Annotated in this window: 58 protein-coding genes (2 of these 58 cut by a window edge); 10 read left to right on the forward strand and 48 right to left on the reverse strand. The window is 67.8% G+C overall.

Going from position 1 to position 54,353, the window contains the following annotated elements; all coding sequences use genetic code 11:
• The 8 genes from ACRDNQ_RS13800 to ACRDNQ_RS13835 form a co-directional block, all read left to right on the forward strand.
• Positions 1-748, forward strand: the 3' portion of a protein-coding gene (locus tag ACRDNQ_RS13800) for a phosphoglycerate kinase (RefSeq protein ID WP_431829272.1). It extends 455 nt beyond the left edge of the window; only the last 748 of its 1,203 coding nucleotides appear in the window; the start codon falls outside the window, past its left edge; it ends in the stop codon at positions 746-748.
• 76 nt (positions 749-824) lie between these two features.
• A complete protein-coding gene (locus tag ACRDNQ_RS13805) occupies positions 825-1,718 on the forward strand; it encodes a fructose bisphosphate aldolase (RefSeq protein ID WP_431829273.1) in 894 nt (297 codons plus the stop codon).
• A gap of 182 nt (positions 1,719-1,900) precedes the next feature.
• Positions 1,901-2,203 (forward strand): FtsB family cell division protein, encoded by a 303-nt coding sequence (locus ACRDNQ_RS13810; RefSeq protein ID WP_431829274.1) that lies wholly within the window; start codon positions 1,901-1,903, stop codon positions 2,201-2,203.
• A gap of 164 nt (positions 2,204-2,367) precedes the next feature.
• A complete protein-coding gene (gene pdhA, locus ACRDNQ_RS13815; RefSeq protein WP_431829275.1) occupies positions 2,368-3,366 on the forward strand; it encodes a pyruvate dehydrogenase (acetyl-transferring) E1 component subunit alpha in 999 nt (332 codons plus the stop codon).
• 17 nt (positions 3,367-3,383) lie between these two features.
• Positions 3,384-4,754, forward strand: a complete 1,371-nt coding sequence (locus ACRDNQ_RS13820) for a pyruvate dehydrogenase complex E1 component subunit beta (RefSeq protein WP_431829276.1) — start codon at positions 3,384-3,386, stop codon at positions 4,752-4,754.
• Between the two features lie 4 nt (positions 4,755-4,758).
• Complete coding sequence (locus tag ACRDNQ_RS13825) at positions 4,759-5,013, forward strand: hypothetical protein (RefSeq protein ID WP_431829277.1); 255 nt, start codon at positions 4,759-4,761, stop codon at positions 5,011-5,013.
• A 4-nt stretch (positions 5,014-5,017) separates the two neighbouring features.
• Positions 5,018-6,319, forward strand: a complete 1,302-nt coding sequence (locus ACRDNQ_RS13830) for a pyruvate dehydrogenase complex dihydrolipoamide acetyltransferase (protein ID WP_431829278.1) — start codon at positions 5,018-5,020, stop codon at positions 6,317-6,319.
• 65 nt (positions 6,320-6,384) lie between these two features.
• Positions 6,385-6,717: a carboxymuconolactone decarboxylase family protein gene (locus ACRDNQ_RS13835; protein WP_431829279.1), complete on the forward strand. Its 333-nt coding sequence runs from the start codon at positions 6,385-6,387 to the stop codon at positions 6,715-6,717.
• Here ACRDNQ_RS13835 and cysE read toward each other — a convergent pair.
• The 47 genes from cysE to ACRDNQ_RS14070 form a co-directional block, all read right to left on the reverse strand.
• A complete protein-coding gene (cysE, locus tag ACRDNQ_RS13840) occupies positions 6,705-7,520 on the reverse strand; it encodes a serine O-acetyltransferase (RefSeq protein ID WP_431829280.1) in 816 nt (271 codons plus the stop codon). The genes ACRDNQ_RS13835 and cysE overlap by 13 nt on opposite strands.
• Positions 7,521-7,602: 82 nt before the next feature.
• Positions 7,603-7,878: a DUF7742 family protein gene (locus ACRDNQ_RS13845; protein WP_431829281.1), complete on the reverse strand. Its 276-nt coding sequence runs from the start codon at positions 7,876-7,878 to the stop codon at positions 7,603-7,605.
• A 1-nt stretch (position 7,879) separates the two neighbouring features.
• The gene (locus tag ACRDNQ_RS13850) at positions 7,880-8,587 is read right to left on the reverse strand and encodes a DUF2793 domain-containing protein (protein ID WP_431829282.1); all 708 of its coding nucleotides are present in this window, start codon (positions 8,585-8,587) and stop codon (positions 7,880-7,882) included.
• Entirely contained in the window at positions 8,580-12,500 is a 3,921-nt protein-coding gene (locus ACRDNQ_RS13855) for a baseplate multidomain protein megatron (protein ID WP_431829283.1), read from the reverse strand. The genes ACRDNQ_RS13850 and ACRDNQ_RS13855 overlap by 8 nt, the downstream gene beginning before the upstream one ends.
• Positions 12,500-12,961 (reverse strand): NlpC/P60 family protein, encoded by a 462-nt coding sequence (locus ACRDNQ_RS13860; RefSeq protein WP_431829284.1) that lies wholly within the window; start codon positions 12,959-12,961, stop codon positions 12,500-12,502. The genes ACRDNQ_RS13855 and ACRDNQ_RS13860 overlap by 1 nt, the downstream gene beginning before the upstream one ends.
• On the reverse strand, positions 12,958-13,845 hold the full coding sequence (locus tag ACRDNQ_RS13865) for a DUF2163 domain-containing protein (protein ID WP_431829285.1): 888 nt from the start codon (positions 13,843-13,845) through the stop codon (positions 12,958-12,960). Before ACRDNQ_RS13865 ends, ACRDNQ_RS13860 begins: the two co-directional genes overlap by 4 nt.
• Complete coding sequence (locus ACRDNQ_RS13870; protein WP_431829286.1) at positions 13,842-14,474, reverse strand: phage distal tail protein, Rcc01695 family; 633 nt, start codon at positions 14,472-14,474, stop codon at positions 13,842-13,844. The genes ACRDNQ_RS13865 and ACRDNQ_RS13870 overlap by 4 nt, the downstream gene beginning before the upstream one ends.
• 10 nt (positions 14,475-14,484) lie before the next feature.
• Positions 14,485-15,147, reverse strand: coding sequence for a phage tail tape measure protein (locus ACRDNQ_RS13875; protein ID WP_431829287.1), 663 nt, complete (start codon positions 15,145-15,147; stop codon positions 14,485-14,487).
• Positions 15,134-15,343: a rcc01693 family protein gene (locus ACRDNQ_RS13880; protein WP_431829288.1), complete on the reverse strand. Its 210-nt coding sequence runs from the start codon at positions 15,341-15,343 to the stop codon at positions 15,134-15,136. Before ACRDNQ_RS13880 ends, ACRDNQ_RS13875 begins: the two co-directional genes overlap by 14 nt.
• Entirely contained in the window at positions 15,340-15,666 is a 327-nt protein-coding gene (locus ACRDNQ_RS13885; RefSeq protein WP_431829289.1) for a gene transfer agent family protein, read from the reverse strand. Before ACRDNQ_RS13885 ends, ACRDNQ_RS13880 begins: the two co-directional genes overlap by 4 nt.
• The gene (locus tag ACRDNQ_RS13890) at positions 15,666-16,079 is read right to left on the reverse strand and encodes a phage major tail protein, TP901-1 family (protein WP_431829290.1); all 414 of its coding nucleotides are present in this window, start codon (positions 16,077-16,079) and stop codon (positions 15,666-15,668) included. Before ACRDNQ_RS13890 ends, ACRDNQ_RS13885 begins: the two co-directional genes overlap by 1 nt.
• A 23-nt stretch (positions 16,080-16,102) precedes the next feature.
• A complete protein-coding gene (locus ACRDNQ_RS13895; RefSeq protein WP_431829291.1) occupies positions 16,103-16,513 on the reverse strand; it encodes a DUF3168 domain-containing protein in 411 nt (136 codons plus the stop codon).
• Positions 16,510-16,848 (reverse strand): head-tail adaptor protein, encoded by a 339-nt coding sequence (locus tag ACRDNQ_RS13900; RefSeq protein ID WP_431829292.1) that lies wholly within the window; start codon positions 16,846-16,848, stop codon positions 16,510-16,512. Before ACRDNQ_RS13900 ends, ACRDNQ_RS13895 begins: the two co-directional genes overlap by 4 nt.
• Entirely contained in the window at positions 16,845-17,444 is a 600-nt protein-coding gene (locus ACRDNQ_RS13905) for a head-tail connector protein (protein WP_431829293.1), read from the reverse strand. The genes ACRDNQ_RS13900 and ACRDNQ_RS13905 overlap by 4 nt, the downstream gene beginning before the upstream one ends.
• Before the next feature lie 183 nt (positions 17,445-17,627).
• Complete coding sequence (locus tag ACRDNQ_RS13910; RefSeq protein WP_431829294.1) at positions 17,628-18,809, reverse strand: phage major capsid protein; 1,182 nt, start codon at positions 18,807-18,809, stop codon at positions 17,628-17,630.
• Between the two features lie 33 nt (positions 18,810-18,842).
• Positions 18,843-19,400 (reverse strand): HK97 family phage prohead protease, encoded by a 558-nt coding sequence (locus ACRDNQ_RS13915; protein WP_431829295.1) that lies wholly within the window; start codon positions 19,398-19,400, stop codon positions 18,843-18,845.
• Positions 19,400-20,584: a phage portal protein gene (locus ACRDNQ_RS13920; RefSeq protein ID WP_431829296.1), complete on the reverse strand. Its 1,185-nt coding sequence runs from the start codon at positions 20,582-20,584 to the stop codon at positions 19,400-19,402. The genes ACRDNQ_RS13915 and ACRDNQ_RS13920 overlap by 1 nt, the downstream gene beginning before the upstream one ends.
• 38 nt (positions 20,585-20,622) lie before the next feature.
• Positions 20,623-22,002, reverse strand: coding sequence for a DNA-packaging protein (locus ACRDNQ_RS13925; RefSeq protein WP_431829297.1), 1,380 nt, complete (start codon positions 22,000-22,002; stop codon positions 20,623-20,625).
• Positions 21,908-22,249: a hypothetical protein gene (locus tag ACRDNQ_RS13930; RefSeq protein WP_431829298.1), complete on the reverse strand. Its 342-nt coding sequence runs from the start codon at positions 22,247-22,249 to the stop codon at positions 21,908-21,910. Before ACRDNQ_RS13930 ends, ACRDNQ_RS13925 begins: the two co-directional genes overlap by 95 nt.
• Positions 22,250-22,432: 183 nt before the next feature.
• Positions 22,433-22,837 carry an SMU1112c/YaeR family gloxylase I-like metalloprotein gene (gene gloA2, locus ACRDNQ_RS13935; RefSeq protein ID WP_431829299.1) on the reverse strand — a complete coding sequence of 135 codons (405 nt, stop codon included), beginning with the start codon at positions 22,835-22,837 and terminating at the stop codon, positions 22,433-22,435.
• The gene (mltG, locus tag ACRDNQ_RS13940) at positions 22,834-24,027 is read right to left on the reverse strand and encodes an endolytic transglycosylase MltG (RefSeq protein WP_431829300.1); all 1,194 of its coding nucleotides are present in this window, start codon (positions 24,025-24,027) and stop codon (positions 22,834-22,836) included. Before mltG ends, gloA2 begins: the two co-directional genes overlap by 4 nt.
• Positions 24,027-25,292, reverse strand: a complete 1,266-nt coding sequence (gene fabF, locus ACRDNQ_RS13945) for a beta-ketoacyl-ACP synthase II (protein ID WP_431829301.1) — start codon at positions 25,290-25,292, stop codon at positions 24,027-24,029. Before fabF ends, mltG begins: the two co-directional genes overlap by 1 nt.
• Positions 25,293-25,400: 108 nt before the next feature.
• Positions 25,401-27,512 (reverse strand): xanthine dehydrogenase family protein molybdopterin-binding subunit, encoded by a 2,112-nt coding sequence (locus ACRDNQ_RS13950; protein WP_431829302.1) that lies wholly within the window; start codon positions 27,510-27,512, stop codon positions 25,401-25,403.
• Positions 27,509-27,982, reverse strand: a complete 474-nt coding sequence (locus ACRDNQ_RS13955) for a (2Fe-2S)-binding protein (RefSeq protein WP_431829303.1) — start codon at positions 27,980-27,982, stop codon at positions 27,509-27,511. The genes ACRDNQ_RS13950 and ACRDNQ_RS13955 overlap by 4 nt, the downstream gene beginning before the upstream one ends.
• Before the next feature lie 14 nt (positions 27,983-27,996).
• Positions 27,997-28,893, reverse strand: coding sequence for a 2-oxo acid dehydrogenase subunit E2 (locus ACRDNQ_RS13960; RefSeq protein WP_431829304.1), 897 nt, complete (start codon positions 28,891-28,893; stop codon positions 27,997-27,999).
• 7 nt (positions 28,894-28,900) lie between these two features.
• On the reverse strand, positions 28,901-30,364 hold the full coding sequence (locus tag ACRDNQ_RS13965) for an NAD-dependent succinate-semialdehyde dehydrogenase (protein WP_431829305.1): 1,464 nt from the start codon (positions 30,362-30,364) through the stop codon (positions 28,901-28,903).
• Between the two features lie 19 nt (positions 30,365-30,383).
• Complete coding sequence (locus tag ACRDNQ_RS13970) at positions 30,384-31,406, reverse strand: biotin/lipoyl-containing protein (protein ID WP_431829306.1); 1,023 nt, start codon at positions 31,404-31,406, stop codon at positions 30,384-30,386.
• 1 nt (position 31,407) lies between these two features.
• Entirely contained in the window at positions 31,408-32,391 is a 984-nt protein-coding gene (locus tag ACRDNQ_RS13975) for an alpha-ketoacid dehydrogenase subunit beta (RefSeq protein ID WP_431829795.1), read from the reverse strand.
• Positions 32,392-32,417: 26 nt separating this feature from the next.
• On the reverse strand, positions 32,418-33,407 hold the full coding sequence (locus ACRDNQ_RS13980; RefSeq protein ID WP_431829307.1) for a thiamine pyrophosphate-dependent dehydrogenase E1 component subunit alpha: 990 nt from the start codon (positions 33,405-33,407) through the stop codon (positions 32,418-32,420).
• Positions 33,408-33,479: 72 nt separating this feature from the next.
• Positions 33,480-34,778 (reverse strand): M24 family metallopeptidase, encoded by a 1,299-nt coding sequence (locus ACRDNQ_RS13985; RefSeq protein ID WP_431829308.1) that lies wholly within the window; start codon positions 34,776-34,778, stop codon positions 33,480-33,482.
• Between the two features lie 139 nt (positions 34,779-34,917).
• Positions 34,918-35,985, reverse strand: coding sequence for an alpha/beta hydrolase family protein (locus tag ACRDNQ_RS13990; protein WP_431829309.1), 1,068 nt, complete (start codon positions 35,983-35,985; stop codon positions 34,918-34,920).
• 15 nt (positions 35,986-36,000) lie between these two features.
• Positions 36,001-37,362, reverse strand: a complete 1,362-nt coding sequence (locus ACRDNQ_RS13995; protein ID WP_431829310.1) for an amidohydrolase family protein — start codon at positions 37,360-37,362, stop codon at positions 36,001-36,003.
• Between the two features lie 13 nt (positions 37,363-37,375).
• The gene (locus ACRDNQ_RS14000) at positions 37,376-39,325 is read right to left on the reverse strand and encodes a TRAP transporter large permease subunit (protein ID WP_431829311.1); all 1,950 of its coding nucleotides are present in this window, start codon (positions 39,323-39,325) and stop codon (positions 37,376-37,378) included.
• A 13-nt stretch (positions 39,326-39,338) separates the two neighbouring features.
• Positions 39,339-40,421, reverse strand: a complete 1,083-nt coding sequence (locus ACRDNQ_RS14005; RefSeq protein WP_431829312.1) for a C4-dicarboxylate TRAP transporter substrate-binding protein — start codon at positions 40,419-40,421, stop codon at positions 39,339-39,341.
• Between the two features lie 96 nt (positions 40,422-40,517).
• Complete coding sequence (locus ACRDNQ_RS14010; RefSeq protein WP_431829313.1) at positions 40,518-41,495, reverse strand: NAD(P)-dependent oxidoreductase; 978 nt, start codon at positions 41,493-41,495, stop codon at positions 40,518-40,520.
• Between the two features lie 34 nt (positions 41,496-41,529).
• On the reverse strand, positions 41,530-42,234 hold the full coding sequence (locus ACRDNQ_RS14015; RefSeq protein ID WP_431829314.1) for a FadR/GntR family transcriptional regulator: 705 nt from the start codon (positions 42,232-42,234) through the stop codon (positions 41,530-41,532).
• A gap of 11 nt (positions 42,235-42,245) precedes the next feature.
• Positions 42,246-43,046, reverse strand: a complete 801-nt coding sequence (locus ACRDNQ_RS14020; protein WP_431829315.1) for a transketolase — start codon at positions 43,044-43,046, stop codon at positions 42,246-42,248.
• 2 nt (positions 43,047-43,048) lie between these two features.
• Positions 43,049-43,984 carry a transketolase family protein gene (locus ACRDNQ_RS14025; protein ID WP_431829316.1) on the reverse strand — a complete coding sequence of 312 codons (936 nt, stop codon included), beginning with the start codon at positions 43,982-43,984 and terminating at the stop codon, positions 43,049-43,051.
• A gap of 6 nt (positions 43,985-43,990) precedes the next feature.
• Positions 43,991-44,857: an enoyl-CoA hydratase/isomerase family protein gene (locus ACRDNQ_RS14030; RefSeq protein WP_431829317.1), complete on the reverse strand. Its 867-nt coding sequence runs from the start codon at positions 44,855-44,857 to the stop codon at positions 43,991-43,993.
• Positions 44,858-44,959: 102 nt separating this feature from the next.
• On the reverse strand, positions 44,960-45,406 hold the full coding sequence (locus tag ACRDNQ_RS14035) for a DMT family transporter (RefSeq protein ID WP_431829318.1): 447 nt from the start codon (positions 45,404-45,406) through the stop codon (positions 44,960-44,962).
• A 1-nt stretch (position 45,407) separates the two neighbouring features.
• Positions 45,408-46,196, reverse strand: a complete 789-nt coding sequence (locus ACRDNQ_RS14040; RefSeq protein WP_431829319.1) for a glutathione S-transferase family protein — start codon at positions 46,194-46,196, stop codon at positions 45,408-45,410.
• Positions 46,197-46,200: 4 nt separating this feature from the next.
• Positions 46,201-47,232, reverse strand: a complete 1,032-nt coding sequence (locus tag ACRDNQ_RS14045; protein WP_431829320.1) for a branched-chain amino acid ABC transporter permease — start codon at positions 47,230-47,232, stop codon at positions 46,201-46,203.
• The gene (locus ACRDNQ_RS14050) at positions 47,232-48,110 is read right to left on the reverse strand and encodes a branched-chain amino acid ABC transporter permease (protein ID WP_431829321.1); all 879 of its coding nucleotides are present in this window, start codon (positions 48,108-48,110) and stop codon (positions 47,232-47,234) included. The genes ACRDNQ_RS14045 and ACRDNQ_RS14050 overlap by 1 nt, the downstream gene beginning before the upstream one ends.
• A 1-nt stretch (position 48,111) precedes the next feature.
• Positions 48,112-48,840 (reverse strand): ABC transporter ATP-binding protein, encoded by a 729-nt coding sequence (locus ACRDNQ_RS14055; RefSeq protein WP_431829322.1) that lies wholly within the window; start codon positions 48,838-48,840, stop codon positions 48,112-48,114.
• Complete coding sequence (locus ACRDNQ_RS14060) at positions 48,837-49,580, reverse strand: ABC transporter ATP-binding protein (RefSeq protein ID WP_431829323.1); 744 nt, start codon at positions 49,578-49,580, stop codon at positions 48,837-48,839. Before ACRDNQ_RS14060 ends, ACRDNQ_RS14055 begins: the two co-directional genes overlap by 4 nt.
• 76 nt (positions 49,581-49,656) lie before the next feature.
• On the reverse strand, positions 49,657-50,925 hold the full coding sequence (locus ACRDNQ_RS14065) for an amino acid ABC transporter substrate-binding protein (protein WP_431829324.1): 1,269 nt from the start codon (positions 50,923-50,925) through the stop codon (positions 49,657-49,659).
• A gap of 107 nt (positions 50,926-51,032) precedes the next feature.
• Positions 51,033-51,998 carry an NAD(P)-dependent oxidoreductase gene (locus tag ACRDNQ_RS14070; RefSeq protein ID WP_431829325.1) on the reverse strand — a complete coding sequence of 322 codons (966 nt, stop codon included), beginning with the start codon at positions 51,996-51,998 and terminating at the stop codon, positions 51,033-51,035.
• Positions 51,999-52,438: 440 nt separating this feature from the next.
• Between ACRDNQ_RS14070 and ACRDNQ_RS14075 the strand changes: the two genes are divergently transcribed.
• Positions 52,439-53,467, forward strand: coding sequence for a LacI family DNA-binding transcriptional regulator (locus ACRDNQ_RS14075; protein WP_431829326.1), 1,029 nt, complete (start codon positions 52,439-52,441; stop codon positions 53,465-53,467).
• Positions 53,468-53,486: 19 nt separating this feature from the next.
• Positions 53,487-54,248, forward strand: a complete 762-nt coding sequence (locus ACRDNQ_RS14080; protein ID WP_431829327.1) for a sulfite exporter TauE/SafE family protein — start codon at positions 53,487-53,489, stop codon at positions 54,246-54,248.
• 75 nt (positions 54,249-54,323) lie between these two features.
• On the opposite strand, the gene ACRDNQ_RS14085 is transcribed toward ACRDNQ_RS14080, so the two are convergent.
• Positions 54,324-54,353, reverse strand: partial view of an acyl carrier protein gene (locus ACRDNQ_RS14085; RefSeq protein WP_431829328.1) — the end only. It continues 204 nt past the right edge of the window; only the last 30 of its 234 coding nucleotides appear in the window; the start codon falls outside the window, past its right edge — the gene reads right to left on this strand; the stop codon is at positions 54,324-54,326.

The raw sequence follows: 54,353 nt of genomic DNA on the forward strand, positions 1-54,353 counted from the left end.
GCATGCCTCGACCGAGGCGCTGGCGCGGCTGCTGCCGTCCTGCGCCGGGCGGCTGATGGAGGCTGAGCTTCGCGCACTCGAGGCCGCGCTTGGCACGCCCGAGCGGCCAGTGGTGGCAGTGGTGGGCGGGGCCAAGGTCTCGACCAAGATCGAGCTTCTGTCGAACCTTGTGCGCAAGGTGAACACGCTGGTGATCGGCGGCGGCATGGCCAACACGTTTCTCGCCGCGCAGGGTGTCGAGATCGGCACGTCGCTGGCCGAGCACGACATGACCGGCACCGCGTCCGAGATCCTGGCGGCGGCCGGCGAAGCGGCCTGCGAGATCCTGTTGCCGGTGGACATCGTTGTGGCGCACGAGTTCCGCGAAGGCGCAGACAGCGAGACGCTGCCGGTCGACGCCTGCCCGCCGGACGCAATGATCCTTGATGCCGGCCCACAGACGGTGGCGCAGATCACCGCCGCCTTCGACCATGCGCGCACGCTGATCTGGAACGGCCCGCTTGGCGCCTTCGAGATCGCGCCCTTCGACGCGGCCACGGTCGCGGCAGCCCGGCACGCCGCCGCGCGCACGGGCGCGGGGCTGCTGACGTCGGTTGCGGGCGGCGGCGACACGGTGGCGGCGCTGAACCGCGCCGGCGCGGCCGAGGATTTCACCTATGTCTCGACCGCGGGCGGCGCGTTTCTCGAATGGATGGAGGGCAAGACCCTGCCCGGGGTCGCGGCCCTGGTCGCGGCGGGCGAGCGCTAGCGCCCGCGCGATTGCGTGTCGGCGCCCGCTTGCCTAGAAGGGGCGCCGAAGCGGATCAACACTGGTGGAGGGACCGATGCCCAACGCGACACAGGCCAAACAGATGACGGACGGCAAGGGCTTCATCGCCGCGCTTGACCAGTCGGGCGGCTCGACGCCCAAGGCGCTGAAGCTTTACGGGATCGGCGACGAGGCCTGGTCGACCGAAGAGCAGATGTTCGACCTGATCCACCAGATGCGGACACGGATCATCAAGTCGCCCGCCTTCATCGGCGAGAAGGTGGTGGGCGCGATCCTGTTCGAACAGACGATGGACCGCGCGATCGACGGCATCCCGACCGCCACCTACCTGTGGGAAAAGCGCGGCGTCGTGCCGTTCCTCAAGATCGACAAGGGCCTTGAGGCCGAGGCGGACGGCGTCCAGTTGATGAAGCCGATCCCGGGCCTTGACGACCTCCTTTCGCGCGCTGTCAAGGCGGGCATCTTCGGCACGAAGGAGCGGTCGGTCATCAACGCGGCGAACCCCAGGGGGATCGCGGCAATCGTCGACCAGCAGTTCGCGCTGGGACGGCAGGTTCTGGCGCACGGCCTTGTGCCGATCCTCGAACCCGAGGTGACGATCTCGATCGCCGACAAGGCCGAGGCCGAGGCGATCCTGCGCGACGAGATCCTGAAGCACCTCGACACCCTGGCCCAGGGCAGCGAGGTGATGCTGAAGCTGTCGCTTCCCAGCCAGGCGAATTTCTACAAGCCGCTGGTCGACCATCCCCGCGTGATGCGCGTTGTGGCGCTTTCGGGCGGCTATTCCCGGGACGAGGCGAACGCGATTCTGTCCCGGAACGCGGGCGTCATCGCCAGCTTCAGTCGCGCCCTGACCGAAGGGCTGAGCGCGCAGCAGTCGGACGCCGACTTCGACGCCGCCCTCGGCGCGACGATCGACGCAATCTATCGGGCGTCGATCGCGGGCTAGGTCGCGGAGGCCCGCGGCCGGTGTCGACCGGGTCCGGGATGCGGGGGCCGCGGCTGGCGGGGGCCCCGCGCGCTGACCGGCGCTTTTTTCGCGAACGGCCCTGAAAAAGGGGATTCACAGCGCGAATCGCTTGTGCCATTGTGCCCGCACCGCCCGCGAGAGGCGGAAGGCAAGGCAGAACGATGAGCGGTTCCCGAAGACGCGCCCCCCTTGGCGCCCTGATCTATCTGAGCGTCATGGCAAGCCTTGGCATGTACTTCACCTATGCCAGCGTTCAGGGCGACTACGGGCTGTTCCGCCGCGTGCAGATCGACGCCGAGGCGCGCACGCTGGCCGAGGAACGCGACCGCTTGCGCGCCGAGGCCGAGGCCCTTGGCAACAAGACCCGGCGCCTGTCGGACCAGTACCTCGACCTTGACCTTCTGGACGAACAGTCACGCAACGTGCTGGGCCTTGTCCGGTCGGACGAGGTGGTCCTACGCTGAACCCCGGCGCCGGCCGTCCGCTTTCAGCCCGTCAACTCTTGCATCCGGCGCATAGCTGCTTTCACGCGGGGCCGGGCCATTTTGGCGTGCGTTTGCCCACGACCTGGGGTAAGAGGTAGTTTAAAGCTGAACTACTTTCTTGCCGCGGGGGAGGATCTGCCACGATGGCCGCACGCAGGACGACGACGAAGACGCCGAACATCTCGAGGGACGAGCTTCTCGGCTATTACCGCGAGATGCTTCTCATCCGCCGCTTCGAGGAAAAGGCCGGCCAGCTTTACGGCATGGGCCTGATCGGCGGCTTCTGCCACCTCTACATCGGGCAGGAAGCGGTCGTCGTGGGCCTTGAGGCCGCCGCCGAGGAAGGCGACAAGCGCGTCACATCCTACCGCGACCACGGGCACATGCTGGCCTGCGGCATGGACCCCAAGGGCGTGATGGCCGAACTGACCGGTCGGGAAGGCGGATATTCCCGGGGCAAGGGCGGCTCGATGCACATGTTCTCGAAAGAGCGGCACTTCTACGGCGGCCACGGGATCGTCGGCGCGCAGGTGCCGATCGGGGCGGGCCTTGCCTTCGCCGACAAGTATCTTGGCAACGGCCGCGTGACCTTCACCTACTTCGGCGACGGCGCGGCCAACCAGGGGCAGGTCTATGAGACCTACAATATGGCCGAGCTGTGGATGCTTCCGGTGATCTTCGTCATCGAGAACAACCAGTACGCCATGGGCACGAGCGTCAAGCGGTCGACCAAGTCGCCGTCGCTGTGGCAGCGCGGCGCCGCCTACGGCATCCCGGGCGAGGAAGTCGACGGGATGGACGTGCTGGCCGTCAAGGCCGCGGGCGAAAAGGCGGTGGCGCACTGCCGCGCAGGCAACGGGCCCTACATCCTCGAGGTCAAGACCTACCGCTATCGCGGGCACTCGATGTCGGACCCCGCCAAGTACCGCACCCGCGAGGAAGTGCAGGAGGTGCGCGAGAAGCGCGACGCGATCGAGCACGTGCGCCAGCTTCTGCTGACGGGCAACCACGCGACGGAAGATGACCTGAAGGCGATCGACAAGGAAATCAAGGACATCGTCAACGAGGCGGCCGAGTTCGCGAAGGAAAGCCCCGAGCCCGATGTCTCGGAGCTTTACACCGACATCTACGCCGACGCCTGAGGGGGAGAGACGACGCCATGGCAACCGAAGTTCTGATGCCCGCCCTCAGCCCGACGATGGAAGAGGGCACGCTGGCCAAATGGTTGGTCAAGGAAGGCGACGCGGTGAAATCCGGCGACATCATCGCCGAAATCGAGACCGACAAGGCCACGATGGAATTCGAGGCCGTCGATGAAGGCATCGTCGGCAAGATCCTTGTGGCCGAGGGCACCGAGGGCGTGAAGGTGAACACGCCGATCGCGGTCTTCGTGGACGAGGGCGAGGATGCCGGTGCGGCAGCCTCTGCCGCCCCGGACGCCAGGGCCGAGGCCCCCGCCCCCGCTGCTGCCGCCCCTGCCCCCGCGGCGCCCGCCGCCCCGGTGGCCACGGCGCCTGTGGCCGAGCCCGACATTCCGGCCGGGACCGAAATGGTGCAGACCACGGTGCGCGAGGCCCTGCGTGACGCGATGGCCGAAGAGATGCGGCGGGACGACCACGTGTTCCTGATGGGCGAGGAGGTGGCCGAATACCAGGGCGCCTACAAGATCAGCCAGGGGCTGCTGGACGAATTCGGCGCGAAGCGGGTGATCGACACGCCGATCACCGAGCATGGCTTTGCCGGCATCGCCGTAGGCGCGGCCTTCGGCGGACTGCGGCCAATCGTCGAGTTCATGACCTTCAACTTCGCCATGCAGGCGATCGACCAGATCATCAACTCGGCGGCCAAGACGCTTTACATGTCGGGTGGCCAGATGGGCGCGCCGATGGTGTTCCGCGGCCCGAACGGCGCGGCCGCGCGCGTGGGCGCGCAGCACAGCCAGGACTATGCCGCCTGGTATTCGCAGATCCCCGGCCTGAAGGTGGTGATGCCCTTCTCGGCCGCCGACGCGAAGGGGCTTCTGAAGACCGCGATCCGCGATCCCAACCCGGTGATCTTCCTTGAGAACGAAATCCTCTACGGCCGCTCGTTCGACGTGCCGAAGCTGGACGACTGGACCGTGCCCTTCGGCAAGGCCCGGATCTGGCGCGAGGGAACGGACGTGACCATCGTCAGCTTCGGGATCGGCATGACCTATGCGCTCGAGGCCGCCGATGCGCTGGCCAAGGACGGGATCAGCGCCGAGGTCCTCGACCTGCGCACGCTGCGCCCGATGGACACCGGGGCCATCATCCGGTCGGTGCAGAAGACCAACCGCTGCGTGACCGTCGAGGAAGGCTTCCCGCAGGGGTCGGTCGGCAACTACATCTCGTCGGTGCTGATGCAGCAGGCGTTCGACTACCTCGACGCGCCGGTCATCAACTGCACCGGCAAGGACGTGCCGATGCCCTACGCGGCGAACCTCGAGAAGCTTGCGCTGGTGACGACCAAGGAAGTCATCGACGCGGTCAAGACCGTGACCTATCGCTGAGACGATGGAGGTGCTGGGCCGAGACGCGGCGAACGAAGCCTACCGGGTCGCCATCGACCACGGCGGGCGGCGCGTCGTCGGGCTTCTGCCCGAGGCGGTGATGGCACGCGGGCCGCTTGTGGGCGGCCACGGCCATGCCACCGCCTATGACTGGATCGCCCGGCACCGGCGAGAGATCGAGACGACACTGAAGACCCTGGCCGATGGAACGGGCCGCCCCAAGGCGCCCTTCGATGCCATGGTTCTGGCGGAGGAGTGACCCCATGCCCACCGAAATCCTGATGCCCGCGCTGTCCCCCACGATGGAGGAAGGCACGCTGGCCAAGTGGCTTGTGAAGGAAGGCGACGCGGTGAAATCCGGCGACCTTCTGGCCGAGATCGAGACCGACAAGGCCACCATGGAATTCGAAGCCGTGGACGAAGGCGTGATCGGCAAGATCCTGGTCGCCGAAGGGACCGAAGGGGTGAAGGTCAATTCGCCCATCGCCGTCCTGCTTGCCGAAGGCGAAAGCGCCGATACGGCCGCAACTTCGTTGGCGGCGAAGGCCGACGCAAAGCCCGAAGCCGCGCCGGCGCCCAAGGCAGAGGCCGCGCCCGCGCCGGTTGCGGCGGCCCCCGCCCCCGTGACCCATGAGGGTGACCGCGTCTTCGCCTCGCCCTTGGCGCGGCGCATCGCGAAGGAGAAGGGCCTCGACCTCGGCCAGATCAAGGGAACCGGGCCCAAGGGACGGATCGTGAAGGCGGATGTCGAAGCGGCGAAACCCGGCCAGTCCGCGGCTGCGGCCCTTGCCCCCGCCCCAGCGACCACCGCTGCGGCGACCGCCATGCCGTCGGGTCCGGCCGCGGAGACCGTCAAGAAGATGTACGAGGGCCGCGCCTACGAAGAGATCAAGCTTGACGGGATGCGCAAGACCGTGGCCGCCCGCCTGACCGAGGCCAAGCAGACGATCCCGCATTTCTACCTGCGGCGCGACATCCGCATCGACGCGCTGCTTTCCTTCCGCGCCGAACTGAACAGGCAGCTCGAGGCGCGCGGCGTAAAGCTGTCGGTCAACGACTTCATCATCAAGGCCTGCGCGCTGGCGCTTCAGCAGGTGCCGAACGCGAATGCCGTCTGGGCCGGAGACCGGATGCTGCGTCTCAAGCCCTCGGACGTGGCGGTGGCCGTGGCGGTCGAGGGCGGCCTCTTCACGCCCGTCCTGAAGGACGCCGAGACGAAATCGCTTTCGGCCCTCTCGGCCGAGATGAAGGACCTCGCCGCGCGCGCCCGCGACCGCAAGCTGGCCCCGCACGAGTACGTCGGCGGCAGCTTCGCGATCTCGAACCTGGGGATGTTTGGCATCGACAACTTCGATGCGGTCATCAACCCGCCCCACGGGGCGATACTTGCCGTGGGGGCGGGCGTGAAGAAGCCGGTCGTCGGGGCCGACGACCAGATCACGGTCGCCACGGTGATGAGCGTGACGCTTTCGGTCGATCACCGCGTGATCGACGGCGCGCTCGGGGCCGAGTTGCTCGAGGCGATCGTGGGCAACCTCGAAAACCCGATGGGCATGCTGGCTTGATCTGCCTCAAGGCGGGGTGTCCTTCCCGGCCCTACCGCTTCGCGTGACTTGCACGGGGACAGGTGATGGACTGGAAGGCGCATCTCAAGGAAACAAGCGACAACCTGAACGCGTTCCGAAAGGTTCAGGAAGAGACCGGCCATGCCTTCACGGCGATGCACCGCGCCTCGATGGGCGACGGAGTGCTCGACAAGAAGACGAAAGAGCTTCTGGCCCTGGCCATCGGCATCTCGACCCGCTGCGTCGACTGCATCGGGTTTCACGTTCAGGGTGCGATCAAGCACGGCGCGACCCGTGACGAGATCGCCGAAACGATCTCGGTCGCGGTGATGATGGGCGGTGGTCCGGCCTACATGTACGGGGTCAAGGCGCTCGAAGCCTACGATCAGTTGTCCTGACCGGTCTCGATCAGCTGGTCCATCGTGACAGATGGCTGGTCGCATCCCGCTTCGCCGACGATCCGCGCAGGCACGCCCGCAACGGTCTTGCAGGGAGGAACGTCGCTCAGCACGACCGAACCGGCCGCGATCCGGCTGCAGTGGCCCACGTGGATGTTGCCCAGCACCTTGGCCCCGGCGCCGATCAGCACGCCATCGCCGATCTTCGGATGCCGGTCGCCGTCTTCCTTGCCGGTGCCGCCCAGCGTCACCGAATGCAGCATCGAGACGTTGTCGCCGACCACAGCCGTCTCGCCGATCACGATGGAATGGGCATGGTCGATCATGATGCCCTTCCCGATCCGTGCCGCGGGATGGATGTCGACGCCAAAGACCTCGGATGTGCGGGCCTGGATGAAATAGGCAAGGTCGTGGCGCCGCTCCTGCCAAAGCCAGTGCGCGATCCGGTAGGACTGCACCGCCTGATATCCCTTGAAGAACAGGATCGGTTGCAACAGCCGATGGCACGCCGGGTCACGATCATAGACCGCGACAAGATCGGCGCGCGCCGCCTCGCCCAGACGCGGATCCGACGCGAAGGCCTCGTCGGCGATCTCGCGCAGGATCTGCTCGGACATCTCGCCCGACGTCAGCTTGAGCGAGATACGGTAGCTCAGTGCCCGTTCGATCGTCGGATGGTGCAGAAGGCTCGAATGGATGAGCCCGCCCAGAAGCGGCTCGGCCCGCACGGCCTCTTCCGCTTCGGCCGTGATCTCCGACCACACGGGGTCGATGGCGGCGATTTTCTGACGACGCTCGGCCATATGATGCTTCCTGCTGCTCGCTGCGTGTCTTTCCATACACCAAATAGGCGGGTCCGACCAAGTTGAAAGGGGGCGCCGGGCATCACCGTTCGGCGAGCGCGGCATAGACCCTGGCCAGGCACCGGCAATAGTCGCGTTCCTCAAGCGCCGGCTCGGATGACAGACCGCGCCGGAGGGCCGCCGCCATCAGGCTTCCATCCCCCCACAGCGGATGACCGCCGGCGCCCGCCCTGGCAAGGTCCGCGGCCCTGTCCGCCTCGCGAAGCACCCGGTGCATCACCCAGTCGCGCCTCGGACGCGGCGCGCGCCGCAGGACGATGGCAAGCGCGACCGCGTCCCCGTGAAGCGGCGGACGCATTCTAGGACCCGGGCACGCGCAGTTCGGCCAGATGAACCGCCAGACGGACGCTTCCGCCCGTGAAACTTCCGCCAACTGCCGTCAGGGTCAGCGCGGTCGGCGCATAGTAGGCCAGCGGCGACGAGGTGAGCCCGCGAAGCCAGGACCCCGCATTCAGACTGTAGCCTGTGCCGTAGCGGTCCGGAGCCTCCCCGGCGATGCCAAGATCGAACGCCGTCGCGTCGCCGCCGATCTGGCTTAGAACACGGCCCGTGACGCCGTAGACGACGCTTTGCGCCGGGATCACCGCGGATGTGCTCGACGCCGGGCCGGGGGTCACAACATGGTCAGTCTCGACCGTGCGCAGACTGATCCCGGCACCCGACCAAGACAGCGTCACGGCGCCGGGGATCCACTCTGACCCATCATGGATGGCCGCGGCCCCAAGATCTGCGATCCAGGCCGACCAACCCTGCTGCGGGCTTGCGAAATCCCATCCCCCGTTCGCCGCGAAGGCCACCATGCCCCCCTTTCCCTCCCAGGCGCCCAGGGCACCTGGCGGCACGGCGTACATGCCGTCCGGCTGTTCGGGGGGCACGGTCTCGTCCAATGATGTCAGGACAAGCTTGACCAGCGCATCAAGCCGCTCGAGCCCGGAATTGACGGTCACATGTTTTTGCGCCTGTGCGGCCTGAACCAGCGGCAATCCCAACCTTGTCGTCTCAGTCATCAACCGAAATCCTTCTGAAGAGTCCCGGACCGAAGCGATCCGATATCTGCGCCACCCCAACCTCGAACGGTGCGTCGGCCCCGTCGGCAAGCTGCATGGCAAGGCTGTAGGTGAAGATCGGGGCCCCGACCGTCACCTCGCGCAGCAACTGACCGGCCTTGAGAATCCGCACAACGTAGGATTCCGAAGCTTCGCCCAGCGGAACGTCGAGGCCGTCCCAAAGGTCGCCGTCGATCCGCGTGCGTCTGATCCAGGACAGACGAACCCCGCCATCCGAGCCGCGTGACGCGGTAAGGTGAACGGGAGCATAGGGGCGCAGCCCGACTCCAGCGAACGACCGGTCCGTCTCGATGAAGTCCGGATCGTCAAGCGGCAGGGACGCCGGGCCAATCCGGTATCGCCGTGATACGCCCCGCAGGCTGGACGGCAGGTCAACCTGCCGCACCGCCTCGTCGAGAAGAACAACGCGACTTCCGGCGGGCCACTCCTCCGGCATCAGGGCATCGGTCCCCGCCTGACCTCGCAGCCGCAAAGACACCTCATAGACTTCGGGCGCCACAAGCACGGCCCGTGCGAACTGGAAGACCTCCCAATCCTCGCCGTCATCCGATCCGATGGCCGCGACATTCGCCCCCCCCAAGACCGCGGCCGGTTCGGCCGAACTCAAGGCACCTTCCGAAAGGCGCAGCCGCAGCGGCGCGCCCCGGTCCCATGACCCTGCCTGCGCGGCGAAAAGCGGGGTTTCGGTGACTCCGACGATGGCGGCCCTCTCGATCACGCCATTCAAGGCGAACCCGCCCTCGCCGATGGCCGAGAAGATACCGACCGGGCCCGGCCAGGGGTCGGCCGCGACCGCCAGCCGCGGCGCATGCGGAACCTCGTCGCCGGACAGCAGCGGCAGATCCAAGAAGACCGGAAGAACCGGAGACGGCGCGACGAAGGGTCGGGGCGATGCGATGTCCCCGATTTCGGGCCCCGGTACATAGGCCGACCGCTCGACCCGCACGGCTTCAAGTTGCTGCCACGCGGCGGTCTCGACGGCGTCGACGCGGTACAGATCGGGTGCCTCGCCAAGACGAAGCAGGTCTCCCGCTCCAATGCCGATCCGCGATGGCGGAAGGGCCAGACGTATGCGGTCACGCGCGGCCCGGGCCTCGGTCAGCCAGCGCTCGGCGATCGCCCGGCCCTCGGCTTGCGTCAGAACCAGCTTCAGTTCGGACTGCGAGATGGCCGTGCCATCGTCTTCGGGAAAGGCCGCCTCGACGGCCCGGGGCTCGAAATCCGCATCGGCCTCCACGAAGGTCAGTCGCACGCGCCCCGAAACCTCGGCTTCGGGAAGGCGCACCTCTTCAAGCCGCCCGGACACTTCCGGGCTGTCGACAAGGCCGGTCAGGTCGACTTCCGCGGTCTCGCGACCGTTTCGCGACCGCCAGACCAGCGCGCCGTCGCGTTCGATCGCATCGAAGCCATAGCCAAGCATGAGCGATTGCAGAAGCGCCCGCGCACTCGCACCGTCGGAACTTGTGAACCCGCGGACAAAACCGAACAGGGCCGAGGTATCGGGGTCTACGATGCCCGCGTCACGGCAAATCTCGCGGACCACGCTTTCCAGGGTCCGACCTGTCGTCCGTCCGTTCAGCCAATGCCCGCGTGCATAGTTTTCGCCGTCGCTCCACACGTCGAGACTGGTGGGAAACACCGGATAGGGGCGCGCATCCCAGGCCCAGACGAAGGCGCGCGACCAGTCAAGCATTGGCGCCTCGTAGACCTCCGAGACCGGATTGTTCGCGGGCCGCGTCCAGAAATCGGCCGAGGCCCGCAGGAACTGCGCCTGAAGAAGATCGTCACGGCGCCCGTTCGAAAATCGCGGAAGCGCGGACTCCGACGACTTGGGGTCAAGGAACTTGTTGGGTTCGTTGGTTCCCTTGTCGATCGCCGCACAGCCGATCTCGGTGAACCAGATCGGCTTCGACTGCGGAACCCAGGCGGTCGGGTTCTCGTCCCGGACGCCGCCCGGGCGGTTGTGATGCGTGTTCGACCACCAGCCGCGAAGGTCCTTGAAGCGAAAAACCCAGTCCTCGCCATAGGCTCCGTCGGTGATCGGTGTGCGCTGCTGCGCATCTGCGGCCTCGGGATCGGCATAGTACCAGTCGAAGCCTTCGCCGCCGGCGATATTGGTCTGGAGATAACCGATATCGTGGATGTCGCCCCAGCCCGCGTCGGCGTGGTCATACCCCTCGCGCCAATCCGAGACCGGCATGTAATTGTCGATCCCCACGAAATCGATCGCGGGATCGGCCCACAGCGAATCGAGATGGAAGAACACGTCCCCCGACCCGTCCTGGGGATGATAGCCGAAGTACTCCGACCAGTCGGCCGCGTAACCGATCCGCGTATCAGGTCCAAGGATCTCGCGCACGTCTGCGGCTAGGGCGCGCAGGGCCTCGACGGCCGGGAACCCGCCGTCGCCATCGCGGATCTGGGTCAGCCCGCGCATTTCCGACCCGATGCAGAACGCGTCGACCCCCCCGGCCATCGCACAAAGACGGGCGTAATGAAGGATGAAGCGCCGGTAGGAGAACTCCGCCGGCCCCGAGTAGGCCACCCCCTCCGGTGTCACCCGGAAATCGCCCACGCCAGCCTGCCCGAAGAAGGCGGCGACCTCGGCGGCAGCGGCTGCGGTCTTGTCCGGGCTGCCCGGCCGTCCCGGAGCGACAGATGTCGTGACCCGGCCCCGCCACGGCAGGGCCGGCTGATCGGCGGCATCGCTCCAGGGGTCGGGACGGCCGTTGCCGGCAAGCTGCTCCATCAGGATGAAGGGATAGAACATCACCGCCCCGGTGCGGCCACGCAACTCCTCGATCGCCTGGATCACGGACAGGTCGGTCGGCGTGCCGCCATAGACGGGCCTGCCTTCAAGATAGGGAACCGTCTGCGCCCTCTCGCGCGTCAGGCCCGAGACGCTCCACGGCAGACCATAAGCGTCGATCTCCTTTTGCTCCACCTTGGGGCGTATCTCGCAGACCCCGCAGCGCAGGTCGTCTCCGAACCACGAGATGATCAGCGACGCGGCGCCGACGTTCGGCAGTTCCTCGGACAGGGCGTCGACCGAGGCGCGAAGATCCGGCACCCGGCCCGGCGTGTTGACGTTCGCGGGACGTGTGCGGCCAAGCGCGTCGCGGTAGTACACACGCCTGGTCGACAGCGAGTATTCCCCGGTGCCTGGCATCAAAGCGACGGCCCGGACGGCCCGCGTGACGTCAACCGGCTGCTCCAGATCGGTCCCCTGGTCGGCGCGGGTGACCTCGAAACTGAACTGCGGCACACGGTTTCCGAAGCGCCCAAGCCCCAGGTCCTCGATGACGACGTAGGCCAGTCCCCGATAGGCCGGCGCCTTCCCCGCGCCCTGGATCGCCTCGATCTTGGGATCGGGCATCTGGGTTTCAGACCCGGGGTAGACACGAAGGTTAAGCGAGTTGCGGCTGATCTCGATGCCGTCGGCCCAGATCCGTCCCACGCGCGTGATCTCACCCTCGCACAGCCCGATCGCAAGGCTCACCGAATAGGAATAACTGGTGATCTCAAGACCGCCCGGGGCCCCTCCCTTCCCCGATCCCCCCGTCGTCGAGACGCTCTCGCGGAACCTCGAGGCCCAGATCACCTGCCCCGAGATCCGCGTGCGACCGTAAAGCCGCGCTACGGGAATGCCCTCTCCCGCGCCGGTCAGCCGGAACCGGTCGACCTTTCCGGTCTCGATGGCCTGGCTTCCCGCGCCCAGGATCTGCTGGTCGATAACCGAACCGATGGTCGCGCCGATCGCGCGGCCGATCAGGGCGCTGCCGATCCCCAGAACGCTGCCTCCAACGGCCCCACCGATGGCCGCACCCACGGCGGAAAGTACGATCGTCGCCATCAGGAGATCCTTTCGGGAAACGCAAAACACGCGACCACGCGTCGTGACCAGGGAAGGCTCAGCGCGCTTTCCACGACGCCGTGGCCGCAATAGGCATGAATGAACGAGGGGGCCGCCCCGCCCCTGGACAGAAGGCCCAGATGCTTGGCGACGCTGCCTTCCGCCATGCGGAACAGAAGAACGTCGCCAGGACGGGCCGACCCCGGCTGACGCCGGGAAAGATGACGCTGCGCGGCCGCCCACAGGCGTTCCTCGCCGCCGGCCGCACCACCGGCCTCGGCCCAGTCCCAGGTATAGGCGGGGATCGCCTCGGGCTCTGTGCCGTAAAGCTCGCGCCAGACCGCGCGGATCAGTCCAAGACAGTCCGCGCCAGCGCCCCGGCACGACGCCTGGTGCTGATACGGCGTCCCGATCCAGTCCCGGGCGATCGCGACCGCGCGCCCGCCGATGCCGTCCGTCATGTCAGCCGCCCGCCGTCGTTGCGCCCCGACCGCGTTGGATAGCTGATCAGCCAGTCCTCGCCCGGGATGTGGGGAAATCCCCGGAAGTTCAGGAAGTTGTTGAACTTGACGCGGCAGGTCTCTGCCATGCGATCGCAGCCTGCGGTGATCTCGACCCGGTCGCCGGGCGCGATGGTGGCGCGCAGATCCGACCAAAGCTCGATCCGGCGCCCACCGGTCGCCTCGCGGTCGTCCTTGACGACCGCGGCCTGCCCTTCGGCTTCACCATCGAGGACCCGCAGGGTTCCCCGGGTGAACCATCCCTTGGCGTAGGGCGCCAGCAGACCCAGGTCGAGCCTGCGATTGTCCTCCGCCGACAGCACCGTGCGGATCGCGCGGAACGCGTCCCCGCTCAAATCCACCCCGCACCGCGCATCGCCCAGACGTGCGCCACAGGGTTTCTGGAAGTTCCGGCCCGACGACTGGTTCAGCGCCTCCGTCATCCCGCGCAATTCGGCCGTGAAACTGCCAGCGCTGGTTCGGATCTCGCCGATGCTGCCGCGAAACAGCAGCTTGCGCTCTTCGACGTTGCGCCAGTTCACCAGCCAGCATCGCACGTCGGCCCCGTCGAAGCGTCCGGCGCGGATGTCCTCCTCGCGGATCGAGGCATGGGACAGCACGCCCACCGCCTCGCTGTTATCGACCGCAAGTCCCGTGCCCTGCTGCAGCGCCCGCGCGCTCAGCCCGGCATCGGCGGCGAAGCTCAGGCCGGCGAAGGACAGCGGCCGGTCGTGGTCGGTGAAGCCCAGCACCCGCCCATCCCGCCGCGTCAGGGCCCAGCAGCGCGCGACCGTCGTGATCCCGCCCGCAAGATGCGCGTGAAGCGCCGCCGCGGCATCCGTCACAACCGCACCTCGACGACCGGCACCGAAGGCACCTCGCCCGCCTCGAAGCTGGCCACCGAGATCTGGATGCGGTCGGTATCGAAGCGCACCGGGACGTCGAACTCGAAGCCCGCGGTGACCCGCGCTCCGATGTCCGGTGGATCGGCGAAGGTCACCACACCGGTCGTGTCGTCCAGCTCATAGTGGATGGTTTCGGTCTTCAGGTCGCCCTGAATGCCGACGCTGACGGTTCCCCCCACCGGCTTCGCGACCGGCCGCACATAGGTGAACGCGCCCGAACGATAGGTCTTCACCAGTTGAAAGACGCGGCGTTGCCCGTCGCCCTCGCCGATCAGCTGATCCTCGAAGCCGGGGGCACGCGGGGCGGGGCACGACCTGAAGTCCGCCCAATCCTTCCAGCGAAAACCGAAAAGCTGCCCCTGCCGGGCCTCGAAGAAGGCGATCACCTCCTCGAGGTCTTCAAGCGCGCGCATGCCCAGACCCGCGTCATAGCGGCGGCGCGAATGCGCCCAGGGGGTGTTCCTCTCCTCGAAGCCGTTGGCAAGCGTCACCACGTCCGTGCGCCGCTCGGGCCCGCCCATCGAGCCGAAGCTGAGGTTTGCGGGAAAGCGGATCTCGTGAAATCCCATGTCGCCCTCCTCAGCGGTTGCGCTGGCCGCGGCCAAGGGCCCGGCCAAGCTGCGACGCGACCCGGCTTTGTGACCGGCGGAACCCCTCGACGTCCGGGGTCGAGATGTTCATCACAACCTGCACCGCCCGTCCGCCACCGTCCGAGCGCACGCCCAGCCGTCCGTCCGCGCCACGGGTCAGCGGCATGATCGCCTCGGGACCTGCCTCGCCCATCAGGCCGGTGCCGCCCCGCATCGGAAACGCCACGGGCCCCGAAACGATCCCGCCCTGCGCGAAGGGCATGACACGGCCCTGGGTGAAGCTGGCGCCCCGTGCGAACGGCAGCATGCCGCCGACCAGCCCTTCGATCCCGCTCGCCACCAGACCGCCCAGGCTGTCGGTCACCGGGCGCATGGCGGCCGAATAGGCCGTCTCGACCATCGAACGGGCAAGACCGCCCAGGACATCCGACAGCTTCTTCCCGTCAAGGATCAGCCCGTCGAAGGACTGCCGCAGGCTCCGGCTGATGCCTGTGGACAGGCGGCCCACGTCGCCGCCCGCGTCGGTCATCGCCAGGCTCATGCGGCGCACCTGTCCGTCGAAGGCCGCCGCCACCGTCTGCGCGCCGCCCAGCGATTGCTCAAGCGCAACGATCTGCTCGTCAAGCGCCGTCAAACCATCAATCTCGTCCATCGGTCCCTTCCCCTTGTTCGTCCGGAAACTGCCGCGACAGTTCCTCCAGGCGCGAGCGCCCGAACCCCGTCCCCGCCGCATCCGGGCCCAGCATCAGCAGAAGCTCGGCCGGCGTGAGCTGCCAGAAATCCCGCGGTCGCAGCCGAAGCCCCTGCATCCCTGCGCGCATCAGCCCGGCCCAGTCGAAGCGGCTCATTTCCGCGGATCCGAAGGCAAGGCGAAGGCCCGCGCCAGCAGAAGGCCCGCCACCCGCGCGGCCTCGACCGGCCCGCCCTCGATCTCGGCGCTCAGAAGGTCGGCCGCCGTGCCCCGCCAGCCGCCCCCCCGAAGCCCCGCCACGATCAGCGCCAGCACGTCGCGGCTCGAAAACCGCCCGCCCTCGAAGCGCTCGATCAGCGCGATCAGATCGCCGGCCTCAAGCGTCGCCTCAAGCTCTGCCAGGGCGCCCAGCGTCAGCTTCAGCACCTGACGCTCGCCGCCGATGACCAGCGCCGCCTCGCCCGCCCAGGGATTTTCCATCAAAGCGCCGTAAAGCTCAGCGCCCCGGCCGAGGCGAAGGCCATCTCGTAGGTCGCCTCGCCGTTGTAGCTTCCCGCGAACTCGATCGACGTGATCTGGAACGCGCCTTCGACGATCCCGAAGTCGGGGATGATGACCTGGCATCCCGGCGTCTCGCCCGCGAAGAAAAGCTGCCGTGCGCGTTCGTCGGTATCGGCGTCCTTGAACACCCCCGAGCCCGAGATCGTGGCCGACTTCACGCCTGCCCCGCCCAGAAGCTCGCGCCAGCCGCCCGTGCTTTCCAGACTGGTGACATCCACGCTTTCGGCGTTGAAGCTGATGCGCGTGGCACGCAGCCCCGCGACCGTCTCGAACTGGCCGTCTCCGGTCATGTCGAGCTTGATGAGAAGATCCTTGCCGTTCTGCGCACCCATGACGCTTGCTCCGTGCTAGAGGTTCATTCGTCTTCCACGCGCGCGCGGAAGGTCAGGTCGATGCGGCGGTTCCGTGCGGCCGCGACGCGAAGCGCGCGGGCGCGCAGAAAGTGCATCGACACGATCCGCCCCCGCGCCATGGCAGGCGCCCCGCCGTCCAGCGCGTCCGACACCGCGCCGGCCACCGCCTTTGCGTGTTGGAAGCCTGCCGCGTCCGTGACCACGCTCACCGTGAACAGGTGGTCCGATCCGCGCGCGGTCTTGTCGGACCGCTCGCGCACCTCCTCGGGGCCAAGGCTCACGTAGGTGCCGGGCAACTGGCCCGCGGGCACCACGTCATAGATCGCCTCTCCGACCAGCGCGGTCAGGCCCGGGTCGCTGGACAGCCGCTGATAGATGGCCGCCTGAAGGGCGGCCGCCATGCCGTAACTCATGCCGCCACCTCCTCGCGCGCGAAACACGTCAGATAGGCGCCCGTCGCGTCGCTCTCGGTCACGGCCAGGATGCGCCAGACCCGGCCACCGTCCCGGAACCGCTGCTCGGGTCGCGGACGCGACGGCGCGCCCACGGGTGCCGCCCGCACCAGAATCCGGCAACTCACCCGGCTCAGCGTCGCGAAGTCCTGCGCCCGCTCGTCGCCGGCACCGGGCCGGATCTCGGCCCAAAGCGTGCCAAGCGCGCTCCAGCTGTCGACGAACCCGCCCGCGCCGTCGGGCAGGCGCTCGGCAACCTCAAGCGCCAGCGGCCGGTTCAGCCGCGGCCGGATCATCGCCGCCCCCCGCCGAAAAGACGCAGGTTGAGATGGGGCACAAGAAGCGCGTTGACCTCAGCGGGAAATCCCTCCGCGCCGTCCGTCGCCCCGTGGCGGTTCTCGTAATAGCTTGCCGCCAGCGCGAAGACCGCCTTGCGCAGGTCCGCCGGAACCCCGGTCCAGGCCGCGCCATAGCCGGCCTCGAAGGTGATCTCGGCGCTCCCACCCAGCGGGATCGACGGCAACAGGAACCCCTGCGCCACAAGCGCCGGACGATGCGTGTCGCGCTCCAGCGCATAGCGCGACGGTGCGATCTCGGCCTCGGTCCCGGACCGCTCGACGATGGCCAGACGCGTGATCGCCGCGACCGGCGCCACCGGCAGCACCTGCCGCGACAGGTCCCGCCAGGCCGTCACCGACCACTGGAACGCGCGCCGAAGCACCGCCTTGCCGGTCCGCGCCTCGATTGCCGCGATCGCCCCGCGCAGGCAGGTCTCCAGGACGCCGTCCTGCTCGGCGGCGTCCGCGAACCCGGTCCCCAGACGCAAGTAATCCCTGAACTCCGCGACCGGCAGGGCCGCCGCGGGCACCGTGGCCTGCTCGACTAGTATCATGAATTCTCTCCGAAAACCCGTTCCCGCCCGCGCCCGTCCGGGCGAGGGGTCATGGACATGGACGCGCGCCGCCGCATTGCTCGGACGGAGGGGAAGCAGCTAGACAACGCGGGGTCTGTCGACGCGCGTCCATGCCGACGGTCCGGGCCCAAATCCCACCCGAACCGTCGACCCGGTCACCGATCAGGCGACCGAGAACCGCAGCAGCTTGATCGCGGCGAAGTCGCTCACGTCGCCGCCCACGCGTTTGGTGGCGTAGAACAGAACGTGCGGCTTGGCCGAGAACGGGTCTCGCAGGATGCGCAGGTCGGGGCGTTCCGCCACCGTGTAGCCCGCCGAGAAATCGCCGAAGGCAACGGCGTCCGCGCCTGCGGCGACGTCCGGCATGTCCTCGGCGATCAGCACCGGATAGCCCAGAAGCCGCGCGGGCTCACCCGCGGCAAGGCCGTCCGACCACAGGAAGCGGCCGTCGGCATCCTTGATCTTGCGCACCTGGCCCGCGGTCTTCGAGTTCATCACGAAGGTCGCGCCCGACCGGTATTGCGCACCCAGCGCATAGACAAGGTCGACGATCGCATCCGCCGGCGCCACCGAATCGAAGGCCCCGTTCGTGCCGGTGGGCACATAGCCGATCGACCCCCAGGCCCAGACCGCGTTGTCCACCGTCGGACGGGTCAGGAAGCCGCGTGGCTTGTCGATGCCGTCGCCAATCACGAAGGCCGCCGCCTCGGCGCGGGCGAACTTGTCGGCGATGCGCGACGCAAGCCAGCCCTCGATGTCGAACGCGCTGTCGTCCAGCAGGCGCTGCGAGGCCTTGGGCATCGCCGACAGCTCGTGCAGCGGGATCGAGATGCGCTCGATCTGCGGGGTGTCGGTCTCGGCGACGCTGCCGGTCTCGCTCGCCCAGCCGGACCCGATGTCGGTGTGGTCGATCAGCACGTCGAAGGACGTGGCTTCCACGTTCACCACATTGGCGATCTGCCGAAGCGAGGCAGTCGATTTCAACACGCTCTTCACGGTCTCGGCTGTCTGCGGATCGACAAGGTATCCGCCCTCGGCGGCCACCGCGGACGACAGCGCCTTGCCCTCGATCTCAAGACCGCGCAGCGCATCGTCGTCGCCCGACCGAAGATAGGCCGCGAAGGCCTTCTGGTGCGGGGCCTCGGTCTCGGCCAGGGCCGACAGCGCCGGGCGGCGCGAAAGGGTGGATTTCCGATCCAGCATGGTCAGTCGCTCTTCCTGTTTGTGAAGTCGTTCGGTGATGTCGCCCATGAAGCCCGCAAGCGCGGTCCTCAGTTCGGCCGCAGGCCCGCCGTCATCCGGCAAGGCGCCAGCGGACCGGGACTTGGTCTCGGTCGTGCTCATCGCATGGTCCTCTCTTGGCTTGGTGCGGCCGGCTCAGTCGCGGGCCAGAATGCGGCGGGCCTCGTCGACGACCGCCGCCATGTCGCGCAAAAGCGCGGCCTCGGGGCTTTCGCCCTTCGCACCGACGCGCGCATCGGGAAGCATCGGGAAGGTCACCAGCGACACCTCCCAAAGCTCCAGCTCCGACAGAAGCCGCCGGCCGCTGCCGTCCTTCGTCGACTTCAGCGTGCGATAGCCGATCGACAGCCCGTCGATCGCCCCCGCCGCGATCAGCGCGGCAGCCTCGCGCGCCCGGGCGACATCGGTCAGAAGCCGCCCCTTGACGTAAAGACCGCGCGCGTCCTCGCGCACCTCGTCCCAGACGCCGATAGGCTCGGCCGGGTCGTGCTGCCACAGCATCTTCACCGACCCGCCGCGCGCCTTCAGCCGTTCAAGCGCCTTGCCATAGGCCCCCGGCTCGACGATGTCGCCGCCCTGGTCAACCTTTCCGAAGACCGAGGCATAGCCCTCGATCACCCGGCCGTCGGCCACGGTCACGTCGCCGCCGAAGCCCGCGAACTTGTGTTCCAGCATCTGGGTGGTCCCGGTCATCACGCCTCCTCCTCGGGCAAGGGCGGCAGGCCCAGAAGCCCGCGCTTCTCGGCGTCCGTCAAGAAATCGGCGCCGGCCACGCGCCGCCACTGCGCCTCGCGCTCGGCGCCCAGCGCCGGCACCTGGTCAAGGTCGGGCTTCAGCACGACCTCCTCGCCCATTTGCCCGCTCAGCCAGTGTCCGATGGCCGAGGCCACGCGCCCGGCAAGCGGCAACACCGTCAGCCGGTAGAAGGCGCGGTTGGCCTCCTGGTAATTGGCATAGGTCGCGTCGCCCGGGATCCCCAGGAGCATCGGTGGAACCCCGAAGGCCAGCGCGATGTCGCGCGCCGCGGCTTCCTTGGTCTTCTGGAACTCCATGTCCGAGGGGCTGAAACCCATCGGCTTCCAGTCCAGTCCGCCCTCCAGAAGCATCGGCCGCCCGGCGTTGCGCGCGCCCTGGTGATGGGCCTCCATCTCCTGCAGAAGACGGTCGTACTGATCTGCCGTCAGACTGCCCTGCCCGTCCGCCCCGCGATAGACGATCGCCCCCGAGGGCCGCGCGGCATTGTCCAGAAGCGCCTTCGACCAGCGCGCGGCGGCAGTGTGCACGTCGATCGCCTGCGCCGCCGCCTGAAGCGGCGACAGCCCATAGTGGTCGTCCTGCGGATGGAAGCTCTTGATGTGGCAGACCGGCGACGGCCCCTCGCCCACCGCGAAACGGTGCTTGCGCGCGCCCACGGCGTACTCATAGGCCACCGGCCAGCCGTCGGCGCCAGGCACCACGCTCATCCGGTCCGAGCGCAGGACATGCAGCTCCTCCGGCGTCCCGCGCAGGCCCGCCACCGCCTCCACATAGGCGTTTCCGCTCAGCAGAAGCTGGCCATACAGCGCCTCGAACAACTCGCCTTGCCCCTGCGCGGGGTTCGGCCGCGCGATCAGACGCAGCAGCGGATGGTCGTCATACCGCCGCGCCGCGTCCTGGCACAGAAGCGGCAGCGCCGCCGCGGCCTCGGCAATCAGCTTGACCGACCGGAACCCCACCGGGTTCCCGGCAAAGCCGTTCCGCATAAGGCTGACCGTGTCGCGCGGGCTCCAGGCCGCACGACCCGCCCCATGATAGGCGATCACCGCCCCCGCGGCCGAGGCCTTGGTCTCGGCCGGCGCGGGCGGATCGGCCTGCCTCTTCAGAAAGTCAAACACCATGCGGACATGCTCCTTGGTGGTCGGATGAAGTCGCGGGCTCAGGCCAGCGCCCGAACCCTCGGCCGGCGCCACTGCGCCGCCGGGTCGATCATCAGGTCGTGCAGCGCCCAGACCAGCGCATCCAGACGGTCGGGGCTTCCCGCGCCCTCGAAGCCGCGCGCCGTCATCCGGCACATCTGATCCTCAAGCGCGCCCAGACCGCGCAGGTGCTTCACGCGCCCCTGCTCGTAAAGCGCGGCCACCGGCTCGGCCCGGATCGACTTGCCGCGCTTGGCATGAACCTTGCGATACGGGACCAGCGGGTCGACCTGGCGGATCACCGCCTCGACCAGATCGCCGCCCTGGTTCACCTCGGCCACGATCCGGTCCGCCCCATAGCGCTCGCGCGCGGCCACCGCCGCCTCGGCCCAGACCTGGGGCGAGGCCGCCGAGACGCTGGCATCCTCCAGCACGAAGGCCCGCCAGTCGGTCGGGGCGCCGCCCATGCGCACGCCGGCCACGACGATCCCGCAGGCGTCCGACCGGCCGTGCCCCGTCACCGGCGGGTCCACCGCCACCACGATCCGGTCAAGCTCGGGCGCCGCCTCGCAGCGCGCGGCCTCGATCGTGGCCTGGGTCCACAGCGCGCCCTCGGCATCCTCAAGCAGGACACCGTCCAGTTCCTGCCGCCCGATGCGCGTGCCGGCGTACCGCGCCCGCACCTCGGCCAGGAACGATGCCGCAAGGTTCGCGCGGTTCGCCTCGGTCGGTGCGTGCGTGACCACGGTCGAAGGGTTCGCCAGGATCGCCTTCAGCACGCCCACGTTGCGCGGCGTCGTGGTCACGCATTGCCGTGGATGATCGCCCAGACGAAGCCCGAACTGAAGCATGTCCCAGGTCTCTTCCGCCCGGCGCCACTTGGCCAGTTCGTCAGCCCAGGCCGCGTCGAATTGCGGGCCCCGCAGTCGCTCGGGGTCATGGGCGGAAAACACTGCGGCCTCGGCCCCGTTCGGCCAGACCAGCCGCTTGCGCGTCGCCTGCCAGACCGGCCGACGGTCGGGCGGCGAACAGGCAAGGATGCCGCTGTCGCCTTCGATCATGACCGAGACTGCCTGCTCGATCGTCTCGCCGACCAGCGCCACCCGACGCGACCGGCCGGGATCAAGCGGCCGCGACCCCTCGACCTCGGCGCGCACCCATTCGGCGCCCGCGCGGGTCTTGCCCGCGCCGCGCCCCCCCATGATGACCCATGTCGTCCAGTCCCCCTCGGGCGGCAGCTGATGCGGCATCGCCCAGAAGTCGAAAAGGAAAGGGAGCGCATGAAGCGCCCCCTCCCCCATCGCGTCAAGAAACGCCGCCTGCACCTCGGGCGGCTCTGAGGCGATCCAGGAGGCCCCCGACCTCAGCCCGTGCGGCATGAAGGTCGAAGGCGAATCCATGGACAAGTCCGGCCTCCTTGTTTCGGACGGTCTCAAGTTTCTTCCTCTCCTCAAACAGGGCCTGCATCGCCGCGCGCATATCCTGCGCGGCGCGCCTTATCTCCGGGCCACCAGCCGTCGCGGCGCGTGCCTCGACCTCGGTGACCAGCGCATCAAGCGCCAGAAGCGATCGTTCGAAATGCCTCTCGGCGACCGCGAAGATCTCGTCGGCCGCCCCCTCGTCCCGAAAGGGAGTGATCAATGCCATGTGGTTGAAACCTGCCTCTCATACGTCTCCGCACGAGCGAAACAGAAAAGCGACCGCGAGGCATTGCCCCGGGCCGCTTACCCACTTCTTCTAGCTTGGATGTTTTATACTTTAGGGCGTTCTCAAAGTCAAGCGCTAAATCTCCGGTTGTATCGCATGGCGCGCGGCGGGATTACCGAAACCTTACTCCGCGCCGCCGGGGGACGTCTCGTAAAGCTCAAGCGGCAACCCGTCGGGATCGGCGAAAAAGGTGAACCGCGCTCCGGTGTGCGGGTCGATCCGCACCGCTTCGACCGCGACGCCCGCAGCCTCCAGGCCCGCCACCGCCGCACCCAGGTCATCCACCGCGAAGGCCAGATGGCGCAAGCCGGTCGCCTCGGGCGCAGATGGCCGCGCCGGTGGCTCGGGAAACGAGAACAGCTCGATCCGCCCGCCGCCCGGCACCGCAAGGTCCAGCTTCCAGGACCGCCGATCCGCGCGGAAGTTCTCGTCGATCACCCGCAGGCCCAGAACCTCGGTGTAGAACTGCTTGGATCGGTCATAGTCCGAACAGATCACCGCGACGTGGTGAACGCCGGCGAACCTCACTGATCGGACTCGCCCGCGTCCTCGCCCGCCTCCTGGGCCGCCCGCTCCCGCTCACGCTCGATCTCGCGCCAGCGCGCGACGTTGGCGTTGTGATCGGCAAGGTTCGTCGCGAAGGCATGTCCGCCCGTGCCGTCGGCCACGAAGAACACGTAGTCCGTCTCAAGCGGGTTCAGCGCGGCCTCGATGCTCAGAAGCCCCGGATTCGCGATCGGCGTGGGCGGAAGACCGTCGATCACATAGGTGTTCCAGGGCGTCGCGCCGCGCAGTTCGCTTTGCCGCAGACCGCGTCCCAGCACGCCCCGGCCCTCGGTCACGCCGTAAATCACGGTGGGGTCGGTCTGAAGCCGCATCCCCCGTTCAAGGCGGTTCTTGAACACGCTCGACACGGTCGGCCGTTCCTCGGGAAGCGCGGTCTCCTTCTCGATGATCGAGGCCATGATCAGCGCCTCTTCCGGCGTGTCGAACGGCAGGCCCTCGGCCCGGTTCGCCCAGGCTTCGGCCAGGCGATCGGCCTGCAACTCGGCCATCTGCGCCAGCAACGCGCTGCGGTCAGCACCCGCCGCCACCTCATAGCTCTCCGGCGCAAGCGTTCCCTCGGCCGGAATGGCCGGAACCTCGCCCGACAGGAAATCGGCGCGATTGATCGCCTCGACCACCTGCCAGCTCGTCACCCCTTCGGCCAGCGACACCCGGAACCGCGTGTCGTCCATGTCTCGGACCGCGATGTAATCCTCGGCAGCCGCCTCCGCCGCCGGATCGAACTCGGCCACCACCGCGAACCGCTCGGTTTCGGGATCAAGCTGGCGCACCTCGATCTCCTGGGTCGCCACGCCGATCCGCAGCACCACCTCGGTCCCGCAGGTGCTGCGTCCGCCGCGGGTGATCGCGTCCACGACCTCTTCCATCGAGGCGCCTTCGCGGATCAGGAAGGATCCCGCCTTGAGCTGATCGGACTTGCCCGAATACTCGGCCCCCAGCCGGAAGATCGAGGCATTGGTGATCGCCCCACGCTCGGACAACTCGTCGGCGACGCGCCGCATGTTCGATCCCGACTGCACCCGCAGACAGATCGCCTCGGCCAGCGGGCCGTCCCCGCGGTATTGCGACTGCGCCCAGGCCACAATGCCCGCCGCAGCGATCAGCCCGACAATGAGAAGCGTCAGCGCGTTGGCCGCGAAATGCCGCCACATCAGCCCGACACCCGTCCAAGCACGAGCGAGGCATTGGTGCCTCCGAACCCGAAGGAATTCGACAGCGCCACGTCGATCTTGCGGCGCTCGGCGGCGTTCGCGGCCAGGCTGAACGCCGTCTCGACCTCGGGCGTGTCAAGGTTGATCGTCGGTGGCGCGATCTGGTCGCGGATCGCCAGCGTGCAGAAGATCGCCTCGACCGCGCCCGCGGCCCCAAGAAGATGCCCGATCGACGATTTCGTCGACGACATCGTGGCCTTCGCCGCCGCCTCGGGGCCCATCAGCCGCTCCACGGCCTTCAATTCGATCGTGTCCGCCATGGTCGAGGTCCCGTGCGCGTTGATGTAGTCGACCGCGCCCGGCTCAAGGCCTGCCCGGCGCAGCGCCGCGGCCATCGCCCGCGCGCCGCCCTCGCCGTCCTCGGACGGCGCGGTGATGTGATAGGCATCGCCCGACAGGCCATAGCCCAGCACCTCGGCATAGATCTTCGCGCCCCGCGCCTTCGCGTGCTCGTAGTCCTCAAGCACGACGACCCCCGCGCCCTCGCCCATCACGAAGCCGTCGCGGTCCGCGTCATAGGGCCGGCTGGCCGTCTGGGGCGCGTCGCCGCGCTTGGTCGACAGGGCCTTGCAGGCGTTGAAGCCCGCGATCCCGATCTCGCAGATCGGGCTTTCCGCGCCGCCCGCCACCATCACGTCGGCGTCGCCCAGCATGATCAGCCGCGCCGCGTCCCCGATCGCGTGGCTGCCCGTGGCGCAGGCCGTCACCACAGAATGGTTCGGCCCCTTGAAGCCATGCCGGATCGACACCTGGCCCGAGGCAAGGTTGATCAGCGCCCCGGGAATGAAGAAGGGCGACACCCGCCGCGGCCCGCGCTCTTTCAGCGTGACCGCCGTCTCGGCGATGCTCTGAAGCCCGCCGATGCCCGACCCGATCATCACGCCCGTGCGTTCCTGGCCGGCCGTGTCGGTCGGCGCCCAACCCGAATCCCGCACCGCCTGTTCGGCCGCCGCCATCGCATAGATGATGAATTCGTCGACCTTGCGCTGTTCCTTCGGCTCCATCCAGTCGTCGGGATTGAAGGTGCCGTCTGTGCCGTCGCCGCGCGGGATCTCGCAGGCATAGGTCGTGGCAAGATGGCTCGCGTCGAAACGGGTGATGGTGCGCGCCCCGGACTTGCCCGCCAGAAGGCGGCTCCACGTCTCCTCGACCCCTGAGGCCAGAGGAGTCACCATCCCAAGACCCGTGATCACCACTCGACGCATTGGCTCGCCCCCGTTTCGTTCTGTTCGGCGTTCCGATCCAGATACTATCCCCGGGCCGGGGGTGCAATCATGGCCGTGGCCCGGCCGAGAGGCCCCGGGCCGGCGGCGTCAGACCAGCGCCTCGAAGATCGACGCGCGGTTCAGCGGCAGCTTGCGCACCCGCACGCCAAGCGCCGCGCGCACCGCGTTGCCGACCGCGGCCACCGTCGGCCCTTGCGAGATCTCGCCCGCGCCCAGCGGGGGCTGATCCATCCGCTCGATGATCTCGACCTTCAGCCGCGGCACCTCCGAGAAGCGAAGCACGGGATAGTCAAGCCAGCTTTCCACCGCCACGCCGGCGCCCTCGAAGGGCACGGCCTCTTTCGTGGCCCAGCTGATCGCCTGCACGATGCCGCCTTCGATCTGGTTCCGCGCGCCATCGGGGCTCACGACCTCGCCGATATCCGAAACCGAGATCACGTCGGTCACGCGCACATCCTCGTCGACCGAAACCCGCGCCAGAACGGCGCAATAACCCGAGAAGTTCTTGTAGCGCGAAAACCCGATGCCCCAGCCCGCGCCGTCGGGCTCGGCCGTCCCGCGCAGCGGCGCGGCAAGTTCGACCGTCCGTTCGATGACGTCCCGTGCCCGCGGGTCGTCCAGATGCCGCAGGCGGAACGCCACCGGGTCTTCGCCCCGCGCAACCGCGATGTCGTCCATCAGGGTCTCGATCGCGAAGACGTTGGCATAGGCCCCAAGCGCGCGCAGCGACGACGTACGATAGGGCAACAAATGCACCAGCCGTTTCGTCACCTCGACATTGGGGATCGTGTAGTAGGGCACCGCGTTCCGATCCGCCGCGCCGCCCCGCGCCAGCGGAATGTCGGTCGACCGGGCGTGCGGCCTGGGATCGGCCAGATAGGGTGCGGCGGCCAGGTTCGGCGCGCCGTTCCGTCCCGGCCGGTTGGCGTGCGGGGCCGAGTTCACCACGACCTCCACCGCCGCGATCCGCCCGTCGGGGCCGACCGTCGCCTTGGCCCGCGTCACCATCCCCGGCCCCATCGGCCCGGTTCGGAACTCGTCGATCCGGGCCCAGACAACCTTGACCGGCCGCCCCGGCACGGCACGCGCCATCAGAACGGCGTCGAAGGCCGCGTCGTCGGCACTGTTGTGGCCATAGCAGCCCGCACCGGGCGTATGGATGACCCGGAACCTGTCCTCGGGCAGGTCCAGCGCCATCGCGAAGGCCTCTCGCAGTTGATAGACGCCCTGGCTGTGGGTCCAGACTCGGATCTCGTCCCCTTCCCATTCGGCGACCGCCGCCGAGGGCCCGATCGAGCCGTGGAACAGATAGGGCCGCGACACCTCGGTTTCGAAGACCTCGCCTTCGGCCGCCGCCACATCGCCCGCCGAATGGGAAACCGACGCCGGTTCCTCGGACGCGGCGATGACCTGCATCTCGTCGTTCGGCGCCACCGCCCCCGACGACCAGCGCCCATTCGCCCGCGCCCACTGCGCCGCCCGCACGGCGGCATGGGGCGTCTCGGCGATGACCCCGACGAAGGACCCGTCGCGCACCACCTCGACCACGCCGGGCCGCGCCTTCAGCGCGTCGAGGTCAAGGTCCAGAAGTTCGGCCCCCGGCGCAGGCGGATGCACCGGCCGGCCATGCAGCATCCCCGGCATCTCGAGGTCATGGACGAAGGGCGCGCCGACCATCCGCGCGCGCAGGTCGATCCGCCCGCCGACATCCCGCCCCCGGCTCCAGCGCGCGCCGGCCGGTTTCGGCCGGCCAAGCTCGGCCACCGGCCGGGCAAGGTCCAGCGCGCCCGCCAGTTCGCCCAGAGTTACCCCCGTCGGGACGCCGTCCCTTGAAATCTGGCCGTCCTCGAATGCCAGATCGTCGGCCGAGCCCCCGATCCGCGCCGCCGCGGCCTGAAGGATGGCCTGCCGCAACGCCGCGGCCGCCCAGCGCACCGCGCCGCCGCCCAGCGGGATCGACACGCTGCCGGCGGTGAACCCCTCGTCCGGCGTCGCGCCGGTATCGGCGGCATGGATTTCAAGCTGTTCCGGGTCGCAGTTCAACTCGTCGGCGGCGATCTGCCGGATCGCGGTCAGGCTGCCTTGCCCAAGCTCGACCCGCCCGGTCAGGATCGTGATCGCGCCGTCGGGCGACACCGCCAACCAATCCGCGATCCGGGGCGCGGTTTCAAGCGGCGCAGGCAGCTTCGGCGCGTTCATGCCGCGCCTCCCGCGATCCGCCGCGCGGCGTCTTCGACCGCATCCAGGATGCGGGCATGGGTGCCGCAGCGGCAAAGGTTCGCGTCAAGCGCCTGCGCGATCGTCGCCCGGTCGTCGCCGCCGCCTGCATCCAGATAGGCCTTGGCCGCCATCACGATGCCCGACAGGCAATAGCCGCACTGCCCCGCCTGATGCGCCAGCATCGCCTCGAGAAGCGGATGCGCCGGATCGACATCAAGCGCCTCGGCCGTCTCGACCCGGCATCCCGCCACCGCCGACACCGGCAAATCGCAACTGGTCCGCGCCACACCGTCGACGATCACCGTGCAGGCGCCGCAGGCGGCGTCGCCGCAGCCAAATCGCGTGGCCTTCAGGCCAAGCTCGTCGCGCAGCGCATACAGCAGCGGCAGTTCGTCCGAGGCGTCAACCTCGACCTTGGAGCCATTGAGATTGAACGTAATCCTGCCCATGCGCTGCCTCGATGTCAGATCAGAAGTCGCTGCGGCTCGGCGATGAGCCGCGCGTAGTGAACCAGGAACCGCGCCGCGTCCGCGCCGTTGATCACCCGGTGGTCATAGGACAGATCCAGCGGCACCATCGGCACCGGCTGGAAGGCCGTCCCTTCCCAGCGCGGCTTCACCTCGGTCCGGGTGATGCCCAGGATCGCCAGTTCGGGCGGGTTCACGATCGGGGTGAACCCCGTCCCGCCGATTCCGCCCAGGTTCGTGATCGTCATCGACGCCCCGCCCAGATCGTCCGGGCGGGTCTTGCGCGCCTGCGCCCGCGCCGCCAGATCGGCGATCTCGGCGGCGATCTCCCACAGGCCCTTGCGATCGGCGTCGCGAACGACCGGAACGACCAGCCCATGGGCCGTGTCGACCGCGATGCCGATGTGGACGAAGTGCTTCAGGATCAGCTTCTGTCCATCAGCCGACAGCGAGGCATTGAAGCGCGGAAAGGCCTGAAGACAGGCCGCCAAGGCTTTGACGTGAAACGCAAGTCCGGTGATCTTGACGCCACGCGCCGCGGCCTCGCGCCGCAGTGATCCCCGGAACGCCTCGATGGCCGACACATCGGCCTCGTCGTGATGCGTGACCTGCGGGATCAGCGCGTTCGCCGCCGCAAGGTTCTTGGCCGCGACCAGCGCAACCCGGGACAAGGGCTCTTCCGTCACCGGCCCGTATTGCGCGTGATCGACCGCCCAGAAGACGCGCGGGTCCTCGCCGCCAGCGGCAACGGCCGCGGCCCCTCCCGACGCGGTGCCCTCGACATCCTCGCGCGCGATCGTCTGCCGGCCCAGGCGGGCGGCCAGCGCGTCAAGATCGACGCCCCGTCGCGCCGCAAGGGCGCGCACCGCGGGGCTGGCGATCACCTCGGCCATCATGCCCTCACCAGCTTGTCGAGATGTACTGGGTTTCCATGAACTCGAGCATCCCCTCGTGCCCACCCTCGCGGCCAAGGCCCGACTGCTTAGTGCCGCCGAAGGGCGCCGCCGGGTCGGAGACAAGGCCCCGGTTCAGGCCGACCATGCCGTAATCCAGGCGTTCGCAGACCCGAAGCCCGCGCTTCATGTTCTCGGTAAAGACATAGGCGACAAGGCCGTATTCAGTGTCGTTGGCGCGGGCGATCACGTCCTCTTCGTCGCGGAAGGTCTGGATCGCGGCGACCGGACCGAAGATCTCTTCCTTGACGCAGCGGGCATGGGCCGGCACCTTCGTCAGGACGGTTGGCGGATAGAAAAACCCTGGCCCATTCGGCAGTTGCCCGCCCAACTTCACCTCGGCGCCCTTGGACACGGCATCCTCGACGAAACCCGCGACATCGTCCCGGGTCTGGGCGTTCACAAGCGGACCCACGTCGACCGACGGATCGCGCCCGTCGCCCATCTTGAGCGCGGCCATGGCGGCGGTGAACTTCTCGGTAAAGGCCTCGGCCACGTCCTCGTGCACATAGAACCGGTTGGCGGCGGTGCAGGCCTCGCCCAGGTTGCGCATCTTGGCCAGCATCGCGCCCTGCACGGCCACGTCGAGGTCGGCGTCCTCGAAGACGACAAGCGGCGCGTTGCCGCCTAGCTCCATCGCGGGCTTCAGCACCTGATCGGCAGCGGCGCGCAGAAGCGTGCGCCCGACCTGGGTGGACCCGGTGAAGGACACCACCCGCACCCGCGGGTCGTGCAGAAGATGATCGACCAGCTTGCCGGTGTTGCGCGACGGCAGCACGTTCACCACGCCCTTCGGCACCCCGGCTTCTTCCAGAAGCGGCATCAGCGCCAGCATCGTCAGCGGCGTCTCCGAGGCGGGCTTGATGATGACCGGGCAACCCGCGGCAAGCGCCGGCGCGATCTTTCGCGTGCCCATCGCGGCGGGATAGTTCCAGGGCGTCACCAGAACCGCGATGCCGGCGGGCTTGTGCTGCACCATGATCCGCGCACCGGACGACGGCGCATGGGTAAGAAGCCCGTCCGCGCGCACCGCCTCTTCGGCGAACCAGCGGAAGAATTCGGCGGCATAGGTCGCCTCGCCCATGGCGTCGGCACGGGCCTTGCCGTTTTCCAGCGTGATCAGGCGCGCGAACTCCTCAAGCCGCGCGGTCATCAGTTCCCATGCCTTGCGCAGGACCTCGGACCGCTGGCGCGGCGTGCGCCCGGCCCAGTCGGCAAAGGCGGCCTGCGCCGCGTCAAGCGCGGCGTCCGCGTCCGCGATCGTCGCCGAGGCGACCGAGGCCAGCACGGTCTCGTCGGCGGGGTTCAGCACGTCGAAGCGCTGTCCGTCGCCGCCCGGACGCCAGGCCCCGTCGATCCACAGATCGGTCAGAAACTGCTGCGCGTCGATGTTGAGAACGGGCTTGTTCATCGGTCGGGGTCCTTCAAGGTCAGAGAAGCTGTCGCAGCGGCTCGTCAAGCCGCCCGGCGAAGCCGTCGAGGCAGGCGATCACGGCGTCATCGTCCAGCGTTCCGGCCGCGACCGCAAGAGTGGCCACGATCACGTCGCCTTCGCGCGCGACGCTCAGCGTGGGCGCCGCCGTGGCACCAAGCTCGACATGGGCAAGACGCGTGCGCGTCAGATCGTGCACGATCAGGTCGGGCGCCCCGCCGTCGGCCGGGGTCATCCGACCGATGCCGGCGCGGTCGGGGTCGGCATAGACCACGGTCGCCTCACGCGGGGCCGACAGGCGCACGGTCACGGAACCAGCCCCGGTCGCCGCGCGGAAGGCGCCCGCCGCGAAAGCCGCAAGCACGGCGCCGGCATCCGCCTTGGATTCGCCGCCAAGCCAGCCAAGAAAGCCGTCGAAGGCCGCCGCCGGCACACGGGCGCGCGCCAGAATGGCCGCGGGCGCGCCGCCTGCCGCCGATGCCGCCGCGGCGGGCATCGCCTTGAGCATCTCGAGGTCCGCCACGCGGTAAGGCTGGGGGTGGCCCGCCGCCGCAAGGCGGCCGAGGTCAAGCCCCTGCTCGGCGGCCAGCGCCTTGGCCTTGGGCGAGGCAAGCACCTTGCCACCCGCCGCCGGCGTCGCGGCAGCAGGTGCGGGCGCCGCTGCAGGGGCCGGTGCGGGGGCCGGTGCGGGCGCCGGTGCGGATGCGGCGGCTGCGACTGTCTCGACCTTCGGCGCCTCGGCCTTGGCTTCGGCCTTGGCGGGGGCGGCCTTCACCGCTTCGCCTTCGGCCCCGATCACGGCCAGCACCTCACCCACGGGGACGTCGTCGCCCTCGGCGCGGCGCAGTTCCAGAAGAACGCCCGCCGCCGCGGCCTCGACCTCCATCACGGCCTTGTCGGTCTCGACCTCGAACAGGATCTCGCCCTTCGCGACCTTGTCGCCGGGCGCCTTGTGCCAGGCGACGATGATGCCGCTATCCTGCGCCATGCCCAACTGGGGCATCGTGACTTCGTGGGCCATCTCAGATCTCCCCGCGCACCAGACGGCGCGCCCGGTCGGCCACGCCCTCGGGCGTCGGAACCGTCAGGTCCTCGAGCGCGGGCGAGAAAGGCACCGGCACGTCCATCGCGCCCATCCGCTGCACCGGCGCGTCAAGGTGATAGAACGCCTTCTCGGAAATCCGGCTGGCGATCTCGGCGGTCACGCCATAGCTTTGATGGCCTTCGTCCACGACAATGGCGCGGCTGGTCTTGCGCACGCTGTCAAGGATCGTCGCCTCGTCCAGGGGCACGATCGTGCGCGGGTCGATCACCTCGGCCGAAATCCCGTCGGCCTCGAGCATCTCGGCCGCCTTGCGGCAGACGCCCACCATCGACGAGGTGCCGACCAGCGTCACATCCGTGCCTTCGCGCAGGATCGCGGCCTGTCCGAAGGGAATGAGGTATTCCTCTTCCGGCACCAGGGCCTTGTCCTGATACATCAGCTTGTCCTCGAAGATCACCACCGGGTTGTCGTCCCGGATCGCGGTCTTCAGAAGCCCCTTCGCCTCGTAGGCCGAGGACGGCATCGCCACCTTCAGCCCCGGAATATGCGCCACCAGCGCATGAAGCGACTGGCTGTGCTGCGCCGCCGAACGCCGCGTGGCGCCGAGGTTGGTGCGCAGCACCAGCGGCACCTTCAGCTTGCCGCCCGACATGTAATGCGTCTTGGCCGCCTGGTTGCACAACTGGTCCATGACCAGGAACAGGAAGTCCCCGAACATCAGGTCAACGATCGGGCGCGATCCGGTCATCGCCGCGCCCACCGCCATGCCCATGAACCCGGGTTCGGAAATGGGCGTGTCGATGATCCGCTCGGGGCCGAATTCCTCGACCAGGCCCGACAGCACCTTGAAGGGCGTGCCGGCCTCGGCCACGTCCTCGCCGATCAGGAAGATCGTGGGATCGCGGCGCATCTCCTCGGCGATGGCCTCGTTCACCGCCTTCGACAGGGTGATCTCGCGCATCGCGCCCTCCTTCGTCAGGGTATCCTTCATGCCGCGGTCTCCGCGAAGACGTGCATGGTCACTTCCTCGGCCGGCGGATAGGCCGCGTCGAGCGCATAGGCCACGGCCTCTTCGGCGTCCTTCTCGATGCCCGCGCGGATCGCGTCAAGCTCGTCGCCAGTGGCGATCCCCTGCCCTTCAAGCCACTTGCCGAAGTTGACGATCGGATCGCGCTCGTTCTTCCAGTAGTCTTCCTCTTCCTTCGACCGGTAGTAGCCGCGGTTGATGTCGCCGACATGGTGGCCGTGGTAGCGGTAGGTCTTCAGTTCCACGAAGAACGGCCCCTCGCCCTTGCGGGCCCGCGCCACCAGCTTCTGCGCCAGATCGTTCACCGCCAGCACGTCCTGCCCGTCGACAAGGTGGCTTTCGATGCCGAAGGCCTCGGCCCGGGCGATCAGCGAGCCTGCCGCGATCTCGTCGGTCTTGGTGTATTCTGAATAGCCGTTGTTCTCGCAGGCGTAGATCACCGGCAGCTTCCAGAGCGCCGCCATGTTCATCACCTCGTACCAGAGGCCCTGCGCCGTCGCACCATCGCCGAAGAAGCAGACGGTGACGTACTCCTTGCCCAGCCGCTTCGCCGACAGCGCGGCACCTGTGGCGATGCCCATCGAGCCGCCGACGATCGCGTTGGCGCCCAGGTTGCCATGGGCCTGGTCGGCGATGTGCATCGACCCGCCCTTGCCCCGGCAATAGCCTTCGGCCTTGCCGAGAAGTTCGCAGAACATCTGCTTGAACTCGGCGCCCTTGGCCACGCAATGGCCGTGGCCCCGGTGGGTCGAGGTGATGCGGTCCTCGTCGGTCAGCGCCTCGCAGATCCCGACCGCGACCGCTTCCTGCCCGGAATACATGTGCGTGAGGCCGGGCATCTTGGCCGACAGGTAAAGCTGGTTGGCATTGTCCTCGAAGGTGCGGATCCGCACCATCTGGCGGTACATCCGAAGATAGTCCTCGGCATTGGTCTTGGGCTTGCGTGCCATGGGGTCCTCGATGTCCTGTCCCGAAAGGGACCCGGCCCGCTGTTTCGACGGGCCGGATCAGTCGGGGAGATCTCAGTACTTGTTCGCGATCGGCAGGTCCTCGGCCGGGAACAGCGAGATGACCTCGCACCCGGTGTCGGTGACCACGACCTCTTCCTCGATCCGGGCGGCCGAATAGCCGTCCTTCGCCGGGCAATAGGTTTCCAGCGCGAAGACCATGCCCGTCTCGATCACCATCGGGTTCTCGAGGCTGACGGCCCGGCTGATGATCGGCCGCTCGTGCAGGGCAAGACCAAGGCCGTGGCCGAACTGAAGCCCGAAGGCCGACAGCTCGTCCGGGAAGCCCAGGCTTTGCGCCGTCGGCCAGACCTCGGCCACCTTGTCGGTGGTGACGCCCGGCTTGATCCGGTCGATCGCAAGGTCAAGCCATTCGCGCGCCTTGACGTAGGCGTCGTTCTGGGCGGGCGTGGCGCGACCGATGTTGAACGTCCGGTAATAGCAGGTCCGGTAGCCCTGGTAGGACTGCAGGATGTCGAAGAACGCCTGGTCGCCGGGCCGGAAGTAGCGGTCGGTGAAGTTGTGCGGATGCGGGTTGCAGCGCTCGCCCGAGATCGCGTTGATCGCCTCGACGTCGTCCGAGCCCATCTCGTAGAGCATCTTGTTGGCCATCGCGACGATGTCGTTCTCGCGCACGCCGGGTTTCAGCTCTTCCCAGATCATGTGGTAGACGCCGTCCACCATGCTGGCGGCCTGGGTCAGAAGCTGGATCTCGTCCCAGTTCTTGATCTCGCGCGCGCCCAGCATGATCTGCTGGCCGTCGACGATGTTCAGCCCGGCTTCCTGCAGGGCATGGAACATCGCGGTCTCGGCATAGTCGACGCCCACCGGCATCCCGGCCATGCCCGCGTCGCGGATCAGGCCGGCGATTTCCTCGGCATAGCGCTTCATCAGCCCGAAGGACGGCGGGATCGTGCCGCGCATGCCGACCACGCCGGCGCGCATGTGCTCGGGGTTCAGCCAGTCGGCATACTTGCGGTGATGCACCGCGGCCGAGCCGAAGTCCCACACGAAGGGTTCGTCGTCGCCCGTCAGCAGGCAGAAGCGGCACATCTTGTCCCGCTCCCATTCGCCGATCTTGGTGCCCGAGATGTAGCGGATGTTGTTGACGTCGAAGAGCAGAAGCGACCCGCAGTCCGATTTCTTCAGCGCATCCTTGGCGCGGCTCAGGCGATAGCGGCGCAGCCGGTCGTGATCGATGCGGCGCTCGAAATCGACGGACGTGTGGCCCCAGGCCGGAAGTCTGCCCTCCCACCGCCAGTTCGGGTCCATGTCGCCGGGCTGCAGGATGCGCGGGTTCAATGCCTGGTTCATCTCGGGATCCTCCTGAAAGCCGATGGCCGGCCCGTGCCGGCAGGATTCTGTCCGCTCTTCTTTATCCTATCATAGCGGCTGTGCAATCGTTCGCACATCATATTTTTCCCAAAATGGACATCTTTTCCTCGATCTTCTCTCAAACTGAGAGACACGAGGCCATCCAATCGCCCACCTGGGTGCGGTACTTGTAGGGCCGGTTGTTGGCCACGTGGCCGCCATCGGCCACGATATTCAATATGACAGGGCCCGATACGGCCGCGGCCAGCCGTTCGGGATGATCGGGGGGAATCACCCGGTCCAGCGCACCGGCCACGATGTAGATCGGGCAGGCGATGCGATGGGCGACATCGGCCAGCGACATCCGCCGCACCACGGCGCGCGCGCCCTCTTCGCTGCCGGCACGGGTGCGCGCGACGACCGCGGCCTGCGTCAGGCCCGGGGCGCGGTCGAAGGCCTCGGCGAAATCGAAGGGGCCGGTCAGCGACACGCAGGCCTTCACGCGCGACTCGAAGGCGGCGGCGCGCGGCGCGTAGTAGCCGCCAAGGCTTACGCCCCACAGGCCGATCCGGCCCGCGTCGAGGTCGCCGCGCGTCTCGATCCAGTCGACCACCGCCGCGACGGGTCGTTCGTACTCGGGCAGGATGCCGTGGTCGTATTCGGCCTCGCCCTGCCCCGGTCCGTCGAAGGCCAGCGTCGCCATGCCCCGGTCGAGGAAGACCTGCTCGTTCGTGTGCATCTCTTCCTTGGTGGAATCGAGGCCCATCACCATCACGACGACGGGCGGTCGTGCCACCCCACGGGGCTTGCGCAGGATGCCGTAGAGCGTCGACCCCTCCCAGGGGATGGCCACGCGCTCGCCCGGCGGGTCGATCAGGGGCAGCGCCCGCATCCGCGCGGCAACGGCTTTTTCATGCGCCGCGCGCATCTGCGGAATGTCGTGGACGAACAGGAACTTGCCGAAGTGATAGCAGGCCCCGGCGGTGGTGAAATGCTCGCCCGCGCTCAGCCGGTGGCCTTCGGCCAGCGACGCTTCGCCCAGCGCAAGATGCACATCACCCCGCGCGATCCAGGCCGCGCACCAGTCGTCCCAGGCGTCGATGCCGTTGGTCACGTCCTGGAAATCGGCCAGGGGCACGCCATTGGCCACCAGCCGGTGCGACCAGTGCGCCGCCGCCGAGGCGACCCTCGGATCCTTCTCTGCCATCGTCCCGCCCTCCTGTCAGTGCGCCGGCCGTGCCGCGCCGAAATCCCGCATGATCCTGCGGCCGCTCTCCTCGAGCCGGTCGAGAAGCGCGGGCAGATCGGCGCGCGTGAGCCGCCCGCCCCGCTTGACCACCCGGCCGGCCACAAGGACCGTGTCGACATCGCGCGGGCCGGCGTGGAACAGGACCGACGCGGCCGGGTCCATCACCGGGCGCAGGTTGATCCCGCGCGCGTCGATCAGCACGATGTCGGCCGCCTTGCCCGGCGTCAGCGATCCGATCCGGTCCGCCAGCCCCAGCATCTGCGCGCCGCCCATCGTCGCCCAGCCCAGCGCCTCGCGCACGGTGGGGCCGATCGCCTCGGGCGGCTTGCCGGTCGCCGCGCGGGCGGCGCGCGTCAGCTCGTGCCGCGCGGCCTGAAGCGCGAAACGCGCGACCGAGAACATCTCGCCCGCCATGCCCGATTCGATGTCGGACCCAAGGCTGAGCACGCCGCCTCGGCCAAGCACGCGGTTGGTCAGCGGCTCGCCGAAGCCCATCTGAAGCTCGACCTCGGGCGTGGCCGAAAAGCTTACCCCCGCCCCCACCAGCCGGTCGAGCGCGGCATCGTCCAGAGCGTTGCCATGCACCACGTTGACCCTGGGGCCAAGCAGCCCCATCCGGTCGAGCGCCTCGAACCCCTCGGGCCAGAGGAACGCGCCGCCCGAGACATGCATCGAGGCCAGCAGGTCCATCTCGCGCGCAAGTCGCAGGTCGGCCTCGGTCACGGCGGCCACCGACATCTGCGGGCCAAGCACCGCCAGCCCCAGTGTCACCAGCGCGGCGTCGTCGGACAGCGCGCCTGTGCGCAGCCGCGCGACTTCGGCGCGTGGCATCGGAACCTCGCTGAAGTGCGGCTGGCCCGGCTTCGGGTCGGGCTTGGGCGAGCCGTGCAGGAACACCGCGCGTCCACCCGCGGCCTTCAGCCCCGCGACCGCGGCATCGGTGTGGTCGGGCGTGGGGTTGTTGTGGCACCAGTCAGCGATCGTGGTGACGCCCGCGTGCAACTGGTGCAGCATCCCCACCTCGTTGGCGATGGCGATGTCCTCGGGCCGGAAGTGGGTGGCAAGGCCCGCGTGCATCGCCCTGAGATAGCCCATCAGCGTCCAGTCCGCCGCGATCCCGCGCAGGCCGGTCTGCCAGGTGTGGATATGGGCGTTCACGAAACCGGGCATGGCGATCATGCCCGCGGCCTCGATCACCTCGACCCCGTCCCCGGCGTCTATGCCCGGCCCGATCCGCGCGATCCGCCCGCCCTCGACCAGGATGTCGCCGGGGCCTTCGGGAACGCTGGGGTCGAGCGGCAGAAGCGTCGCGTTGCGGATCAGGGTGCGGGTCATCGGCGCGTTCCCGTCAGACAAGGAAAAGGACAAGCGCGGGGACGAAGACCAGAAGCAGCGTCACCGCCAGCATCACCAGCACGAAGGGCGCGGCCCCCCGGAAGATCTCGCCCAGAGTGACGAAACCGGGCGGCAGCGCCCCCTTGACCACGAAGACCGACAGCCCGAAGGGTGGCGTCAGAAGCCCGATCTCGATCGCGATGATCGAGATGATGCCGAACCAGATCAGGTCGCCGCCCAGCGCGCTGACCACCGGAATGGCGATCGGCAGGATCACCAGCATGATCGAGACCGAATCCAGGATCATGCCAAGCAGGATCACCAGAACGATATAGACAAGCACGAAGGCCACGAGCTGCAATTCGAACGACGCGATGAGCGAGGTCGCCTGCATCGGGATCGTCGAAAGCGTCAGCATCCGGGCGTAAAGATTGGCCGCGATGATCAGGAACAGGATCGAGGCGGTGATGTACCCGGTCTCGAGCGCGATCGACTTGATCGTCGCCCAGTCCAGCTTGCGGCGTGCGGCCGCGACGAGGAAGGCCCCAAAGGCGCCGATCGCGCCGGCCTCGGTCGGGCTGAAGAAGCCGCCGTAGATGCCGCCCATCACCAGGGCGATGATGAAGGCCACCGGCACCAGCCGGATCAGCATCGGCCCCAGCGCCATCTCTTCCGTCTTCGTCTCGTCGGGCCGGCCGACGAAGTCGGGAAACCAGGTCGCAAGGGCCACGTTCAGCACCGCGAAGGCAAAGGCAAGGATCAGCCCCGGCACGATCGCCGCGATGAAAAGCGCACCGATCGAAACCTCGGCCAGAAGCCCGTAAATGATCAGAAGAAGACTGGGCGGGATCAGCATCCCCAGGACCGAGCTTCCGGCGATGACACCGGTGGAGAAGCTGCGGGTATAGCCGGCCTCGTCCATTGCGGGCACCGCCACCCGGCTGAAGACCGCGGCCGAGGCGATCGAGGACCCGGTAATCGCCGCGAAGACCGCGTTGGCCGCGACCGTCGCCACGCCCAGCCCGCCGCGCAGCCGGCGCAGCGCCACCACCGCGACCTGGAAGGCGTCGCGCCCGACGTCGGCCCGGTCAAGCACCAACCCCATGGTCACGAAAAGAGGCACCACCCCGAATTCGAAGGACCTCACCGCCCCCGAGGCGGCGATGCCAAGGGCATTGTTGGCCACGTTGAAGTTGTCGCGCGTGAGCCAGACCCCCAGAAAGGACATCGCGAGCAGCGCGAAGGCCACCGGCATGCCGCAGGCGACAAGGAAGAAAAGCCCCAGGAAGGCCATGAGGCCGACCTGAACCGGCGACAGTGCGCCGCCCATCAGAACCGATAGGAACAGCGCGACAAGTCCCAGCAGGATCGCGAACCCCCAAAGCCCGCGCCGGTCGCCCTTGCTTGAGAAAAGCGCCCCGAAGAACGCCCATCCCCGGATCAGCGCGATCCGCGCCGTCTCGACCGTGCAAAGCGCCGCCCCCAGGACCACCGCCAGCTTGAACGGCCAGAGCGGGATCTGGTAGGCGCCGACGGCACCGGTGAATTCACTTGTCGTCCAGGACTTGTGGAAGTCGTCCCAAAGCCAGCGCACGGCCAGCGCAAGCACGACGGCCGCGGCCCCGTAGAACAGCGTTTTCGCGCCGTTGGCCAGAACCGGGCGATCGGTCTCCCAGCCGCCCATCAGGAAGTCGGCCTTGATGATCCGGTCGCCCCGGATGGTGCTGCCAAGTTGGATGAACACGCAGGCGCCGATGGCATAGGCCACGTAGTCGGACACGCCGTTGATCGGCACCGAGAACAGGTTGCGCATCAGCACGTCGGCGGTGATCAGCAGCATGAACACCATGATGGTGGTCGAGGCGATCCCCGAGAACGCGCCCGAAAGGCGCGCAAGCAGCGCGTCGGCCGGGCCCAGAAGCCCGGCCGACAGCGTTTGGCGTGTGTCGTCGATAGGGTGCACTATGCAGCGACGATCAGAGGCCGGCAGTCCAGTCGCGAAGCGGGACGGCGCCCTCTTCCTGAACGACGGCCATGAACTTGGTCAGGATGTCGGCGCCCGGCACCCCGTTGGCCTCCTGCGCGTCGACCCAGAGCTTGGCCAGATCCGGCAGCCGGTTGACCCACTCGACGCGCTGCTCCTGCGGCATGTCGCTGACGGTCGCGCCTTCCTTGACGAAGTTCTCGAAGAAGATCGCCTCGCGCTCTTCGATCAGGCGGGCGTTCTCGACCGAATAGGCAGCGCCCAGTTCGGCGATCACGGCCTGCACGTCCTCGGGCAGTGCGTTGAAGGTGTCGGTGTTGACGCCGAAGCCGCCGAAGGTCAGCGGGCCGGTGTTCACCCGGGTGACGAAGGGCGCCTGTTCGTGCAGCTTGAGCGGATAGGCCCCTGTCCCGATCAGAAGGGTGCCGTCGCCGACCCCGGTCTGAAGCTGGCCATACATCGCCGGGATGCCGGTGTTGACCAGCGTCGCGCCCAGCGGCTCGACCCAGGGTGCCAGAACCGGCGCGCCCAGCAGCTTGACCCCTTCAAGGTCCGAAAGCTGTTCGATCGGCTTCTTGGTGAACAGGTGATAGCCATCCGACACGCACGAGCCGAAGAAGCTGATGTTCTGGCGCGCCCATTCGTCCTTCATCGCCTGCTCGTCGGCGTTCAGGCGGTTCATCGTGTTGATCGCCTGGCTTACCGTCTGGGTGGTGAAGGGCAGCGAGTACATGATGTTCTGCAGCGGCAGCGCGGCGGGTTCCCACAGCGCGCCGATCCAGCCCATGTCGGTCAGCTGCTGGCTGACGGCCTCGAGCGTGTCGTTGAAGTCGTAAAGGGCGCCGCCGAAGGCCTCGGTCCAGTTGATGCGGTAGTTCGAGCCGCGCTCCTCCAGAAGCTCGTTCGACTTCGCCACCACGATCGTCTGCAGCGGCGCGACCCAGGCGATCGTCGTCGGATGGCTTGCGCTGATGGTCAGGTTGATCGTTTCCTGGCCGAAGGCGCGGGTGCTGATCACGCCCGGCACGGTCAGGCTGATCATGCCGCCAAGCACTTGTCTGCGGTTCGTCATCATCTGTCTTCTCCTCCCTTAGGTTGACAGAATTCAGGGTCTTCGCGGCCCGTGGGCCGGTCTTGCGTCACCGTCCGCTCGCGCCCCTTGCTTCGGGCCTCATTCGGCGGCCTGCGGCACCTCCAGCCCGGTCGGATAGGGCACGTTCTCGGGCTCCAGCGTCAGGCCCGCCGCCAGCGCCACCGTTTCGATCAGCGCGGCGAAGTCCTTTTGAAGATAGGCCTCGGGATCGTCCTGGATACTGGCCGCGCCGAAATGCGCCTGAAGCGCCTCGCGCGTGGCCGCCGTCACCGGCATCGGCACCTCCAGCGCGCGCGCCGCCGTCAGCCCAAGATCCAGATCCTTGCGCAGAAGCTCGGGCGTGAAGGTCGTCGTCCAGTCCAGGTTGATCAGCGCGTTCGACTTGTAGCGCGTGAAGACCGATCCCATGGCCGAGTTGTTCATGAAGTCGAGAAAGGCATGCCGCGGCACGCCGGCCTTCTGGGCAAGGATCGTGATCTCGGCCAGGTTCTGGATCACGACGCCCAGGAAGACGTTGTGCGCGATCTTGCAGAAGCGTGCGAGTTCCCCCTCGCCGACGTAGGACACGCCCGCAGCGGCATAGGCGGCGATCACCGGCTCGACCGTGTCAAAGACCGGGCGCGGACCCGAACAGACCGACGACAGCTTGCCCGCCTTCACGCACTTGCCGTTGCCCGAGACCGGCGCGGCGATCAGCGTCGCGCCGCGCGCGGCCAGCTTGTCGCGGATCGCCGCCGACTGCTCGGACGAGATCGACGAACTGTCGACGAAAACGCCCGGCACGCCGTCGCCGGTCAACACGCCATCGGGTCCGAACAGCACCGTTTCGACGTCCTTGCCGGTCGAGACCATGGTGATCAGGATGTCGACGCCGGCCAGGTCGCGCGGGGCGTCGACCAGCGTCGCGCCCTTGGCCTCCAGCGGTTCGGCCTTGGCCCGCGTGCGGTTCCAGATCCGCACCTCGTAGCCCGCCTTCACCACGCGCTCGGCCATGGGATAGCCCATGCGCCCCATTCCGATCCATCCGATCACCGGTTTCGTCATTGTCGTCCTCATCCCGTTGCGGGGCGCGCCCGTGACGTGCCCCCGTTCAGCCTGCCCCGCCACCGCCTTCGAGCGTGCCGGAAATCCAGCTCATGTGCCGCCCCAGCGCCGCGCGCGCGCCGTCGGCGTCGCCGGCCTCGATCCGCGACAGGATCTCTTCGTGCTGCCGGATCGCCTCGTTCATGTCGACGACACGTTCCCCGATCAGTCCGCGCAGAACCTCGCGCACGCCCAGGACGGCGGCGATCAGCGCGCCGTTGTGCGTGGCCCGCGCCATCGCCAGATGAAAGGCCAGGTCAGCCTCGAGCGCGGAAGTCCGGTCGGCGCCGGCCGCGCGCATCGCGTCAAGCGCCGCGCGCAGCGCCGCAAGGTCGCCCACGTCGTGCTTCAGCGCCGCCTGCCCGGCCACCTCCACCTCGATCGGGCGGCGCAGGTCGTGCAGTTCGATCAGCGTGACCTCGCCGAGGTTTAGAAGGATCGTCAGCGCCCGCGCCATCGCGGCCTGCCGCGATCCCACGACATAGGTTCCGCGCCCCGACAGGCGGATCACGCCGTGGGATTCGAGCATCCGCAACCCTTCCCGCACCGACGAACGCCCGACGCCGAAGCGTTCGGAAAGCTCCTTCTCGGTCGGGACCGGGTCGCCTTCGTTCAGGCCCCGGTCGGCGATCTCGCTGGTCAGACGGTCGGCGACCAGTTGATAGACGTTCGGCCGCGCGATGCGATCGTCAAGTCCAAGGGTCTGGCTCATGCTCATCCCCGTCATGCCTCGGGCGCGACCGCGTGCAGGTGGCGCAGCGCCTCGTCCCAGACCGCGCGTTCGGCATTGATGTAGTGCGGATAGGGATGCGCCTCGAAAGCCGGCACGCCCTTGCCGATCACGGTATCGCAGATGATCGCCGTGGCCCGGCCGGCGGCCCCCGACAACGCCGCCTCGACCGCCGCTTCCAGCTTCGTCAGGTCATGCCCGTCGACCTCGACCGTGTCGAAGCCGAAGGCGCGGAACTTGTCGGCCAGGGGTTCGAGGTCAAGCACCTCGGTCGTGTGACCGTCGACCTGGATGCCGTTGCGGTCGACGATGACGCACAGGTTCGACAGCCGGTGGTGGCCGATGGTCATCATCGCCTCCCAGACCTGGCCTTCCTGGATCTCGCCGTCCGACAGAAGGCAGAAGATGGTGCCGGGGATGCCCTTCATCCGCTGTCCGATGGCCATGCCGGCGGCCTGGCTCAGCCCCTGCCCCAGCGACCCGCCCGTGATCTCGACCCCCGGCAACCCTTCGAGCGGGCTCTGCTCGAACTCGGATCCGTCCATGCCATAGGTCAGAAGCTCGTCGCGGTCGTAAAGATGCGCGTTCGCGGCATAAAGCGCCAGGCCGTAGTGCCCCGGCGACAGGACGAACCGGTCGCCCGGCCGCGTCAGTCCGATCTCGAAGACGCAGGCCAGGATGTCGGCCGTGCCCAGCGCCTGCCCGATATAGGCCTGCCCGCTGTGGGCCGCGACTTCGGTCGCGATCATGCGGATCTCGGCGGCGCGGCGGGCGGTGCGTGACGTGTTGCGCATGCTCAAAGCCCCCGTTCGGCGGCGGCGGCGATCGAGGGCGCGTCCAGCCCGATCTCGCCCCGGATGAACTCGACCGTCCCGCTGGGCGGCCATTCGTCGGGAATCGCGCAGGGCGTCACCCGCACACCCATCCCGCCTTGCGCCACGACCGAGGCGACAGCCGCGAAAAGCCCGCCGTGCGCCACGTGGTTCTCGACCGTGACCACATGGCCGAAGCGGCGGCAGAACCTGGCGACCGTGGCGGTGTCGAAGGGCTTGATGCGCGGGACATGAAGATGCCGCACGCCATGCCCGCGCCCGCGCAGGATCGTCGCGGCCTCGATCGCCCAGTCGGTGCCAAGACCGGTCGAGATCATCCCGACGGACGAACCTTCATCCCCGAATTCGACCGGATCGAGCGGGCCCGCCCCCGGCGCGCGCGCGCCCGGCACGTCCGCCCGGTCGCCGCGCAGCGCGCGGATGAAGGTCGGGTGATCGGCGGCGACGCCGCCCTTCAGGGCGGCCGCCATCTCGCGGTCGTCGGCGGGGTCGATCACGGCCATGCCGGGCAGCGCCCCCATCAGCGCCATGTCCTCGACCGGCTGGTGGGTCGCGCGGAACCGGCAGGTGATGCCGGGAAGAACCCCCACCAGCGTCACCGGCGTGGGTCCTGTGGTGAGCGCCATGGCCACCTGGTCATAGGCGCGGCGCGTGATGAAGACCCCGTAGGTGGCGACGATGGGCCGGAAGCCGGTCTTGGCCAGCCCCGAGGCCATGCCGATGATGTTCGCCTCGGCCACCCCGAGGTTCAGGAACCGGTCGGGGAAGCGCGCGGCGAAGGGCAAAACCTCGACATACCGGGCCAGATCGCCCGCCAGGACGACGACGCGGTCGTCCGCCTCGCCCAGCTCGATCAGCGTCCGGGCGAAATTCGACAGCCTTGCATCGCCGTCAGGCATCGGGCCTCATCCCTTGTCGAAGTTGTTCTTGCGGCCCTTGCGGACGTAATCGACGGTCTGCGCGATGGCCTTGCGCCCGTGGATCGAGTGTTCCGCCGCGACATGCCCGAACATCTGGATGCCGAAGCCGCCGTCCAGGCTGTCGACCACCGCCTGCTTCCAGGGCCGGCGCACGATCTGCGTCGTGAGCCGCCGGGTGGTGCGCGGTTGGGTCATGATGTGGTCGGCGATCTCGTAGGCGCGCTCGATTTCCTTCCCGCGCGGGACGACCTCGTTAACCATGCCGTATTCCAGCGCCTTCTCGGCGGTGATCGCCTCGCCCGTGAGCAATGCATAGGCCGACCGCTTCACGCCCAGAAGCGTCTGGAAGCAGGTGTGAATGCCGTCGCCCGGCACCGATCCGATGTCATAGTGCAGATCGAAGATCGTCGTGTCCTCGGTGCAGATCGTGATGTCGCACATCAGGCAGATTTCCGAATGGAACCCCGGCCCGTTCAGCACGCCGATCGTCGGAATCTCGAGGTCGAAGACCAGCGAGCTGACGTTGATGCGCCCGTCCTTGTAGGCGTATTCGTAGGCCCAGTAGGGCAGGCCCTCGTCCTCCAGCGCGAAGCCTTCGGGATCGCTGTCCATCATGAACTCGTCGCCCGAACCCGACAGGATCATCACCTCGTTCTTCGGGTCGGCGCCCACGGTCTTGAGCATCTGACCCAGCGATCGGTGGTTCTGCACCGACAGCTGGATCGGGCCGCCATTGGTATGGGCGCGCACCAGAAGGACGCCGTCGTCACGGCGATCCATCATGTAGTGCTCCCTGAAGCGGGCGCTGTACTCGTCGAAGTCCGGGGTCGGCACGAAATTGGTCAAGGACATCTGTGAACTCTCTCCCTGCGACAGCGCCGCACCGGGGCGCTTGTTGGGAAGTCTGCTAGCATCTGTCGGCTTGTCAGACAAGCCGATTCTCTGCGCGTCAGATCAGAAGCGGCTCACCAGAACCGCGCCCGTCAGCACCATCGCAAGTCCGATCACGCGCGGCAGCGAGATCTCGCGCACCTGAAGGCCGAAGGCGCCGAAGTGGTCGGCCAGCATCGACCCAAGAAGCTGCCCCGCGACGATGCACACGAAGAACACCATCGCCCCCGTCACCGGGGCGACCACCACGCCCGCGGCCACGAAGATCGCCCCGCAGACGCCCGCCAGATAGGCCCACCAGGGCACCGCACTCAGTGTGCGACGGCTGATCTCGCCCGAGCCTGTGACGAAGATGACCAGCAGCGCGCAGCACAGCGCCACGAAGATCTGGATCGCCGTCGCGCCGAAGGCGCTGCCGACCGACCGCGACACGATCGCGTTGAGCGGCGGCTGCGCCGAGACCAGCACCCCCACGACGATCGCGGCAAACATGTAGGGAAGAAGCTGCATGTCAGACCGCCGCCTGCGCCGGACGCGCGGCCTTCGCCTGCGCGAGATGGGGATACTTCTCGGTCAGAAGCGCCCCGTGATAGAAGGTGCGCGCGAACTCGGGCCTTGCCCGGATCCGGTCGAGCCAGGCCTGGACTTCGGGGTGGTCGTCCCACAGATGGCGAAGGTTGATGTCGTCCATCCGCACGATCACCGGCATGATCGCCAGATCGACCAGGCTCAGGTCCGGGCCCATCAGCCAGGGCCCGCCGCCGTCGGCCAGCCAGCGCGCCATGCGCTCAACCCCTCGCCGCAGCCGGCCCAGGGCCTCGTCCATGTCGGCTTGCGGAAAGCCCGTCCGCCCCATGCGCATCAGGAATTCGCGCCGCAAGGGCTTGCTGTCGCACAAGGCCTGGAACTCGGCCTCGGTCATCGCCTGGAAATGCGGCAGGAAGGCCAGGTTGTAGGACGGCACCCGGATCGCGGGTGTCGGCACCTCGTCCACGAAGCGCATCATCGCGCGCATCCGCGCCACCTCGCGCGGGTCCGTCGGCCGCATCGGGGCGACCTCGGGGAGGATGTCCTCGAGGTATTCAAGGATCACCGCGCTGTCGATCACCGGCACCCCGTCATGGACCAGCGCCGGCACCACGCCATTGGGGTTGATCGCCAGGTATTCGGGCCTGAGCTGATCGCCCGCGAAAAGGTCGAGCTTGTGTTCCTCGAACCCCAGCCCCTTGGCGTGCAGCGCGTAGCGCACGCGCTGGCTGCAGGTGGACTGGGGCGCGTTGTAAAGGACGAACGCGGTCATCCCCCTAGTCCCAGTTCAGGAAGCGCGGCAGCTTCTTGTGGCGCGCGAGCGTGCCCACGATGCCCAGCGGAAAGAACATCAGCGTCAGCATCATGATGAGGCCGGTCGCAAGGATGTTGATCTCGGACGCACCCAGGGTGGCCACGAAAAGCTCGTTGAAGGCGACGATCAGGATCGCCCCCACCACCGGGCCGGCGATCGTGCCCTTCCCGCCCAGAATGCACATCAGCACCATGTTCACCGAGATCAGGATCACCAGATAGATGTTCGGCCGGATGTAGGTCAGGTATTCGCCCCAAACCGCGCCCGCCATGCCCACGAAGAAGGCCGAGATGGCGAAGGCGAGCGTCTTGTAGAAGCGCGTGTCGATGCCGGCGCTTTCGGCCTTGATCTCGTCCTTCGAGATCGCGCGCAGCCCAAGCCCGAACTTCGAATGCTTGATCCGGTAGGACGCCCAGACGGCGAAGGCCGCCATGATCACGAAGGCGTAGTAGTAGGGCAGCTTGGCCCACTGCACCGGCAGGTCGTTGGCCTTCAGCGACACGCCCGCCGCGCCGCCCACGAAGTGCCAGTTCTCGAAGAAGATGCGGAAAATCATCACCAGCGCCAGCGACGAGATGATGAAGGACGGCCCCCGCACCCGCAGCGTGATCAGCCCGATGAGATACCCCACGATGCCCGCGACAAGACCGGCAAGCGGGGCCATCACGATCGTCGAGATGCCGTAGCGCGCGAAGATCATCCCCGCGAAGTAGCCGCCGATGGCGAAGAACACATTGTGGCCCAGCGAGATATAGCCGGTGAACCCGCCCAGGATGTTCCAGCCCGCTGCCATCACCACGTAGGAGGCGGTGAAGAGGACAAGGTGGATGACGTAGTTGTAGTTGCCCGCGAACTGCAACGCGGGCAGCACCATCAGCACCGCCAGGAAGGCGATCGGGAACCAGGTGACCCGCTCCTTGTCGACCGAGGCCGCGATGGAGGCGTTGTAGGCGCGCCGCGCCGCGATCACGTCGGATGTGTCAAGACTTGCCATCACGCCAACTCCGGTTTTTCGCCAAACAGACCCTGCGGCCGCACCAGCAGCACCACGAAGAGCGACACGAAGAACGTGAGCGTCGACCACGTTGCGCCGAAGTAGAAGCCCACGAAGGCCGCCACGACCGACAGGATGAAGGATGCCAGAACGGTGCCAAGGATCGACCCCATGCCCCCAAGGACCACCAGCGACATCAGGATCGCGATCCATTCCCAGTGCTTCGACGGGAAGAACGAGAAGACGAAGGAAACCAGCGCCCCGGCCGCCCCCGCCAGCGCAAGCCCGATCGCGAAGCTGACCAGGCCCACGTAGTTGACGTTCACGCCCAGAAGCTCGGCCGCGTCACGGTTCTGCGTGGTGGCGCGGATCGCGTAGCCGAAGCGCGAGAACTTCAGGAAGGCCGCCAGCGCGCCGATGATCAGAAGCGAGACGATCCCGGCGTAAAGCTGCCCCTTGGGAATGAAGACGTCGCCCAGGAAGAAGGCCTCGGTCGCATAGTCGGGCGAAGTCACGCGCTGGGTGTTCGAGAACGCCGTGCCAAGCGCCCCCTCGATGACCATTGCCAGCGCGAAGGTCAGAAGCACCGTCATCTCGGAATAGCGGGCCGACTTGGCCTCGCGCTCGAAGACGAGCTTGTAGAGGATGACGCCGGTCGCCGCGAGGATGATCATCGCCACCGGCAGGATCACCAGCGGGTCGATGCCGTAAAGCCGGAACGCCCAGTAGGCGACATAGGCCCCCATCATGATCAGCGAGGGATGCGCAAGGTTCACGATGCGCATCACCCCGAAGACAAGGCTCAGCCCCGCGCCCATCAGCGCGTAGACGCCGCCAAGGGCAAGGCCAAGGATCAGGATCTGCAAAAGGTCCGCCATGCTATGCCGCCTTCTTTCCGCCGAGGTAGAGTTCCTGGATGCGCGGGTCGCCCAGCACCTCCTTGGCCGGCCCCTCGAAGAGCGTCTTGCCAAGGTCGAGGACCACGCCCCAATCCGCGTATTTCAGCCCCATGAGCGCGTTCTGCTCGACCAGAAGGATGGTAATGCCTTCCTCGGTCATCATGCGCATGATCTCGAAGATCTCCTTGACGATCTTCGGCGCAAGGCCGAGCGAGGGTTCGTCCAGCATCACGATCTCGGGCTTCAGGATCATTGTGCGCGCCATCGACAGCGACTGCTGCTGACCGCCCGACATGGTGCCGGCGTGCTGGTCGCGGCGTTCGCGCAGGATCGGGAAGCGTTCCTCGATCTCGTCGATGCGTCGCTCCAGGAGCGACTTGTCGGGCATCGAGAAGCCGCCCATGCGCAGGTTCTCGCGCACCGTCATCTTCGGAAACAGCGCGCGCTCCTGCGGGACGAAACAGATCCCCTCGCGCAGCACCTGGTCGGGGCGCAGGCCCTTCAGGCTCTTGCCCTTGAAGCGCACGTCGCCCTCGCGGACCTTCAGCATGCCGACGATCGCCTTCAGCAGCGTCGACTTGCCGGCCCCGTTCGGGCCGATGATGCAGTGCACCTTGCCGGGCTGAACCGACAGGTTCGCCCCGTTCAGGATCGCCGGGCCGTCGCCATAGCCGGCGACGACGCCCGTCACTTCCAGAAGTCCGCTCATGCCGCCTCCTCCAGCGCGCCGCCAAGGTAGGCGTCGAGGACCTTGGGATCCTCGCGCACCTCGTCGGGGGTGCCATCCGCGATCACCGTTCCTTGCGCCATCACCACGACGCGGTGCGACAGGCGCATGATCAGTTCCATGTTGTGCTCGACGATCAGCACCGTCAGGCCCTGCTCGTTGAGCTTGCGGATATGGCCGATGATCTCTTCCAGCAGGGTCGGGTTCACGCCGCCCGCCGGTTCGTCAAGAAGGATGATCTTGGGGTCGCTCATCAGAAGCGCTGCAAGGTCCATCAGCTTCTTCTGGCCATAACTGAGGTTCGAGCCATCCTCGTGCGCGATCCGGGTGATCCCGAGGAAATCAAGGATGCCCAGGGCCTTGTCGATCTCTTCCTTGCTCATCGCGGGCTTCATCAGGTCGCGCCAGCCGCGGATCTTGGACTGGCAGATGACGTTCTCGAGCACCGTCATGTCGGCAAGGTTGCGCGAGATCTGGAAGGTCCGCGACAGGCCGCGGGCGGTGATCTTGTGCGGCCGCATCCCGTCGATGCGCTCGCCGTCGAACCAGACCTCGCCCTTGGTCGGCGTCATCGTCCGGCTGATGCAGTTGAACGCCGTCGTCTTGCCGGCCCCGTTCGGCCCGATCAGCGCGGTGATCCGGCCGGCTTCGGCACGAAAGCTGCAATCGTCGACGGCCTTGATGCCGCCGAAATACTTGCAAAGGCCCTTGACCTCGAGCATGGGCGCCCTCCCCCTTGGTCTTGTTCTTCGAAGCGGACGACCGGCCGGCGGTGGTCGCCGGCCGGTCGGGTCAGGGTCAGAAGCCCTGTTTGGGATAAGCCATCGGCGAGGTCTCGAACTCGTTCGTCGGATAGACGAACTGCAGCTGCCCCCCGTTCCACTGCGACATCAGGAACGGCTTGTCGACGGGCAGGCCACGCTCGTCCCACGAGAAGCGGCCAAGGATCGTACGCACCGGATCGTCCGCCGAGCGCGCGCGCAGCCACTCGGCCATCGCGTCCTGATCGGCCGATCCCGCGCCGGCGATCGCCTGCTCGATCCCCTGACAGACCGCAAAGGGAATGGCCGCGTCTTCGTCGGGGAACTCGTTGAACTTCGCCTGGTAGGCCGCCACGAAGTCCTGGTTGGTGAAGGGCTGGCCGCCCAGCGTGCCCTCGAAGGGCGCATCGGCGTGCCACGAGGTGTGCATCAGGATCGCCTCCGAGGCTTCCTGCGTGCCCTCGTAGAACTCGGCCTGCGTGCCCTGGCTGTAATAGACCATCTTGGGCGTCGCCTGCACCGTCTTGAGCGCGCGCGTCAGCTGCACCGCTTCTTCGGCGGACGCGGTCAGCGCGATCACAAGCTCGGCCTCGGACCGCTTGATCGAGTTGGCGAGGTTCAGCCAGTCGTTGAAGCCTTCCTCGGGCCATTTCTCGGAATAGACGACCTCGATCCCAAGCTCGGACAGATAGCCGGGAGCCATGTCCTCGACGAGGCTGCCGTCACCGGGGTCGGTGACCTGCGTGCCCAGAAGGCCCGCCTCGACGGCGTTGGCGAAGAAGTCGTCGGCCACCACCACGGCGGCGGTCTTCGGGCGGTCGGCCTCGGGGATGAGGTCGGTCACCATGTCGCGCAGCGACGAGCCGATGTATTCGGCCGCGTTCGGCTGGAAGTAGAACAGCTTCTTGTGGCCCTGCGTATAGATTCGCAGCGCCCCGCCCGCGGGAACCGGGTGCACGAAGTTGTTCTTCTCAAGGATGTTGGCGACCGGGAAGGTCAGGCGCGACGAGAACGTGCCGAACACCGCGTCGACCTGGTCGACGTTGATGAAGCGTTCGTACTGGTTGATCGCCGTCGCCGGATCCGACCGGTTGTCCGAGGTGATCATATTGACCTGCTCGCCCAGGATGCCGCCGCGCTCGTTGATGAGGTCGACGCACAGCTGATAGCCCTTCTCGTGCTTCGAGCCGGACACCGAGAAGGCGCCGGTCAGGGGCAGCGAGGCCCCGATCTTGATCTCGGCCATCGCGCCGGACGCCACAAGCGCCGCCGCTGCCGAAGTTGCAAGCATGGCATGAAGTTTCATGGTCTCTCTCCCTTTGTTCAGGTCGGGCCGGGGCGGTGCCGTCCCGGTCCGGTCTTCTGGGCGCGCGTGTTATCGTTCTTGTTGTGCGCGCCCCGGATCGCAGGCCGTCACTCGGCGGCCTGCGGCACCTCAAGCCCCGTGGGGTAAGGCGAATTCTCGCTTTCAAGCTTGAGCCCGGCGCCAAGCGCGACGGTTTCAAGGATCGCGGCGAAGTCCATCTGAAGATAGGCCTCGGGATCGTCCTTCAGCGTCGCCGCGCCGAAATGCGCCTGCAGCGCCTCGCGCGTGGCCGCCGTCACCGGCATCGGCACGTCAAGCGCGCGCGCCGAGGACAGGCCAAGGTCAAGGTCCTTGCGCAGCAGTTCGGGCGTGAAGGTCGTCGTCCAGTCAAGGTTCACAAGCGCGTTGGTCTTGTAGCGCGTGAAGATCGAGCCCATGACCGAGTTGTTCATGAAGTCGAGGAAGGCCCGACGCGGCACGCCCGCCTTCTCGGCCAGCACGGTGATCTCGGCCAGGTTCTGGGTCACGACGCCAAGGAAGACGTTGTGCGCGATCTTGCAGAACCGCGCCAGTTCTCCTTCGCCCACGTAGGACACGCCGTTGCCGGCGATGGTGGCGATGATCGGTTCGACCCGGTCGAAGGCCGCGCGCGGGCCCGACACGACGGCCGAAAGCTTGCCGGCCTTCACGCACTTGCCGTTGCCGCTGACGGGCGAGGCGACAAGTTCGGCCCCCCGCTCGGCCAGGCGGGCGCGCAGCGCTGCCGAGTGGTCCACCGCGATGGACGAACAGTCAAGGAAGATGGCCGGCGTCTCGTTGCCCGACAGCACGCCCTCGGGCCCGAAGTAGACCTGCTCGACGTCCTTGCCCGTCGACACCATGGTGCCAAGCACGTCGACATGGGCCAGGTCGCGCGGGCTGTCGACCAGGGTCGCACCCTTCGCGGCCAGCGGCTCGGCCTTCGACCGGGTCCGGTTCCAGATGTAGACGTCGTAGCCCGCCTTCACGAGACGTTCGGCCATGGGATATCCCATGCGCCCCATGCCGACCCAACCGACCTTGACTTTGCTCATCTCGTCTTCCTCCACAACGACTTTCGCGCACCGCCCGCCCGGGTCAGCCGCCTATTTCCAGTCTGATTGACAGTTTTGTGCGAACGTTCGCACGAAAGCGTGGCGCACCCGACCAGGTCCGGCGAGCATGGCATCCACCACGGGCCCGACACACCCCGCTACCCCGATCGCCCCGAGAGATATCGACCGGAAACGGTCGGCGCGGGCCATGCTGGAGGCCCCAAGCACCATTTGCCTGACGGCCGACGGATGACACTGGTCGCTCTCCACTGCTGTCCCCTTCGCGCTGCTTCGCACGCCGTTTCGCAACACTTTGCGCAAACGTTTGCGAGAGACTAGCCCAGCCGCATGGGGTGGTCAAGCGCGTTCGCGCAACCGATTGCATGTCAGGCCCCACTCGGTTTAGTATCAGGCGAAACAGGAACGGGACGACCGCGGACATGAGCAAGACCGTCACCCTCAAGGACATCGCGCGCGAGACCGGCGTGCACGTTTCCACCGTGTCGCGCGCGCTGGACCCCGATGCCCACAAGTCCCTGACCGACGAGGTCGTCGAACGTGTCCGCGTCACCGCCGAACGCATGGGATACAGACGCAACCGTCTGGCGTCGGGCCTGCGCACCAAGCGCACCATGACGGTGGGCATGATGCTGCCCGATATCACCAACACCCTCTTCCCGCCGATCGTCCGGGGCGTCGAAAGCATCCTCGAGCCGAAGGGCTATGCCTCGATCATCGTCAACACCGACAGCGACCCCGACCGCGAGACGAAGCTGGTCGAGGTCCTGCTCGAGCGCGGCGTCGACGGCATCATCGACGCCGCCGCGCACCGGTCGGACCCGCGCATCGTCGAGCTGTCGCGCCAGGGCGTGCCGATCGTGACGGTCAACCGCCAGATCGACGGGTCGGCGATTCCCTCGGTCGTGAACGACGATGCCCAAGGCATCCGCGTGATGTTGCGGCATCTGCACGACCACGGCCACCGCCGCATCGCCCACATCGCCGGCCCCCAGTCGCTGTCGACCGGCCTCTTGCGCCTGAACACCTTCGAGCAGACCGCGCGCGAGCTTGGCCTCGACCTGCCGCGCGAGGCCACGGTCCTTGCCGCGCGCTTCGACGAAGAGGAAGGCCGCCGCTGCACCGACCACCTGCTGCGGCAGAACTGGAAATTCACCGCCATCCTCTGCGCCAACGACCGCCTTGCGCTGGGGGCGCTCGACATGCTGAACAAGCGCGGCATCGCCTGCCCCGGCGACGTCTCGGTCACGGGCTTCAACGACCTGCCCTTCCTCGACCTCGTGCCGCCGGGCCTGACGACGATCCGCGTCCAGCAGTTCGACGTCGGGCGGCTTGCCGCCGAGCTGCTGATGAAGATGATGAACGACCCCAAGGCCCCGATCCCGACCACGACGATCCTGCCCGTCAAGCTGATCGAACGCGGAAGCGTCGCGCGCCCGAAATCCCGCTGACGCCCGGCAGACATCCCCCATGACCGGCACGGTGCTTGACTACGACCCGCTGACCTTCGCGGTCATCTTCGCCGCGCTCGCGCTTGGCGGAACGATGAAGGGCGCGACCGGCGCGGGGGCGCCGGTGATCGCGATTCCCGTCATGGCCGCCTTCTACGACGTGCGCTTCGCCGTGGTGATGATGGCGATTCCAGGCGTGGTGATGAACATCATGCAGTTGCGCAAGTACCATGCCGCACACCTGCCCGACCGCTTCGCGCTGAAATACGCCATCTGCGGCGGCACCGGCACCTTCCTTGGCACGATCATCCTTGCCACGCTTCCGGTCGAGGCGCTGACCCTGATCATCGCCGGCGCGGTCGTCGCCTATATCCTGCTGCGCATCGCCCGCCCCGGCTTCAAGATCCCGTGGGAGGCCGCGCGCCGGCTGGTCTGGCCGGTCGGCCTGGTCTCGGGCGTGCTGCAGGGATCGGCCGGGCTGTCGGCGCCGGTCTCGGTCAGCTTCCTCAACGCCCTGCGCATCCCGCGCGAGGCCTTCATCGTGACCATCTCGTCGCTGTTCACGGGGATGAGCCTTGTGCAGGTTCCCGCCCTGATCGGCTTTGGCCTTCTGACCTGGGACAGGGCCCTGCTCAGCCTTGCGGCGCTGATCCCGCTTCTGGGGTTCATGCCCGTGGGCAACTGGCTGGCGCGCCGCCTTCCGCCCGTGGCCTTCGACCGGCTGGTGCTCGTGCTTCTGACGATCCTTGCCGTCCGCCTGATCTGGAGCGCACTGGCCTGACCACCGCGCCCCATCACATGAAAAACGGCGCCCCAAGGGCGCCGTCAGGTCTTCCTTGCGGAAGGGTCGGAGGCCTTACGAGGCTTCCTTGATGAACTTGACGGC

The organism is Saliniferula longa (assembly GCF_050789285.1).
In the GTDB taxonomy this organism is placed as follows: Bacteria; Pseudomonadota; Alphaproteobacteria; order Rhodobacterales; family Rhodobacteraceae; genus CAVPWP01.

Excerpts from the sequence above, each read along its gene's own strand:
- ACRDNQ_RS14060 (WP_431829323.1), bottom strand. The coding sequence starts at position 49,580 with ATGCTCGAGGTCAAGGGCCTTTGCAAGTATTTCGGCGGCATCAAGGCC.
- ACRDNQ_RS13930 (WP_431829298.1), bottom strand. The coding sequence starts at position 22,249 with ATGGCATTGATCACTCCCTTTCGGGACGAGGGGGCGGCCGACGAGATC.
- ACRDNQ_RS13990 (WP_431829309.1), bottom strand. The coding sequence starts at position 35,985 with ATGGCAGAGAAGGATCCGAGGGTCGCCTCGGCGGCGGCGCACTGGTCG.
- ACRDNQ_RS13875 (WP_431829287.1), bottom strand. The coding sequence starts at position 15,147 with ATGGACGAGATTGATGGTTTGACGGCGCTTGACGAGCAGATCGTTGCG.
- ACRDNQ_RS13860 (WP_431829284.1), bottom strand. The coding sequence starts at position 12,961 with ATGACGGACGGCATCGGCGGGCGCGCGGTCGCGATCGCCCGGGACTGG.
- ACRDNQ_RS14045 (WP_431829320.1), bottom strand. The coding sequence starts at position 47,232 with ATGGCAAGTCTTGACACATCCGACGTGATCGCGGCGCGGCGCGCCTAC.
- ACRDNQ_RS14010 (WP_431829313.1), bottom strand. The coding sequence starts at position 41,495 with ATGAGGACGACAATGACGAAACCGGTGATCGGATGGATCGGAATGGGG.
- ACRDNQ_RS13880 (WP_431829288.1), bottom strand. The coding sequence starts at position 15,343 with ATGAGCCGCTTCGACTGGGCCGGGCTGATGCGCGCAGGGATGCAGGGG.
- ACRDNQ_RS13960 (WP_431829304.1), bottom strand. The coding sequence starts at position 28,893 with ATGGCCGAGGTGATCGCCAGCCCCGCGGTGCGCGCCCTTGCGGCGCGA.
- ACRDNQ_RS13985 (WP_431829308.1), bottom strand. The coding sequence starts at position 34,778 with ATGAACCAGGCATTGAACCCGCGCATCCTGCAGCCCGGCGACATGGAC.
- ACRDNQ_RS13825 (WP_431829277.1), top strand. The coding sequence starts at position 4,759 with ATGGAGGTGCTGGGCCGAGACGCGGCGAACGAAGCCTACCGGGTCGCC.
- ACRDNQ_RS13980 (WP_431829307.1), bottom strand. The coding sequence starts at position 33,407 with ATGGCACGCAAGCCCAAGACCAATGCCGAGGACTATCTTCGGATGTAC.
- ACRDNQ_RS13900 (WP_431829292.1), bottom strand. The coding sequence starts at position 16,848 with ATGATCCGGCCGCGGCTGAACCGGCCGCTGGCGCTTGAGGTTGCCGAG.
- ACRDNQ_RS14030 (WP_431829317.1), bottom strand. The coding sequence starts at position 44,857 with ATGTCCTTGACCAATTTCGTGCCGACCCCGGACTTCGACGAGTACAGC.
- ACRDNQ_RS13965 (WP_431829305.1), bottom strand. The coding sequence starts at position 30,364 with ATGAACAAGCCCGTTCTCAACATCGACGCGCAGCAGTTTCTGACCGAT.
- ACRDNQ_RS13870 (WP_431829286.1), bottom strand. The coding sequence starts at position 14,474 with ATGGGATTTCACGAGATCCGCTTTCCCGCAAACCTCAGCTTCGGCTCG.
- ACRDNQ_RS13920 (WP_431829296.1), bottom strand. The coding sequence starts at position 20,584 with ATGGTGTTTGACTTTCTGAAGAGGCAGGCCGATCCGCCCGCGCCGGCC.
- mltG (WP_431829300.1), bottom strand. The coding sequence starts at position 24,027 with ATGTGGCGGCATTTCGCGGCCAACGCGCTGACGCTTCTCATTGTCGGG.
- ACRDNQ_RS13855 (WP_431829283.1), bottom strand. The coding sequence starts at position 12,500 with ATGGCGACGATCGTACTTTCCGCCGTGGGTGCGGCCATCGGTGGGGCC.
- ACRDNQ_RS13850 (WP_431829282.1), bottom strand. The coding sequence starts at position 8,587 with ATGACTGAGACGACAAGGTTGGGATTGCCGCTGGTTCAGGCCGCACAG.
- ACRDNQ_RS13830 (WP_431829278.1), top strand. The coding sequence starts at position 5,018 with ATGCCCACCGAAATCCTGATGCCCGCGCTGTCCCCCACGATGGAGGAA.
- ACRDNQ_RS14035 (WP_431829318.1), bottom strand. The coding sequence starts at position 45,406 with ATGCAGCTTCTTCCCTACATGTTTGCCGCGATCGTCGTGGGGGTGCTG.
- pdhA (WP_431829275.1), top strand. The coding sequence starts at position 2,368 with ATGGCCGCACGCAGGACGACGACGAAGACGCCGAACATCTCGAGGGAC.
- ACRDNQ_RS13925 (WP_431829297.1), bottom strand. The coding sequence starts at position 22,002 with ATGGATTCGCCTTCGACCTTCATGCCGCACGGGCTGAGGTCGGGGGCC.
- ACRDNQ_RS13820 (WP_431829276.1), top strand. The coding sequence starts at position 3,384 with ATGGCAACCGAAGTTCTGATGCCCGCCCTCAGCCCGACGATGGAAGAG.
- ACRDNQ_RS13810 (WP_431829274.1), top strand. The coding sequence starts at position 1,901 with ATGAGCGGTTCCCGAAGACGCGCCCCCCTTGGCGCCCTGATCTATCTG.
- ACRDNQ_RS14020 (WP_431829315.1), bottom strand. The coding sequence starts at position 43,046 with ATGCGCAACACGTCACGCACCGCCCGCCGCGCCGCCGAGATCCGCATG.
- ACRDNQ_RS13950 (WP_431829302.1), bottom strand. The coding sequence starts at position 27,512 with ATGAACGCGCCGAAGCTGCCTGCGCCGCTTGAAACCGCGCCCCGGATC.
- cysE (WP_431829280.1), bottom strand. The coding sequence starts at position 7,520 with ATGGCCGAGCGTCGTCAGAAAATCGCCGCCATCGACCCCGTGTGGTCG.
- ACRDNQ_RS13885 (WP_431829289.1), bottom strand. The coding sequence starts at position 15,666 with ATGGAAAATCCCTGGGCGGGCGAGGCGGCGCTGGTCATCGGCGGCGAG.
- ACRDNQ_RS14015 (WP_431829314.1), bottom strand. The coding sequence starts at position 42,234 with ATGAGCCAGACCCTTGGACTTGACGATCGCATCGCGCGGCCGAACGTC.
- ACRDNQ_RS14055 (WP_431829322.1), bottom strand. The coding sequence starts at position 48,840 with ATGAGCGGACTTCTGGAAGTGACGGGCGTCGTCGCCGGCTATGGCGAC.
- ACRDNQ_RS14040 (WP_431829319.1), bottom strand. The coding sequence starts at position 46,196 with ATGACCGCGTTCGTCCTTTACAACGCGCCCCAGTCCACCTGCAGCCAG.
- ACRDNQ_RS13805 (WP_431829273.1), top strand. The coding sequence starts at position 825 with ATGCCCAACGCGACACAGGCCAAACAGATGACGGACGGCAAGGGCTTC.
- ACRDNQ_RS13915 (WP_431829295.1), bottom strand. The coding sequence starts at position 19,400 with ATGACCGGGACCACCCAGATGCTGGAACACAAGTTCGCGGGCTTCGGC.
- ACRDNQ_RS13905 (WP_431829293.1), bottom strand. The coding sequence starts at position 17,444 with ATGATACTAGTCGAGCAGGCCACGGTGCCCGCGGCGGCCCTGCCGGTC.
- ACRDNQ_RS14065 (WP_431829324.1), bottom strand. The coding sequence starts at position 50,925 with ATGAAACTTCATGCCATGCTTGCAACTTCGGCAGCGGCGGCGCTTGTG.
- fabF (WP_431829301.1), bottom strand. The coding sequence starts at position 25,292 with ATGCGTCGAGTGGTGATCACGGGTCTTGGGATGGTGACTCCTCTGGCC.
- ACRDNQ_RS13835 (WP_431829279.1), top strand. The coding sequence starts at position 6,385 with ATGGACTGGAAGGCGCATCTCAAGGAAACAAGCGACAACCTGAACGCG.
- ACRDNQ_RS14005 (WP_431829312.1), bottom strand. The coding sequence starts at position 40,421 with ATGATGACGAACCGCAGACAAGTGCTTGGCGGCATGATCAGCCTGACC.
- ACRDNQ_RS13890 (WP_431829290.1), bottom strand. The coding sequence starts at position 16,079 with ATGGGTGCGCAGAACGGCAAGGATCTTCTCATCAAGCTCGACATGACC.
- ACRDNQ_RS14070 (WP_431829325.1), bottom strand. The coding sequence starts at position 51,998 with ATGAGCAAAGTCAAGGTCGGTTGGGTCGGCATGGGGCGCATGGGATAT.
- ACRDNQ_RS13995 (WP_431829310.1), bottom strand. The coding sequence starts at position 37,362 with ATGACCCGCACCCTGATCCGCAACGCGACGCTTCTGCCGCTCGACCCC.
- ACRDNQ_RS14080 (WP_431829327.1), top strand. The coding sequence starts at position 53,487 with ATGACCGGCACGGTGCTTGACTACGACCCGCTGACCTTCGCGGTCATC.
- ACRDNQ_RS14025 (WP_431829316.1), bottom strand. The coding sequence starts at position 43,984 with ATGCCTGACGGCGATGCAAGGCTGTCGAATTTCGCCCGGACGCTGATC.
- ACRDNQ_RS14050 (WP_431829321.1), bottom strand. The coding sequence starts at position 48,110 with ATGGCGGACCTTTTGCAGATCCTGATCCTTGGCCTTGCCCTTGGCGGC.
- ACRDNQ_RS14075 (WP_431829326.1), top strand. The coding sequence starts at position 52,439 with ATGAGCAAGACCGTCACCCTCAAGGACATCGCGCGCGAGACCGGCGTG.
- ACRDNQ_RS13910 (WP_431829294.1), bottom strand. The coding sequence starts at position 18,809 with ATGAGCACGACCGAGACCAAGTCCCGGTCCGCTGGCGCCTTGCCGGAT.
- ACRDNQ_RS13975 (WP_431829795.1), bottom strand. The coding sequence starts at position 32,391 with ATGCGCGAGATCACCCTGTCGAAGGCGGTGAACGAGGCCATCGCCGAG.
- ACRDNQ_RS13895 (WP_431829291.1), bottom strand. The coding sequence starts at position 16,513 with ATGAGTTACGGCATGGCGGCCGCCCTTCAGGCGGCCATCTATCAGCGG.
- ACRDNQ_RS13955 (WP_431829303.1), bottom strand. The coding sequence starts at position 27,982 with ATGGGCAGGATTACGTTCAATCTCAATGGCTCCAAGGTCGAGGTTGAC.
- ACRDNQ_RS13845 (WP_431829281.1), bottom strand. The coding sequence starts at position 7,878 with ATGCGTCCGCCGCTTCACGGGGACGCGGTCGCGCTTGCCATCGTCCTG.
- ACRDNQ_RS13970 (WP_431829306.1), bottom strand. The coding sequence starts at position 31,406 with ATGGCCCACGAAGTCACGATGCCCCAGTTGGGCATGGCGCAGGATAGC.